Raw genomic sequence first — 55594 nt, forward strand, 5'->3', positions numbered from 1 at the left:
AGGACCGTGAAACGACTCCACGCCGATGATAGTGCGGATTCCCGTGTGAAAGTAGGTAATCGTCAGGCTCCTTATGCCGTACGACAAAAACCCCACCCCGCAAAGGTGGGGTTTTTGCGTTGGGGCGCGCGATTTACCTCAACAAAATCCGTCCCGACACCATCCTCTCTCCGATGCGCGGTTTGAGTCGGTAGAATGGCGTCGAAAGGTTGTACCCATCATGCCGACCCATCCCGGAGCGCATATGAGAACGAGCCTGTTGATTGCCACGGTCAGCGCCGCCTTACTTTTCACGGCGTGCGGCAAAAAGAACGATGCAAGCGAGTCCAGCCTGGGCGACGCGATTTCCGCCGACATGAAAACGAACCGCGGCTTGCTATGCCTGAATCGAAGCGGACGCGGGCCGTACGCGTTTCCATCGCTTTATAGCAACCGGGATCTGAACGAGTATTCAGCCGCCGCGTTGCGCGAACAACTCGCCGCGCTCGAGAAAAGCGGGCTCATCGCCCGCGCGGCGCCTACATCGGCGAACGCCAATGCCAAGCAGAACGGCATCGCATATAGCTTGACCGGCGAAGGGCAGAAGTACGCGGTCGAAACGAACCGGCCCGCAGGCGATCCCAATGCGACGAGCGACCCACGCGCCTCGATGCTTTGCTACGCGCACGTCAAGCTCGACAAGGTCGTAAGCTGGACCGAGCCCGATCCGACCGCACATCGATCCGATGTCACCTATACCTACAAGCTCGAAAACGTAGCTCCCTGGGCCGACGATCGCGACATCAAGCGCGCCTTCCCCGATGTGAGCGCCTCCGACCGTGAAGCCGGCGAGACGAAGCTGCACATCATCCTGGAGCAGCGTGAAGACGGCTGGGTCCGAGTCGACTGAGGTCCATCGGCGCATGTCTGAACAGGTCTTCGATCCTTCCGCCGGTCCGCCGCGTATGTCCGACGTCGCGCGTCTCGCCGGCGTCTCGAAGATGACCGTATCGCGCGTGCTAGCCGGCCACAGCGTTGCGCACGCGACGCGCGAACGCGTGCAGAAAGCAATCGACGAACTCGGCTACGTTGCCGATGCCGCCGCCGGCGCGCTGTCGTCCGGGCGGTCGGAGTTTGTCGCCGTGCTGGTGCCATCGCTTGCGAGTTCCAATTTCTCAGACACCGTGCGCGGGCTTTCCGCCTCGCTCGAGCCGCACGGCCTGCAACTGCTGATCGGCGACACCGACTATCATCTGGATCGCGAGGAACGGCTCGTACGCTCGATGCTGCGTCATCAGCCGCGCTGCATCGCGTTGACGGGCTCGCGTCATACGGACGCGACGCGCACGCTGTTGCGTCGCTCGGGCGTGCCCGTCGTGGAGATGTGGGACGCGCCTTCCGATCCGATCGACGCCGCCGTCGGTTTCTCCAACGTCAGCGCGGCGCGCGAAATGGTGCGGTATCTGGCGGACAAGGGCTACGAACGCATCGGCTTTCTGGGCGGGGCAAGCGAGCTGGATCGACGCGGACTGGATCGGCTGAAGGGCTTTCGCGCGCAGATGAAGGCGCTCGGCCTCGATGACCGGCGCATGGTTCGTCTGGGCGATTCGCCCATCACGATGAGTCACGGCGGCCCCGCGATGGCCGCGCTCCTCGAATCCTGGCCCGACACGCAAGCCGTGATGTGCGTGAGCGACATGTCCGCGTTCGGCGCGATAATGGAATGTCACCGGCGCGGCCTCGTCGTCCCGGACGATATCGCCATCGCGGGCTTCGGCAATTTCGAAGTCGCCGCGTGCTGCACGCCATCGATCACGACGGTTTCCGTCGACGCATATGGCATCGGCGTGCGCACCGGCGAAACCTTGCTGGCGGCGCTGGAAGCGCGCGATCAGGGTATCGCCAGTCCGGCTGGCAAACGCGTACGTATCGCTTATTCCGTGGTGCCGCGCGAAAGCGCCTGAGCCGAAGCAATGCGGCGATTGCGTGCTAACATTGATTGAAATGTTACCGGTAACGCAAAACATCAGCACAGCGTCGAACGACTGTGAATGAATGGAGACACGCCCCATGACGCAACAGAATCCCAGACGTCTGCGCAGCCAGGAATGGTTCGACGATCCCTCGCACGCCGACATGACCGCGCTCTACGTTGAGCGCTTCATGAATTACGGACTGACGCGCGAGGAACTGCAGTCGGGTCGCCCGATCATCGGCATTGCGCAGACCGGCAGCGATCTCGCGCCGTGCAATCGCCATCACATCGAACTCGCCGCGCGCACGAAGGCAGGTATTCGCGATGCCGGCGGCATCCCGATGGAATTCCCCGTGCATCCGCTCGCGGAGCAGAGCCGCCGTCCGACCGCCGCGCTGGACCGCAATCTCGCCTATCTCGGTCTCGTCGAGATCCTGCACGGCTTTCCGCTCGATGGCGTCGTGCTGACCACCGGTTGCGACAAGACCACGCCCGCGTGTCTGATGGCGGCGGCGACGGTCGACATGCCCGCGATCGTCCTCTCGGGCGGCCCGATGCTCGACGGCTGGCACGAAGGAAAGCGCGTCGGCTCGGGCACGGTGATCTGGCACGCGCGCAATCTGCTCGCGGCGGGCGAGATCGATTACGAAGGCTTCATGCAATTGACGACCGCATCGTCGCCGTCGATCGGCCATTGCAACACGATGGGCACCGCGCTCTCGATGAACAGTCTGGCCGAAGCGCTCGGCATGTCCTTGCCGACGTGCGCGAGCATTCCCGCCGCGTATCGCGAGCGCGGGCAGATGGCGTATGCCACCGGCAAGCGCATCGTCGACATGGTGCGCGAGGACCTGAAGCCGTCGAAGATCATGACGCGCGAGGCGTTCATCAACGCGATCGTCGTTGCGTCCGCGCTGGGTGCATCGACGAATTGCCCGCCGCATCTGATCGCGATTGCTCGGCACATGGGGATCGAGCTGAGTCTCGATGACTGGCAGCGTCACGGCGAGCAAGTGCCGCTCATCGTGAACTGCATGCCGGCGGGGGAATATCTCGGCGAGAGCTTCCATCGTTCGGGCGGGGTGCCGGCGGTGATCCGGCAACTCGACGAAGCGGGGCTCATCGAGCGCGATTGTCTGACCGTATCGGGCCGCACGATCGGCGAGATCGCGAGCGATGCGCCCGCCGCCGACAACGAAGTCATCCGCACCGCCGCCGATCCGCTGAAACACGGCGCGGGCTTCATGGTCCTGTCCGGCAATTTCTTCGATAGCGCCATCATGAAGATGTCGGTGGTCGGCGACGCGTTCAGAAAGACCTATCTGAGCGAGCCGGGCGCGGAGAACGCGTTCGAAGCGCGCGCGATCGTCTTCGACGGTCCTGAGGATTACCACGCGCGCATCAACGATCCATCGCTCGACATCGACGAACACTGCATCCTCGTGATTCGCGGCTGTGGCACGGTGGGCTATCCGGGCAGCGCGGAAGTCGTGAACATGGCGCCGCCCGCCGAGCTGATCAAGCACGGCGTCGATTCGCTGCCCTGCATGGGCGATGGCCGCCAGAGCGGCACGTCCGCGAGCCCTTCGATTCTCAACATGTCGCCGGAAGCGGCGATCGGCGGCGGTCTCGCGCTGCTGCGCACGAACGACAGGATTCGCGTCGATCTGAACGCGCGCAGCGTGAACGTGCTGCTCGACGAAGCCGAGCTCGAAAGCCGCCGTGCGCAATCCGCCTTTGCCGCGCCGCTTGCGCAGACGCCGTGGCAGGAGTTGTATCGGCAGACGGTCGGGCAATTGTCGACGGGCGGATGTCTCGAACCCGCGACGCTGTATCTGAAGGTCATCGAAACGCGCGGCAATCCGCGCCACTCTCACTGAGCGAGCCGCCATGTCCTACGCCATCTATCCGAGTCTTGCGGACAAGCGTGTCGTCGTGACGGGCGGCGGCAGCGGCATCGGCGCGGCGATCGTCGAGGCATTCGCGAAGCAGGGCGCGCGCGTGTTGTTCATCGATGTCGCCGAGGCCGACTCGCGTCAGCTCGAACAGACGCTCGCCAACGAAAAGCACGCGCCGAAGTTTCTGCATTGCGATCTGCGCGATGCCGATGCCATCGACAAAGCCTTCGACGATATCGCCCGCGAAGCCGGTTCCATCGACGTGCTCGTCAACAACGCCGCGAGCGACGACCGTCATCAATGGGACAACGTGAGCGCCGCGTACTGGGACGAGCGCATGGCCGTGAACCTGCGGCATCAGTTCTTCTGCGCGCAGGCCGCGGCGAAACGCATGCGCTCGCAAAAACGCGGCGCGATCGTGAACATGGGTTCGATCTCATGGCATCTCGCGCTGCCGGATCTGACGCTCTATATGACCGCGAAGGCCGCGATCGAAGGGCTCACGCGCGGTCTCGCGCGGGAACTCGGCGAGCACGGCATTCGCGTGAACACGGTGATTCCGGGCGCCGTGCGCACGCCGCGTCAGATGAAGCTGTGGCAATCGCCCGAAAGCGAGGCGAAGCTGCTCGCGCAGCAATGCCTGCACGAGCGGATCGATCCGGAACACATCGCGCGCATGGTGCTGTTCCTCTCATCCGACGATGCGGCCCGCTGCACCGCGCGCGACTATTACGTCGATGCCGGATGGTTCGGAACGTAACGACGTAACGCGAACGTTACGTAGCACGCGTCAGATACGCGCATCGCGGCGCCGCGCCGGTTTGGGCGTCGCCTTGACGGCGGGCATCGTGCCGCTTTCGATGTAATGCTGCACGGCGTCGGCGGCTTCGTGATAGCCGCGTTCATCGAGCCAATGCCAGACCGCGGCGAGAAAGAGGCCGAGACTCGCATGCCCGCAATGGGCGATGACTTCGGCGATGCCTTCCGCGAGTGCTTCGTTGCGGCCTTCCGGGCGCATCGCGCTGGCGACGTGAGATGCCGCGCGAGAGACCAGCATCGCGTGCATCGTGTGCAATTGCGGGTTGAACGTGTTTATTGCGTTTCTTCTTTGACTGCCACTCATGACGCCCCCGTTTTTGACTTCGGCTCGATACGCGCCCGAATGCGAAATTCGCATCGAAAAAAGAGCACGCGCCGCGATTGTTTTCGAAAGCGCCTCGTCATGGCGCCGGGGCGACTGAACGCAAGAAGCGGGCCGGGTGCGGCGACGCGTCATGACTTATTCCGTGCGGCCTTGCGGGGCGCGGCACGGCGCGTGCTCGTCGACGACTCGGAGACCAGCGCGAGCCGCGAGTTCTCCATGCATTCCGTACAATCGGATGCCCACATGGCACCGCCTCGTTCAAAACATGCGTCTCATGTCTTCTTTTTCGGCCGATGCGCTCGTGCGGCATGCCCGCGCCATGCTCTGCACACTCGCGCTCCTGGCGGGCTGCTCGTCGGGCACGCCCGCGCGCAGCGAGGAAGCCGCGTCCGCACCCGAGTCGACGCAGCCGCAGCCGCTGCATCACGCGAAGCGCACGTCATCGGGCTATGAAAACAACTACGGACATCTGCCGCGCGAATCGTTTTTGAAGTGGCGCTGGGAGCGCTTCACGCAAGGCTTGCCGAAGCCGCCCGCGAACGGCTATCACTTCCCGATGGCGCATCCGGACATCGCGTGGCTCAAGGCGAACCGCACCGCCGACACGCTCACGTGGATCGGTCACGCAAGCGCGCTGCTGCAGATCGACGGCGTGAACATCCTCACCGATCCCGTGTTTTCCGAACGCGCGTCGCCGCTGTCGTTCGCGGGCCCGAAGCGCAAGACGCCGCCCGGTCTCACGCTCGACGAACTTCCGCATATCGACATCGTGCTGATCTCGCACAATCACTACGATCATCTCGACAAGCCGAGCGTCGAGGCGCTCAACCGCCAGGCAGGCGGGCCGCCGCGCTTTCTCGTGCCGCTCGGCATCAAACAGTGGATGAACGATATCGGCGTGACGAACGTAGAAGAGCTCGACTGGAGCGATGAGACCCACGCCGCCGGCCTCGATATCTGGTTCGTGCCGGCCCAGCACTGGTCCGCGCGCACCCCGTTCGATCGCGCGGAAACGCTGTGGGGCGGCTGGGTCGTGAAGACGCCGGCGGGCGCGGCGCATCCGTTTTCGTTTTACTTCGCGGGCGACACGGGCTACTCGCCGGACTTCCGCGATATCGGCGCGCGCTTCGGCGGATTCGATCTCGCGCTGATTCCGATCGGCGCCTACGATCCGCGCTGGTTCATGCATGCGCAGCACGTCGATCCGGAAGAAGCGGTGCGCATTTTCCGGGACGTTCACGCAAAAAAAGCGATCGGCGTCCACTGGGGCTCGTTCGAGCTGACCGACGAACCGCTCGACGAGCCGCCGCGCCGTCTCGCCGAAGCCGTGCGCCGCGCCGGCCTGCCCGCGGAAGCGTTCACCGTGCTGACACACGGCGAAATGATTCATCTCGACACGCCGAACTCAAGCGCCGCCACAATCGGCCGTTAATACGGACTGGCAGCGCGTCTCTCACGCGCAAGAATTCATCCTACAATTGAGACGTCTCGTCATCGAGGCGGGCTCGCGATTGCGCCGGCGCGGCAATCGTCGTTATCCACTGATAGGGCTCAAACGCGTGAAGCAACTGTCCATTCGGCATCGCATTCTGGCGAGCTTCGGCATCATCCTGACCTTGATGCTGATCATGGCCGCGCTCTCGTACACGCTGCTCGGCGGGATCGATCGCGAAGCGAAGAGCCTCGAAGACGATTCGATGCTCGGCTTTTCGCTCTCCAGCGACCTTCGCGCGGCGTGGTTCGAGAACTACACGATCACGCAGCGGCTCGTTTTCATCGACAGCGACGCGGAGCAGGTGCGCCGCGACACGCAGCGTCTCGCCGAAACGCGCGCGAGCATCGACAAGCTGATGGACACCTACGTGCCCACCATCTTCGAAGAAGAAGACCGCCGTCTCTTCAACGATTTCAAGCGTCAGCGCGACCTCTACATTCCGATCCAGGATCAGGCGCTGCGCGAGCTCGCGGGCTCGAAGGACGCGGCCGTCGCGACCTTCAACACGCGTCTCACGCCGGCGTGGGAAGCGGGACAGATCGCGGCGCGCGCGCTCGTCGATCACAACGAGACCTTCAACGCGAAATCGGTGGAAAGCATTCGCGGCTCGGTGCAGAAGTCGGAAGCGACGCTCATCGTCATCATGCTGATTGCGATCGCGGCGGCGGCGGTGCTCGGCTTCATGCTGATGAAGGCGCTGACGGTGCCGATGCTGCGCATGGTCGATGTCGTCGACAAGATGCGCACCGGCGACCTCACGCAGCGGCTCGCGCTCGCGCGCCGCGACGAATTCGGCACGCTGGAAGCGGGCTTCAACCGCATGACCGACGAACTCACGGGCCTCGTCGGCCAGGCTCAGAAATCGGCGGTGCAGGTGACGACGTCGGTATCGGAAATCGCCGCGACCGCGCGCGAACAGCAGGCCACCGCGAGCGAAACGGCTGCGACGACGACGGAAATCGGCGCGACGTCGCGAGAAATTTTCGCGACCGCGCGCGATCTCGTGCGCACGATGAACGAAGTGTCGGGCGTCGCGGAGCAATCGGCGGCGCTCGCGGGCACCGGTCAGGCGGGACTCACGCGCATGGAAGAAACCATGCGCCTCGTGATGGAAGCGGCGGGCTCGGTGAACAGCAAGCTCGCGATCCTCAACGAGAAGGCGGGCAACATCAATCAGGTGGTCGCGACCATCACGAAGGTCGCGGATCAGACCAATCTGCTTTCGCTGAACGCGGCGATCGAAGCGGAGAAGGCGGGCGAGTACGGGCGCGGCTTCGCGGTCGTCGCGACCGAGATTCGCCGTCTCGCCGATCAGACGGCGGTCGCCACGTTCGATATCGAGCAGATGGTGAAGGAGATTCAATCGGCCGTCGCCGCGGGCGTGATGGGCATGGACAAGTTCTCCGAGGAAGTGCGCCGCGGCATGCTCGACGTGCAGCAAGTAGGTGGACAGCTTTCGCAGATCATCCATCAGGTGCAGACGCTCGCGCCGCGCTTTTCGATGATCAACGAAGGCATGCAGACGCAGGCCACCGGCGCGGACCAGATTTCGCAGGCGCTCTCGCAGCTGTCCGAGGCCGCGCAGCAGACGGCGGAGTCGCTGCGCCAGTCGACGCAGGCGATCGATGACCTCACGCACGTCGCGAACGGCTTGCGCACGGGCGTGTCGCGCTTCAAGGTCGCCGCGTAACGGCGCGCCGCGATGCTCTTCGTCCAGTTCACGCTCGGCCCCGACCGCTATCTGCTCGACAGCGCGCAGATCGAACGCATGCTGCCGCTCGCGCCGCTGAAGTCGCTGCCGGGCGCGCCCGGGTGGGTCGCGGGCGTGCTCGACTACGAAGGCGCGAGCGTGCCCGTCATCGATATCGCCGCGCTCGCGCTTGCGCGTCCGTCGCAGGAACGGTTGTCGACGCGGCTCGCGCTCGTCGCGTATCCGCGCCGTGGCGGCGATGGCGCGAGCACGCATCATCGGCTCGGTCTGCTGCTCGAACAGGCGACGCGCACCGTCACGTTCGATGCCGCGTCGTTCACCGATGCCGGCATCGACACGCCGCACGCGCGCTATCTCGGCCCGCTTACGCGCGACGAGCAAGGCTTGTTGCAATGGGTGCGCATCGAGCATCTGTTGCCCGATGACGTACAGGCGCTGCTCTTCGCCGGGAGCGAAGCATGAGCGCGCTGCCCAGCGCCTTCGCCGGCGAGTCCTACGGCATCGGCCGCTTTATCGAGCTATTGCATCGGACGATCGGACTCGATGCCGAATCGATCGGCGCGAATGCCGTATCGCGCGCGGTGCACGAGCGTTACGACCTGTGGCGCGATGCGCAGGACGGCACGCTCGACGACTACTATCGCGCGGTAACGCAGGACAGCGCGCGCATGCAGGAACTGATCGAAGCGGTGGTCGTGCCGGAGACATGGTTCTTCCGCGATCCCGAAGCCTTCGCCGCGCTCGCGCGTCTTGCGCGCGTGCGTCTGCATGAGCGGCCCGCGAAACCGGTGCGCGTGTTGAGCGCGCCGTGCTCGACCGGCGAGGAAGCTTATACAGTGGCGATGGTCTTGATCGAAGCGGGCATTCCCGCCGAGCGCTTCACGATCGATGCGATCGATGTAAGCGAACGCGCGCTCACGATCGCACGCCGCGCGCATTACGGGCGCAACGCGTTTCGCGGACGCGCGCTCGATTTCCGCGACCGTCATTTCCGCGCAGCCGATGGCGGCTGGCAACTCGATCCCGCCGTCGCACAAAGCGTGCGCTTCTCGCAGGCGAATCTGCTGCAACTCGATACGCACGCATTCGAGCGCTTCGATTTCATTCTGTGCCGCAACGTGCTGATCTATTTCGATCGCGATACGCAATGCACCGTCTTGCGCGTCCTCGATGGCTTGCTCGCGCAAGGCGGCACGCTGTTCGTGGGCCCGGCGGAGACGGGCCTTCTGATGCGCGAAGGCATGAGTTCGGCGAACATTCCGCTCGCGTTCGCGTTCAATCGGCCCGTAAGAGAAAGCGCGAATGTCTTCAATGGCGCGTGGCCGGCTCCGCAGAACATCGCGAAGCCGTTGCCGTTGGTGAAGCCTGCGTTCGTGCTGCCTGCATGGGCGAGCGCGCCGCCCGTCGTTCGTGCGATGCCCGTTGCGAAGCTGCGCGAAGAAGCGCCCATCGAACCCGCGCCGCAAATGAATCTCGCACACGCGCGCGCACTCGCCGATGCCGGCCAGCTCGACGCAGCGGCGAGCGCCGCGCTCGCGTATCTGAATGCGCATCCATCGAATGCGGATGCGTACTATCTGCTCGGCGTGATCGCCGATGCGCGCGGCGAGCATCAGGCCTCGCGCGGGCATTATCGTCGCGCGCTGTATCTCGATCCCGCGCACCGCGAGGCGCTCACGCATCTGGCCGCGTGTCTCTCGCTCGACGGCGATGAAAGCGGCGCGCGTCTTCTGCTCGCACGCGCCGAGCGCGTCACCGGGAGCCCACGATGAACGCGCGGGACATGAACATCACGGTCGATATCGACGATTGCTGGAACCGCATCGGCGTGCGTGGCGATGCATCGTGCCCGAAGCTCGAACGCTACGTGCATTGCCGCAATTGCCCGATTCACGATGAAGCGGCGTCGCGCGTGCTCGATCGCGTGGAAGCGCGCACGTCGATTGTCGCTTCGTCGACTATCAGGCAGGGCGACAACGAAACCGGCACGCTGTCCTGCCTCGTGTTTCGCATCGGCGGCGAGTGGCTCGGCGTGCCGACGACCGTCTGCGCGCAAGTCGCGCAATTGCGTCCGGTGCATTCGCTGCCGCATCGGCGGCATCGTGCGGTGCTGGGCGTCGTGAACGTGCGCGGCAGGCTGACCGTATGTGCTTCGCTTGCGCGGCTCTTCGGCATCGAAGCCAACGAAAGCGCTGCAAAAAGCGTGTCGCTCGATGCGCGCGAGCTCGGGCGTCTCGTCGTCATGCAGTCCGGCAACGGCGAGCACGAAGGCCCGATCGCCTTTCCCGTCGATGCCGTCGACGGCGTGCATCGCTTCACGCACGCGCAGCTTCAGCCGGTTCCCGCGACGCTCGCGCAGCGGCTTTCGTCGCATGCGCATGCGGTCGCGGCGTTCAAGGACACGACCGTCGGTCTGCTCGATGCCGATCGTCTCATCGACAGCCTGAACCGGAGTCTCACATGACGAGCGTCGATCCGGGCCGCTCGTCGTTGCTCGAACTCTTTCAGGAAGAAGCGCGCGGGCAGGCGCAGATTCTCTCCGACGGCCTCATCGCGCTTGAGCGTGCGCCGCGCGATCCCGTCACGCTCGAAGCATGCATGCGTGCCGCGCATTCGCTGAAGGGCGCCGCGCGCGTGGTCGGCGTGCCGGTCGGCGTGACGCTCGCGCATGTGCTGGAGGATTGCTTCGTCGCGGCGCAGGACGGGCGCGTCGTGCTCGATGCGGGCTATATCGACATGTTGTTGCGCGGCGTCGATCTGATTGTGCAGATCGGCGAGGCGCGCGACGTCGATGCGCAAAGCACGCTCGAACACGAGGTCGATGCGTTCGTCGATGGCCTCAACGCGCGTATCGAAGGCAAGGCATTGCATGACGAACTCACGCTGACGAAGCCGCTGGACGAAGCGCCCGAACCGGTCCAGACGCCTTCGCGCACGAACGAAGCACGCATGTTGCGCATGCGCGCCGACACGCTCGATCGGCTGCTGAGTCATTCGGGCGAATCGCTCGTGGAATCACGCTGGCTGAAGCCGTTTTCGCAATCGATGCTGCGCGTGAAACGTATTCAGCACGACGCGAGCCGCGCGCTCGAACGTCTGCACGAAACGCTCACCGATACGCACGTCGCGCAACTCGATGCCCGCGCGCACGCCGCGCTCGACGAAGTGCGGCGTCTGACGGCGCAAGCGCATCGTCAATTGAGCGAGCGTCTGGCGGAACTGGAAAACTTCGATCGCCGTTCGACGCATCTCGCACAGCAGATCTACGACGAAGCGCTCGCGTGCCGCATGCGTCCTTTCGTCGATGCAACCGGCGGCTTCGCACGCATGGTGCGCGATGTCGCGCGCGGACTCGGCCGCGATGTGCGGCTCGTCATCGCGGGCGAGACGACGCAGGTCGATCGCGACATTCTCGATCTGCTCGACGCGCCGCTCGGCCATCTGCTGCGCAATGCGGTCGATCACGGCATCGAGGAACCGTCGCTCAGACGCGCGCTCGGCAAGCCGGAAACCGGCACGATCACGCTGGAGGCGCGCCATAGCGCGGGCGCGTTGTTCATCAGCGTGTCCGACGACGGCGCTGGCGTCGATCTCGATGCACTGCGCCGCGCGGTCGTGCGCAAGAACCTGGCGAGCGAAGACACCGCCACGCGTCTCACCGAAGCCGAGCTGCTCGAATTCCTCTTCCTGCCCGGCTTCTCGATGCGCGATGCCGTCACCGATGTCTCCGGCCGCGGCGTCGGCCTCGATGCGGTGCAGGACGTCGTGCGGCAAGTGCGCGGCAGCGTGCGCGTGACACAGGAAGCGCATACGGGCACGCGCTTCACGCTGCAACTGCCGCTGACGCTTTCGGTGATTCGCAGCCTGATCGTCGAAGTGGCGGGCGAACCGTACGGGCTGCCGCTCGCGCATGTCGCGCGCACGCTCTACTTGCCCGCGAGCGCCATCGACACGCTCGAAGGCCAGCAGCATTTTTCGTTCGATGGCAAGCGTATCGGCCTCGTCACCGCGCATCAGATTCTGGAGACCGCCGCGTTCGAAGCCGCGAGCGATGCGCTCAACGTCGTCGTGATCGGGCAGGGCGCGGCGAGTTACGGCATCGTCGTCGATCGCTTTCTCGGCGAGCGCATGCTCGTCGTGCAGCCGCTCGACAAACGCCTCGGCAAGGTGCGCAACATCGCGGCAGGCGCGCTGATGGAGAACGGCGATCCGCTGCTCATTGCCGATCTCGACGACTGGCTGCGTTCGGTGGAAAAGCTCGTCGGCAGCGGCGAACTCGGACGCGTCGGCGCGGGCGCGGCCCGGGCGAGCGTGGCGAGCGCGAAACGCGTGCTCGTCGTCGACGATTCGCTCACGGTGCGCGAGCTCGAACGCAAGCTGCTCGCGTCGCGCGGCTACGACGTGTCCGTCGCGGTCGACGGCATGGACGGCTGGAACGCGGTGCGCGGCGAGCGCTTCGATCTCGTCATCACCGATATCGACATGCCGCGTCTCGACGGCATCGAGCTCGTCACGCTCATCAAGCGGGATGCGCAGCTCTCCGCGTTGCCGGTGATGATCGTGTCGTACAAGGATCGTGCGGAAGATCGTCAGCGCGGCCTCGATGCCGGCGCGGACTACTACCTCGCGAAAGGCAGCTTTCACGATCAGGCGCTGATCGACGCGGTGCGTGATCTCATCGGCGAGGCGAACGCATGAAGATCGGCATTGCAAATGACGTACCGCTGGCCGTCGAAGCATTGCGGCGCGCGCTCGCGGCGCGGCCCGACTTCGAGATCGCGTGGGTCGCGCACGACGGTCAACAAGCCATCGACTATTGCGCGGCGCACACGCCCGATGTCGTGCTGATGGATCTCGTGATGCCGAACGTCGACGGCGTGCAGGCGTCGCGGACCATCATGGCGCGGTCGCCGTGCGCGATTCTCGTCGTTACCGTGGATGTCGGCGCGAACGCATGGCGCGTGTACGAAGCGATGGGCGCGGGCGCGCTCGATGCCGTCGACACGCCCGCGCTCGCCGGCGCCGATGCGCGTCGCGGCGCGGCGGCGCTGATCGCGAAGATCGATCAGATCGGCGCGCGGCTCGCATCGTCCTTCGTTTCGACCGCAGTGAAAAGCAGCGATCGTCTCGTCGCGATAGGCGCATCCGCCGGCGGCCCGGCCGCGCTCGCGACGCTGCTCGGCGCGCTGCCGAAGGACTTCGCGGCGGCGACCGTCATCGTCCAGCATGTGGATCGCGCATTCGCCGAAGGCATGGCGCAATGGCTCGACGCGCAATCGGCGCTGCGCGTGCGCGTCGCGCGCGAAGGCGACCGGCCCGTGCCCGGCGAAGTGCTGCTCGCCGCGACCAACGATCATCTCCATTTCGCCGATGCCGCGCGCCTCGGCTACACCGCGCATCCGCAGCAATTGCCGTATCGCCCGTCCGTCGATGTGTTCTTTCAGAGCGTGACCGAGCGATGGACCGGTCGCGCGATCGGCGTGCTGCTGACCGGCATGGGCCGCGATGGCGCCATCGGCTTGAAAGCGATGCGCGCGAAGGGTTATCACACGATCGCGCAGGACGAAGCGACGAGCGCGGTGTACGGCATGCCGAAGGCTGCGGCCGCGCTGAATGCGGCGGTGTCGATCCTGCCGCTGCCGCGCATCGCGGATGCGATCGCCACGGCATTCGACTGATACGGCAACGAACCCACCGAAACCGACAAGCACTCAACACAGGACACGTTCATGAAACTTCCTCACCCCGATCCGCTGGCCGAACGCGCGAAACGGGCCGCGCAGGCAGCCTCGGCGAGCGTCGAACGCGCGGGCTCGCGTGCGATGGCGGACGAGCGTGCCGTGTCCGATCTGCTCGCAGCCGCATTGAACGCGCCGCCCGCGGCCGAGTTGCCCGTGATGGTGCTGCTCGTGGACGATCAGGCGATCATCGCGGAGGCGCTGCGTCGCGCGCTTGCCGACGAGCCCAACGTCGACCTGCATTACTGCGCCAATCCGGAAGAAGCGCTGCGCATTGCGCAGGAAACGCGGCCGACGGTCATTCTGCAAGACCTCGTGATGCCCGGCGTCGATGGTCTGACGCTCGTGCGTCAATACCGCGAGCATCCGGCGACGCGCGATATCCCGATCATCGTGCTCTCGACGAAAGAAGAGCCGCGCATCAAGAGCGCGGCGTTTGCCGCGGGCGCGAACGATTACCTCGTGAAACTGCCCGATACGATCGAGCTCGTCGCGCGCGTGCGCTATCACTCGCGTTCGTATCAGAATCTGCTGCAACGCGACGAGGCGTATCGCGCGTTGCGTCAATCGCAACAGAAGCTGCTCGAAACGAATCTGGAATTGCAGCGGCTGACGCATTCGGACGGGCTGACGGGTTTGTCGAATCGTCGCCGTCTTGACGATTATCTGAATGCCGAATGGCGCCGCGCGGCACGCGAGCGTGCATCGATCGGCTTTCTGATGATCGATGTCGACAACTTCAAGTCGTACAACGATACCTACGGCCACGTCGCCGGCGACGATGTGCTGAAGCTCGTCGCGCACACGATCGAATCGAGTCTGAACAGTCCCGTCGATCTCGCGGCGCGCTTCGGCGGCGAGGAATTCGCGGTGGTGCTGGTGTCGACGTCGGCGCCGGGCTTGCGCTTGCTCGGCGAGAAGATCCGCATCGCGGTCGAGGCGCTCGACGTGCCGCATACGGGTTCGGCGAGCGGCCGCGTGACGATCAGCGTCGGCGGCGCGACACAGACGGTCATGCACGACGATGCATCGAAACAGCTGGTGGAAGCGGCGGATCTCGCGCTGTATCGCGCGAAGCGGGATGGAAGGAACCGGGTGATCATCACCTGATGAAAAAACGCGCGGCCTTCATCGAAGCCCGCGCGTTTGTCTTTATGGCGTGTGCCGCATGGACGGCGTCATCGCCTGAACACGCCGAGCAGCAGGGTCGCGAGAAAGATCACGATGAAGATGAAGAACAGGATCTTGGCGATTTCCGCCGCACCCGTTGCGATCCCCCCGAAGCCGAAGACCGCCGCGATGATCGCGATGATGAAAAAGATGGCAGCGTAACGGAGCATAGTGCCCTCCAGTGTTGGTCGTCGTGAGTCGTCGTTGATCGATAGACAGGCGGATCGATGCCGCCGCTTTCGCTCATCAGGTTCTTGCCGCGGATCCTTAAAGCAACGCACGTGCCCGGCGCGGCGTGCGTTCATGATGCAAAAACGCCGCAATGACGAAAGCGCATTGCGGCGTTGCGGATCGCGCTTGGCCTATGCGCGATGGGCCCGGCTGTCGAGGCTAACGGCCTTGTGTGCGATCGGAGTCGGTTTCATCGTCGTCGTCTTCATCGTCGACGCTGTTGAGCGCATCCGGCAGGTTGTTCTCCAGTTCATCGCGTTCGATCTGATCAGCTAGGTCGAGGGATTTGCGCGTGGCAGGACCGGACGGGCGATTGGCTCCAGACATGGCGTACTCCTTGAACAGATTTCAAAGCCGCGCCGACAATTCGGCGCGAACCAACGGACTAGCAAGGCTTGTACGCGCCGGGCTGAAAGTCCGCCTTAAAGGATCGCTTAAGGATCACTCGAGGATCGTTCGGGCGGCAAGATAAACAGACCGTGCTGACGGAAAAGAAACGCAGTCCCAATCTTGCAAGCGGGACGGCATATTTTGCGTGCCGGCGCGTAAGGTCAGTATGCACCGGGACGCGCGCCGAGGCAAAGAGCGCGCGCGCTTTTCAGTTACGCATTCCCGGTCCATGCGTCATGCGAAAAAATGGGCGACGATCGGATACAGCGACAGCACGAGCAACACGGCCATCGTGATGTTGAACATGCGCAGGCGGCGCGGATTCGCGAGAAAGCGCCGCAGCGACATGCCGAACGCAGCCCACATCGTGATGCACGGCAAGCCGATCACGACGAGCACCAGCGCCATCAGCGCCGCATTCAGCGAAAGACTCGTGTGCAGATGAATCGTGGTCGCGGCGGTGAGCACCATCATCCACGCTTTGGGATTGATCCACTGGAACGCGATGGCTTCGTGAAAGCGCATCGGGCGCGCTTGGCCGTCGCGCATCTGGACGGACGACGACGTGCCGATCTTCCACGCCAGATACAGCAGATACGCGACGCTGGCCGCTTCCAGCACGGTGTACAGGAACGGCAGGCGCTCGAACGCCTGCGCGAGCCCGAGACCGACCGCGATCATCAGAATCGCCATGCCCGCGCTGATGCCGAGGACGTGCGGCACGGTGCGCTTCAGGCCGAAGTTGACGCCCGAGGCGAGCAGCATCGTGTTATTGGGGCCGGGCGTGATGGTCGTCACCAGCGCGAACAGCGCGGCGGCGGGCAGGGCGTTCAGAAGTTCCGTGGGCATGGCGCGCTCCGGTAATGAAAAACTGGATGAGCGTCAAGTGTACGGAAGCTTTCCGGTACAGTACCGGTACAGATTGTCGGCTGATTTCCTATACGGTGTCCGGGCGCGACAGCTCGCCGCGCCCGTCCAACGCGCTTAAACGGGGAACGGATTGCGTTCCGCGAAGCCTTGCTGATGCCAGTACGGATACGCCGGCCGCACCGTGCTGGCCTCGTCGAGCTTCTTCACCTGCTCGGCCGTGAGGTTCCACCCGACCGCGCCGAGGTTCTGCCGCAGTTGCTCCTCGTTGCGCGCGCCGATCAGCACCGTCGCCACCGTCGGACGCTGGAGCAGCCAGTTCAGCGCGATCTGCGGCACGGTCTTGCCGGTTTCCTCGGCGATGGCATCGAGCGCATCGACGACGCGATACAGATAGTCGTCCGGCACCGGCGGACCCATGTCGGCGGTTTTGTGCAGGCGGCTCGTTTCCGGCAGCGGCTGGCCGCGGCGAATCTTGCCGGTGAGACGTCCCCAGCCGAGCGGACTCCATACGATCGCGCCGACGCCCTGATCCAGTCCGAGCGGCATCAGCTCCCATTCGTAATCGCGGCCGATCAGCGAGTAGTACGTCTGATTCGCGACATAGCGCGGATAACCGTAACGGTCGGCCACATCGAGCGATTTCTGCAAATGCCAGCCCGAAAAATTCGATACGCCCGTATAGCGGATCTTGCCCGCGCGCACGAGATCGTCGAGCGTGGAAAGCGTTTCTTCGACGGGCGTTTTCGCATCGAACGCATGCAACTGGAACACGTCGATGTAATCCGTCTGCAATCGTTCGAGCGCCGCGTTCACCGCCCGGACGAGATGAAAGCGCGACGAACCCACGGCGTTCGGATCGTCCTGATCGAAGCGGAACGTGGCCTTCGTCGAGACGATGACCTTGTCGCGCCGGCCCTTGAGTGCTTCGCCGAGTATCGATTCCGATGAACCGCGCGAGTAGATGTCGGCGGTGTCGAACATCGTGACGCCCGCATCGAGGCAAATGTCGACGAGCTTGCGCGCCTCGCTCACGTCGGTCTCGCCCCACGCCTGGAAAAATTCGCCCTTGCCGCCGAAAGTGCCGGTGCCGAAGCTCAATACGGGAACCTTGAAGCCCGAAGCACCGAGATGTCGATATTCCATTGCCTGTCCTCGTGGATGAAGTTCATCGACGAGACTACCGCAATGGCTCGACGCATGCAGCGTCAGCGCCGATAACCCTTCGCCGCGCGCTCGCCGAGCGAATCGTAGATCGGCGGCACGTGCAGGAGCATCGGCACGATCATCGCGGTGAAACAGGCGGTGAGCATCGGCAGAAGCAGGGTGAAGCTTGCCGTCATCTCCGTGACGAGCACGATGCCCGTGACCGGCGCGCGCACCACCGCGACGAAGAACGCCGCCATGCCGACCACCGCGAACGTGGCCGTGCCGCCGGTCGCGTCCGCCATGCCGGGGAACCAGTCGAGACACACGCGGCCGAACACGAGTCCGGCTTGCGCGCCGAGCGTGAGCATCGGCGCGAAGAGGCCGCCGGGCGTGCCCGCCGCGTACGACACGGGGCCGAGCACGAAGCGCACCGCGAACATCGCCATCACGCTCGCGACGGTGCCGGCGCCGAGGAGCGCGCGTTCGGTCAGCGCATCGCCGCCGCCGGCGAGATCGGGCGCGAACCACGCGAGCAGACCGACCGCCGCACCGATCGCCGCCGCGCGCGCCGTCGCACGTCTGACCGATGACGGCGGCGCGATCGATTCGGCGGCATCGAGCGTCCACAGAATGACGCGGCAATAGACCGCGCCGAGCAGTCCGAGCAACGCGCCGAACACGAGATGCGCGCCGGTCATTTCGAAGCCCGGAAACGGCTGCGCGGGCAGGTGAAAGTCGGGCAGATCGCCGTGCAGCAAACGCGCCATCGCGATTGCGCTCGCCGATGCGCCCAGCGCCGCCACTGCGGTGCGCGTATCGAAACGGCGCATCAGTTCTTCGAGCACGAAGACGGCGCCCGCGATCGGTGCGTTGAACGCCGTGGCAAGCCCCGCGCCCGCGCCGGCGGCGAGCAGCACGCGGCAATCGCCGATATTGCGCCTCAAACACGTGCCGATGGCATGCGCGATCGATGCGCCCATCTGCACGGTCGGACCTTCGCGGCCGAGCGCGAGTCCCGCACCGATGGCGAGCGCGCCGCCCACGAACTTGATCGGTATGAGCACGAGCGGCGCGGGCGGCACCTTGCCGTGCAGCACCGCTTCGACATGAGGAATGCCGCTGCCGCTCGCCATCGGGGCGAAGCGCGCGACGAGCCATGTGGCGAGCGCGGCCGCCGAAGCCGTCGCGAGGATGACGAGCACGATCGCCGCTTCGTGGCCCGCATGCGCCCACGCGATGAACGCGTTGCGCCAGGCATCGCCGCGTTCGAGCGCGAAGCGAAACATCACGCCGATCGCGCCCGTCGCCGCACCCACGACCACCGACGCCGCCGCGAGCGGAACGAGTCCTGCGCGTTCGTCGTTGTCGATGTTCACTTCGGTGACTTCGTTATCGTTCATCGCGCATGTCGCTCCGCAATCGGCATGTGCAATGAAGGGTATCACCGCGCGGCGCGGCGGGCATGGTGCTTGCAAAACGAAAGTCATTTCGCCGCGAATTGCATGGAGCGGCACACAGAGGCACATGAATCACGCAAACGACGAACCGTTTTTCCAGCCAGGACGCAATTGCGCGAGCGTGCGTCGTGCGGAGCGCTTCAGTCTGCTCATCGACGGCGCGGATTATTTCCGCGTGCTGCGCGAGGCGCTCACGCGCGCGGAGCGCACGGTGTTCATCCTCGGCTGGGATATCGACAGCCGCATGAAGCTCACGCCCGGCGGCGCGGACGATGGCTATCCCGAAGCGCTCGGCGACTTTTTGCATGCGCTTGCCGGCGACAAGCGGCGTCTGCGAATCTACATTCTCGCGTGGGATTTCGCGATGCTCTATGCCTTCGAGCGCGAATGGCTTCCGGTCTACAAGATGGGCTGGCGCACGCATCGGCGCATCGCGTTTCAGATGGACGGAAAGCATCCGCTCGGCGGCTCGCAGCATCAGAAGCTCGTCGTGATCGATGACCGGCTCGCGTTCGTCGGCGGACTCGATCTCACGCGCTCGCGCTGGGACACGACCGCGCACGCGCCCGACGAGCCGTTGCGCCGCGATGCGAACGGCGCGGCGTATCAGCCGTTCCACGACGTCCACACGATGTTCGATGGCGACGCCGCCCGCGAAATCGGCCTGCTCGCGCGCGAACGATGGGCGCGCGCATGCGGCAAGCGCCTCGCGATCCGCTCGCATCGCGCGGCGCTTCGCCAAGATCCGTGGCCGCCGTCTCGCCGTGTCGATCTGGAAGATGTCGATGTCGCCATTTCGCTCACCGAGCCCGATTATCTCGGGCGCGAACCGGTGCGGCAGATTCGCACGCAGTATCTCGACGCCATCGCGCGGGCGCGGCGCAGCATCTATATCGAGAATCAGTACTTCACGTCGGGGACGATCGGCGCCGCGCTCGCTGAATCGCTTGCGCGCGAGGACGGTCCCGATCTCGCGATCGTCGCGCCGCGCAATCAGAGCGGCTGGCTTCAGGAAGTGACGATGGGCGTGCTGCGCGCGCGCCTGCACACGCTTCTGAAGAACGCCGACACGCACGGACGTTATCGGCTGCTGTGCCCGAGCGTGCCAAATCTCGGCGATGAAATCGTCAACGTGCACAGCAAGCTGATGATCGTCGACGACGCATTGCTGATCGTCGGTTCGGCCAATCTGAACAATCGCTCGATGGTGCTCGACAGCGAATGCAACGTGTCGATCGACGCGGGCGCCGACACGCGTATCCGCCGCGCGATTGCGACGATGCGCGACACGCTGCTCGCGGAGCATCTCGGCTGCGAGATCGCGGATGTCGTGCGCGAACGACAGGCGCGCAACGGCATGAACGCCGCGATTCAGGCACTCTCGCGCGATCGCGATGAATATCGCACGATGGTGCCGCTCGATCCGCAAGTGTCGACGGAACTCGATCAGCTGATTCCGCCCGAAGCGCTGATCGATCCCGAAACGCCGATCGCCGCGGATGAACTCGTCGATCAGTTCGTGCCCGCGGAAAAGACGCGCCCGCTCATCGGCCGCTTCGCGCTGCTCGGCATGTTCGCGCTGATGATCGTGGTCGTCGCCGGTCTGTGGCACTGGACGCCGCTCGGCGATTTCGTGAACCTGAAGGCGCTCACGAACGCGACGCGGCATATCGATTCGCTGCCGCTCGCGCCGCTTTGGATCGTTCTTTGTTATGTGATCGCGGCGGTCGTCGCGGTGCCGATCACGGTGCTCATCGCGACGACGGGCATCGTCTTCGGCGCGTCGTGGGGCGGCGCGTATGCGTTCATCGGCACGATGATCGCCGCGGCCATGTCCTATTCGCTCGGCAACTGGCTCGGCCGCGACGCGGTGCGCAAAGTCGCGGGCGCGCGCGTGAACCGGCTGTCCGAACGCGTGGCGAAGCGCGGCATCGTCGCGGTCGTCGTGTTGCGGCTTTTGCCCGTTGCACCGTTCGCGATCGTCAATCTGGTGGCGGGCGCTTCGCATATCCGCATGCGCGACTTCATGATCGGCACGATGCTCGGCATGGGCCCCGGTATCGTGCTGACGGTCGCGTTCGCGCATCAGCTCGTCGCGTCGCTGCATCGGCCGACGGTCGGCTCGTTCGCGGTGCTGATCGGCATCGGCGCGGCGCTGATCGGCGTGTCGCTGCTGTTGCAGCGCTTTCTCGGCGGCAAGCAGCAGCACGCGCACGAAGGTGCGCCGAGCGATGCCGACAAATCCCGCGCAAGCGACGAAGCGAAGCGCGCGAGCGAACTGCGCGAAAACGGCACGCTGCCGCGCGAGACGTCGACGAAAAACGAGCGCCCGGACGAGGTCAACTCATGACGCCGATGCACGAGAACGAGACCGTCATCGAACGCAAAGACATGGACGAAGCCCGCGCGCGCGAGCTGCGTATCGCGACCTACAACCTGCATGGCGCGATAGGAATCGACGGCAAGTTCGCGCCGGAGCGTATCGGCGAAGTGCTCGCCGAAATCGATGCGGACATTTTCGCGCTGCAGGAAGTGCCGCTCGGCGGCAGCGGCTCGCCCGATGTGCTCGACGTGCTGCAACGCATGACGAATCTGCATGCCGTAGCCGGCCCGACGCTCGACACGCCCGCGCGCCGCTACGGCAATGCGGTGCTCACGCGCTATCCGGTGCGCGCGGTGCGCACGCTCGATCTCTCGTTCAGGAGCCGCGAGCCGCGCGGCGCGCTCGATGCCGATATCGACTGCGGCGGCGAAGTATGGCGCGTGGTCGCGACGCATCTCGGTCTTGCATCGAGCGAAAGGCGCGCGCAAGTGGAGCAAGTGCTGCAAAGCTTCGATACGCCCGCGCTGCCCGTGATCCTGCTCGGCGATCTGAACGAGTGGTTCGTCTATGGCCGCACCTTGCGTCGGCTCGTCACGCGCTTTCATCGCGCGAGCGCATTGCGCACGTTTCCGACGCGCTATCCGCTCTTCGCGCTCGATCGCATCTGGGTGCATCCGGGCGAGCGTCTCATGCGTGTCGATGTGCATCGCACCCGACTTTCGCGCATCGCTTCCGATCACTATCCGCTCATCGCGCATATCGCGCATCGTGCGTGTGCATCGTCGATGCAGCGATAAAACGCATGACGTATGCGACGTAAACGCATCGAAGAACATCGCCGACGATGCCTTCATGCGTCACGTGTCAGCGCGACGCCACGAAAAACCCCTATAAAAACGATATAAAAGCGCAAAAGACTCGCACGAACTCGCCTGGCCTATGTAGAATCCGGCGTGATACGAACGCATCGGTGCGAACGTATTCGAATATCACTGACCAAAAAACAGGTAGGAGAAACATGCCGACTTCCGCTAAAACCGCTGCCAAGAAAGCCCCGGCCAAGAAGGCCACGGCGAAGACCGCTGCCGCACCGGTGAAGAAAGCAGCAGCACCGAAGGTTGCCGCGAAGAAAGTAGCCGCGAAGAAGACCACGAGCGGCGCTCCCTCGCCGGTCAAGGACACGTTCACGAAGGCATCGCTCGCGACGCATCTCGCAGAGCGCGCCGCTGTCGACGTGAAGGCGGTCAAGGCCGTGATGGTCGCGCTGGAAGACACCATCCTCGGTTCCATCCACAAGAAGGGCGCTGGCGAATTCACGCTGTCGGGTCTGCTGAAGATCTCCGCGCAAGCCGTGCCGGCGAAGAAGAAGCGCTTCGGCAAGGACCCGTTCACGGGTGAAGAGCGCTGGTTCCCGGCCAAGCCGGCAAGCGTTCGCATCAAGGCGCGCGCGCTGAAGAAGCTGAAGGACGCAGCGGCTTAAGTTCCATCCGCGAGCGTTGCGGCTTCGGTTTCGTTGGCGAAATCGAAGCTCGATGAAAAAGAGGCCAGCTTCCCTTTCATAGGGATGCTGGCCTCTTTTGCTTTGTGCTTCCGGTTAGCTGCGCGCGTTGAATGGCGCGAAGATCTCGCTCAACCAATCCGCGAAAACCCGTACGCGAGCGGAGAGCTGCCGGTTGTGCGGATAGAGCACGGAGACGGGCATCGGTGGCGGCGGGAGATCGGGAAGGACGACTTGCAGGCGACCGTCGATGAGAGCATCGTCGATGTGATAGCGCGGCACCTGCACGATGCCGAGTCCCGCGAGCGCCGCCTGCGTATAGAGTTCGACGCCCGACACCGAAACCGGCGCCTGCAATTCGATGCTCTCGATACGCTCGTCGACGGTGAACTCGAGGGGCATGACACGGCCCGTCGCGCTCGACACGAAGTTCACCGCGCGATGCGATGCGAGCGCTGCGAGATCCTTCGGCACGCCTTCACGTGCGAGATACGCAGGGCTCGCCACCGTGACCTGTTCGAGCAGCGCGACGCGCCGGCCGATCATCGACGAATCCTGCAACGTGCCTGCGCGCAGCACGCAATCCACGCCTTCGCGCACGAGATCGACGAGCCTGTCGTCCTCGCCGATATGCAGTTCGATCTGCGCATGACGCGCGAGAAACGCGGGCAGTCCCGGCATGATGAAATGCCGCGCGAGCGTGCCTTGCAGATTCACGCGCAACAGTCCCTTCGGCTCCGCGTGTTTGAACGAGCCTTCCGCTTCCTCGAGATCGGCGATCAGACGCACGCAACGCCGATAGTGTTCCTCGCCGTCATGCGTGAGCCGCACGGTGCGCGTCGTGCGTTCGAGCAGGCGCGCGCCGAGCCGCTCCTCCATGCGCTTCATCAGATTGGTGACGGTGGCGCGCGGTATCTGAAGATCGTCGGCGGCCTGCGTGAAGCTGTGGCGCTCCGCGATGCGCACGAAGACCTGCATTTCCTGGAATCGATCCATGACGAACGGGCGATAGATTGTTAAAGCAACTGGAACGATGATACTAAGCCACGTGCGATGATCGCGGAAACGGAATGATTCATCATGCTCTTCATCGAACAGCTCACTTTGAGGAGCACATCATGAGTCAGACACAGTCGAAGCGCGTTGCCATCGTCACGGGCGCGTCGCGCGGTATCGGCGCTGAAATCGCGCGACGTCTTGCACGCGATGGCTTCGCGGTCGCGGTGAACTATGCGTCGAGCGCGAAGGAAGCGGATGCGCTCGTCGGGCAATTGCGCGAAGCGGAAAGCGCGGCCATTGCGGTGAAGGCGGATGTCGCCAAGGCCGACGACGTGCGCCGCATGTTCGACACTGTCGAGGCGGAACTCGGCAAGGTCGATGCGCTCGTCAACAACGCCGGCGTGCTGAAGACCACGCCGCTCTCCGACACGAGCGATGCGCTCTACGACCAGACCTTCGACATCAACGTGCGCGGCACCTTCAACACGCTGCGCGAAGCGGCGGCGCGCATGAACGGCGGCGGGCGCATCGTGAACTTTTCGAGCACGACGCTCGCGCTCAACATGCCCGACTACGCGATCTATAACGCGACGAAATCGGCAGTGGAATCGTTCACGCATGTGTTCGCGAAGGAACTGCGCGGACGCGGCATCACGGTGAACGCGGTTGCACCCGGACCGGTGGCGACGTCGCTGTTCCTCGACGGCAAGACCGACGAGCAGATCGCCACGTCCTCGAAGATGCCGCCGCTCGAACGCCTCGGTCAGCCGGACGATATCGCGTCGGTCGTCGCGTTTCTCGTCGGGCCGGATGGGGGTTGGATCAACGGGCAAGTGCTGCGCGCGAACGGCGGCATCGCCTAGAACGTCAGTGCGTATTGATCGGCGGCGGGCGCGCGGCGTTTGACCGCGCGTTTCGTCTGCTGAGTGACCACGACGGCGGCGCGCGCGGGCGCGTCTTGTACGACGAGATGAAACGCAGGCCGCGCATCGCACGCGATCCATTGCAGTTGTTCCGTCGCGAGACGCTTCGCGATCAGGCTGTAGACGTCGGAGTCGAACGGGCGCAAGTCGGGGGCATCGGCGAGCAGCGGCGCGATCCCGTCACGCGTCGCGCAGGTGCCGATATAGCACCATCGATCGATCACGTGCCATGCTTCGCGGCCCGATTCATCGTCGCGCTCGCGGATCGCGATCGGTCCTTCATGCGGCCACTTCACGATGCGCGCGCCTTCGAGCGCATCGAGCGCGCGTGCTGCGTGCTCCGCGAGCGTTTCGATTCCTGCGCACGATCCGCGGCATCGTTTCACCTGATAGCCGAAGCAGCCGCGACCCTGCGACAACGGCGCTTTCTCGAGCCCGAGCGTCGCGTGACAGAGATCGTGTTCATCGGCGAGATGGCGCATGTACGCATGCGCTTTCGCACGCGATGCGAACACGCCGAAGAGATGTTCTTCGCGCGAGAGATCGCGCCGGTTCGCCTTCACGAGCACCGGCGCGTGCGCGCCCGGCAGCCACTGCCACGCGCACGTGGCCGATGCGCCCTTCAGCAGGCGATTGTGCGTCGGCTTCAAATCTTTCACGAGCTTCGCTTCGAGCAGCAGCGCGCCGAGTTCTCCGAGCGTCTCACGGCATTCGATACGACGGATGCGCTGCGAGATCGACAAGTCCTTCTGAAGCCTGTGATCGCCCGAAAAATGCGCCGAAACGCGCTGTTTCAGGTTGATGCTCTTGCCGACATAGAGCGGCACATCGTCGTCGCCATGAAAGAGATAGACGCCGGGCGTCGACGGCAGCGCATCGAGCACGCCTTCGGGCAAAGCGGCAGGCAAACTCGCGCGCCTGACGAGCGTCTTGATGGCGGCATCGACGAGATCCTGCGAATAGAGCGCGTGAATCTTCTGCCAGAACTGCCAGAGGAGATCGGCATCGGCGAGCGCGCGATGGCGTCCTTCGGGCGCGAGATTCAGCCGCGCGATGAGCGCATCGAGACCATGTCTTTCCACCGATGGAAACAGCGCGCGCGACAGCCGCACCGTGCACAGCGTATCCGCCCGGAACGCGATGCCCGCGCGACGGAATTCGTTCTTGAGAAAGCCGTAGTCGAAGCGCGCGTTGTGCGCGACGAAGAGCTTGCCGTGCAGCCGTTCGGCAAGCGCGGGCGCGAGCGATTCGAAGCTCGGCTGGCCGCGCAGCATCGCATCGTCGATGCCCGTCAGACGCGAGATGAACGGCGGCACCGGCACGCCCGGATCGACGAGCACGCTCCAGCGTTCGATGCCCGCCGTGCTCGCTTCCACGACGCCTATTTCAGTGATGCGGTCCTCGGTCGCGTTCGAGCCTGTGGTTTCCAGATCGACGAACACGATCGGGCGCGCGAGTCCTGCGAGCAGGGCATCGGCGAGGGAATCGGCTTCGTCTTCGAGAGGGTCGGACATGATGAAACGTTGAACGTCGAGCGGGCAGTCTAGCGCGAAACCGTCGTGCACCATGAGCGCGCGTTAAAAAAGTGCCGCACGTCACGCACTTTCGTCCGATACTGCAATGAAACGGCCCAAAGAAGCGCGCCGAAAAACGAAGGACGCAATGATGCAGATCTACGATGAAATGCGTCAGGACGACACCGTGCGCAGCCACTACGCACGGTTTTCCCGCTGGCTCGCGATGCAGCGCCCCGAGACCATCGCGAGAAAACGCGCCGAGGCCGACGTGCTGTTCCGGCGCGTCGGCATCACGTTCGCGGTGAACGGCGACCTGTCCGGCACCGAGCGGCTGATTCCCTTCGACATGATTCCGCGCATCATTCCCGGCGACGAATGGCGCGTGCTCGAAGCCGGTTTGCGCCAGCGCGTGCAGGCGCTCAATCTCTTTCTGCACGACATCTATCACGACGGCGACATCGTGCTCGCCGGGCGCATTCCCGCCGAACAGGTCTACACGAACGCGCAGTATCGGCCGGAAATGCAGGGCGTGGATGTGCCGCTCGATGTCTACGCGCATATCGCGGGCGTCGACGTGGTGCGCGCGGGCGCGGCGGGCGAGTTCTACGTGCTCGAAGACAATCTGCGCGTGCCGTCGGGCGTGTCGTACATGCTCGAAAACCGCAAGATGATGATGCGGCTCTTTCCCGAACTCTTCGTGCAGAACCGCGTTGCGCCGGTCGCGCATTATCCCGACTTGCTGCTGGACACATTGCGTTCGATCGCGCCCGAAGGCGTCGACGATCCGGCTGTCGTCGTGCTGACGCCCGGCATGTACAACTCGGCGTATTTCGAGCACACGTTCCTCGCGCAGCAGATGGGCGTGGAGCTCGTCGAAGGCAAGGATCTCTTCGTCGACGACAACTACGTGTTCATGCGCACGACGCACGGGCCGCGCCGCGTCGACGTGATCTATCGCCGTGTGGACGACGATTTTCTCGATCCGCTCGCCTTTCGCGCCGATTCGGTGCTCGGCGTTCCGGGCCTGCTGACCGCGTATCGCGCGGGACGCGTGACGCTCGCGAACGCGATGGGCACCGGCATCGCCGACGACAAGTCGATCTATCCCTACGTGCCCGACATGATCGAGTTCTATCTCGGCGAGAAGCCGATCCTGAACAACGTGCCGACCTATCAATGCCGCAAGGCTGACGATCTCGCGTACACGCTCGCGCATCTGCCGGAGCTGGTCGTGAAGGAAGTGCACGGCGCAGGCGGCTACGGCATGCTCGTCGGGCCGGCATCGACGCACGCGGAAATCGAGGCGTTTCGCGCGTTGCTCGTCGCGCGGCCCGAAGGCTATATCGCCCAGCCGACGCTCGCGCTCTCCGCTTGCCCGACCTTCGTCGAGGCGGGCATCGCGCCGCGTCATATCGATTTGCGGCCGTTCGTGCTCTCGGGACGCGAAGTGTCGATGTGCGCGGGCGGACTCACGCGCGTCGCGCTGCGCGAAGGCTCGCTCGTCGTCAATTCATCGCAAGGCGGCGGGACCAAAGATACGTGGATGGTCGAATGACATGTTGAGCCGCACAGCCGATCACCTCTTCTGGATGGCGCGCTATATGGAGCGCGCCGAGAACACCGCGCGCATGCTCGATATCAACATGGAAGGCGCGATGCTGCCGCAGACGCCCGAGCAGGAAGTGCGCGCGCAACGCTCGGTGCTGAAGATATCCGAGCTGGAAGACATGTTCGACGAACGTCATCCGGGATCGCGCTCGCGCGAGGACATGCTGCACTTCATGGTCGCCGATGCGCGCAATCCGTCGAGCATTCTGTCGTGTCTTCAGGCGACGCGGGAAAACGCGCGCGCGGTGCGCGGCACGCTCACCACCGACGGCTGGGAAACGATCAACTTCACGTGGCTCGAATTCAATCAGCGGCTCGCGAACATGGAACTGGACACGAGCCCCGATGCGCTCTTCGAATGGGTCAAGTACCGCTCCAATCTGTGCCGCGGCGTGATGCAGGGCACCGCGCTGCGCGACGATGCGTTCTTCTTCATGCAGATCGGCGCCTATCTCGAACGCGCGGACAACACGGCGCGCATTCTCGATGTCCGTTTCGCCGATGCCACGCCGAACTCGCGCGAAGCGGCGCGCCAGCTCGAAGACTTCTATTACTGGACGTCGATACTCAGTTCGGTGTCGGCGCTGGAGATTTATCGCAAGGTCTATCGCGATGTCGTGACGCCCGCGCGCGTCGTCGAATTGCTGATCCTCAACGAGCAGATGCCGCGTTCGCTGATCGCATCGCTCGAAGGCGTCTGCGACACGCTCGCGAAGCTGCGCACCGATGCGTCCCGCGATTGCGAGCGTTTCGCGGGCAAGCTGCGCGCCGACGTGCTGTACGCCGACATCCGCCAGATACTCGAGACCGGTGTGCACGCGTGGCTCACGCAGTTCCTGAAGCGTGTCGACGAGCTCGGCCTGCGCGTGATGCGCACGTTCCTCATGTTGCCGATCGCGTAAATCATGCTGCTGACCATTCGTCACGACATCCGCTATCGCTATGCGACGCCCGTCACATATTCGATCCAGCAGTTTCGTGTGAGTCCGGCGAGCGGAGCGTCGCAGATCGTGCGGCACTGGCATGTCGAAGGGCCGGGCAAGCTCGACCTCACGCGCGACGCTTACGGCAACGCGCTGCACACGCTTGTGCTGACGAAGCCGCACAGCGAGATCCACGTGAGCGTGGCGGGCGAGATCGAGACCGAAGCCTTGTCCGATGGCCGTCTCTTCGACGAAGCCGGTCCGATTCCGCTCGAACATTTCACCTGTCCGACGCCGCTGACGTCGCCCGATGCCGCGATTCGCGAGCTCGCGCAGCGTGTCGATGCGCTCGATACGCCCGCGTCGCTCGTCGCGCTGGCGGAGCGCATCGGCGAGCGCGTGCGGTATCGGCAGGATCCGGCGTATGCCACGGCCGCGCAAGCGCTTGCAAACGGCTTCGGCGATGCACGCGATTTCGCGCATCTGATGCTCGCATGCTGCCGCGCGCGCGGCGTGCCGGCGCGCTGCGTCAGTGGCTATCTGGATTCCGCCGTGCATGCCTGGACCGATGTGTGGATCGAGCACGGCTGGGTGTCGATCGATGCGACGCAGGCCGCATTCGCCGGCGAACGCCATTGCCGTCTCGCCGTCGCGCGGGATTACGAATCGGCGGCGCCGGTGCGGGGCTCGCGCGTCGGCGGAAAAGAGGAAACGCTGATCGTGCACGTGAGCACCGAGGCGCGGCCGGATCAATAACGGATGGATGCGACGCGCGGTCGCGCTCAGTACAATGTGGGTTTTGCTTGTTCCAGGACGGATTGACATGACTTATTGCGTGGGCATGTGCGTGGACGAGGGACTCGTGTTCCTGTCCGACACGCGCACCAACGCCGGCGTGGACCACGTGAGCGCCGCGCGCAAGATGGTTGTTTTCGAACAGCCGGGAGAGCGCGTACTCGTCCTGCTCGCGGCGGGCAATCTCGCGCTGACGCAGGCGGTGACGCATCTGCTCGCGGAGCCGTCCGACCCGAACGCGCCCACGCTCTACACCGTCGCGACGATGGCGGAAGCCGCGCGCATCATCGGCGATGCGGTGCGCGAGGTGCATCGGCGCGACGCGTTGTCGCTCGCCGAATTCAGCGTCGACTTCAATTGCAGCTTCATCCTCGGCGGGCAGATCTGCGGCCAGCCGCCGCGCCTGTTCATGATCTACGCGGCGGGGAATTTCATCGAATCGACGCGTGTGTCGCCGTATTTCCAGATCGGCGAATCGAAGTACGGCAAGCCGATCATCGACCGTGTCATTACGCCCGCGTCGCCGCTCGACGAAGCCGCCAAATGCGCGCTCATCTCGATGGACTCGACGCTGCGCTCGAATCTTTCGGTCGGCCTGCCGCTCGATCTGCTGGTCTACGAGAAGGACTCGCTGCGCGTCACGCGCTTCGCCACGCTCGACAACAACAGCGCGTACTACCAGATGATCAACAAGACGTGGGGCGAGCGTCTGAGGCAGCTTTTCGGCGAGATTCCGAACCCTTCGTGGACCGAGCTCGACAACGTCCCGCTGCGGCCGCGCGAAACGCGCAGCACGGTGCCGCGGCTCGTCATCGGCGATCTGCCATGTCCCGGCGCGCCCGCGCAGACGCTCGCACAGGACGTCGAATCGAAGGGCAACGCGCCGCAGCGGTAATCTTCGAGATGCGCATGACGGTGCGCAAATAAAAAAACAGCCATCGGAAAACCGATGGCTGTTCGAGGGTGCTGCGATCCTTCCGGCGCGGCACGTGCGTGCCACGCCAGCCGGTTATTCTTAGAACTTGTGGCGCAGACCGATCAGCACCAGTTCCTGGTGGTTGCGGCCGCTGTCGAAGCCGAAATCGCTGATCGAAGCCGTAGCGTCGACCTTCGATTGCGTGCCGTCCGCGTTCGTCACGCGCTGCGAGCCGCTTGCGTGCTGGTACGCGCCGACTGCGTAGACGTCCGTACGCTTGGACAGCGAGTAGTCGGCGCCCAGGCTGACCTGGTGGTAGTTCGCCGAGGTGTCGCCCGCGCCGTGCGTGTACGTGTAGCCCAGACCGAGCAGCGTTGCCGGCGTCAGCTGGAAGTTCAGGTACGTGTTGGCGACCTGGAACTTCTCTTGTTCGCCAAACGACGACGCGCCGTCCGGCTTGTACTGCGCGAAGCTGTACGATGCGCCGGCCGTGAACGGACCGAACACGTATTGACCCGCAGCGCGTGCGATGCCGACTGCGTGAGCCGTCGAATAGCCGCTGTTGATGATCGTGTTGAACAGCGAGTCCGACGACGGGCTGTTCCAGCCGGTCGCGCGGTTTGCCGTCGGGTTGTTCACGTACAAGTAGCTTGCCGCCACCGAGAACGGACCGTTCGCGTAGGTCGCTGCGCCGCCCCAGGTCTGGCCTTGGCCCGTCGTGCCTGCCAGGTTGCTGAAGCCGTAGATGCCTTCGAACTGGAAGCCCGAGAACACCGGCGAGACGTACTTGACGGCGTTGCTCACGCGCAGGCTGTTGTCGTAGTTGTCGACGTCGCCCGGCGTTGCGAAGGCAGCGCCCCAGTAGTTGTCGCCCGTGAGGCCCTGAACCATGTCGACCGACGGGTCATACTGACGACCCAACGTGACCGTACCCCACTGGTTGCCGCTCAAGCCGACGAACGCCTGACGACCGAACTCGCGGCCGCCCTGGTTCAGACGACCCGTACCCGGATCAAAGCCGCTTTCCAACTGGAAAATCGCCTTCAGGCCGCCGCCGAGGTCTTCCTGACCCTTCAAGCCCCAACGCGGGCCGGAGAGCGTGCCGTTGACCATGCCGAAGAGGTGGTCGCCGTTTGCGTTAGCGTGGCTGACATATGCGAGACCGGTGTCGATCACGCCATAGAGCGTCACGCTGTTTTGTGCTTGCGCCGCGCCTGCTGCGCCGAGGAGCGCCAGCGAGAGGGACGTCAGTGCGATTCGTTTCATCGAATTCTCCACGCGAATGATTAAAATCGTTGTTGCCGGCGCAGAGAATAACGCAACGTTTCGTAACTTAAGAAACGAAAAAATATTGACTGTCTCGAAAAACACACACTCGGGCGCGACGCCCGCCTGTCAAGGGTCTCCGGGCGGTCGTCAGCGAATTTCGGGAGACAGGGCCGTCTCGGAAAAGTTCCGCGCGTAATCAGACATTCGAATCGGACTTTCTGTCGCGGATATTCGATTATTCCCGATTCAAATAACAAACGGCTGTGCCGGTACGCGATTTTTCGGATTAGACGGACAGCCGCGCAGTGTCGCGCGAGCGACTAGTCTTGTGCGTCGTCGCGTCCGGCGTCGCGGCGAGACAACAGTGCGACCGCCACGCCCGCGCCGGCGGCGACGAGCACCGCGCGCCACGGATGCCGCCGCACCGCCGCATTGGCGTGCGACGCTTTGCGGCCCGCACCGACCATCGCGAGCGCGGTGGCGCGCGTGGCCGTCGATTCGGCGCGCGCCAGCTTGCGCGACAACTCCAGCGCCCGCGCCACGGCGGACACTCTCTTGCGCGCCTGTCCGGTGAGCTGCTGAGCATGCTGCGCGCGCGCGCCGATCGCGCGTCGGGCGCTCGCGCTGACGGGCGCGTCCGCGCGAGCGCTGGCGGGCGTCACCGGCGCGGTCGTGGATGCCGCCGCCGTGACGGGCACCGAAGTGCGCGTCGATGCCGCAAGCAGCGAGCCGATTTTCGCGCGGCTGCCCGGCGGCACGCGGCCATTGTTTTGCTGGCCCCACGCGCCACGCGGATCGTGCAGACGTGCGCGCGCCGCGGAAAACTCCGCGCCGAGCAGGAGTACGGCGGCGGAGAAATACAGCCACATCAGGAGCACGGCAAGCGAACCCGCCGCGCCGAACGCGCTCGCGGTGCCCGCATGCGTCAGATAAACGGCGAACAGTTTCTTGCCCGCGGAAAAGAGCAGCGCGGCGACGAGCCCGCCGACGAGCGCATCGCGCCATTGCACGGGCGCATCGGGCAGGAACTTCAACAAGGCGCCGAACGCGACGGTCAAAATCGCGAGCCCGACCACGAGTTGCACGACATCGCCGACGATCACGAACGGCGAGTTCGCCCAGAGCCACATGCCGACCGCCTGAATCGCGGTATCGAGCACGAGCGAAACGATCAACAGAAACGCGACGCCGAGCACGAGCCCGAACGAGACGAGCCGCACGCGCACCATCGTGATGATGCTGGAGCGCGTTTCGCCGGCCATCGGCCAGACGATGTTGAGCGCCGTATTGAGCGATGAAAACGTCGCCGACGCGCCAATCGCCAGCAGCGCGAAGGAGATGATCGCGGCGAGCCCCGTCCCGCTGCTGCGATGCGCGTTCTCGACAATGCTCTGCACGCCCGACGCGGCCTGATCGCCGATGAGTCCGTTCACCTGATGAAAGAGCTGCCCGCGCGCGGCTTCCGGCCCGAAGATCCAGCCCGCGACGGCGATCACCATGACGAGCGTCGGCGCGAGCGAGAAGGCCGAGTAGAAAGCGATGCTCGCGGCCATTGCAGCGCAGCGGTTCTCCGAGAATTGTTTGAGCGCGCCGAGCGCCCACGAAGCGTCTTTCTTCACGGCCGCTTCGATCTTTTGCGTTGAGACGGAACTCATGACGACCTCTCGGTTCGATGAATGGAGCGCGGATGTCCGCCGATGTCGTTCTCGTCGAGCACGTTCCATTCCAGAACATGCCGCTTCAGGCGCGCGACTTGCTGGAAAAACGGGGTTTGCGCCTGGCGACGAATGAATTATTCGTTGCATGTATCTCGGGCAGCAGGCGGATTGGTGCAAATACCGTGTCATCCTGTCTGCGAGATGTAATCGGGCACCATATACTTCAGTAACCCACTTTACGACGACGCGCCGAGGGCAATCATGCTCCAAATGTCACGTCGACAGTTCCTCAAGGTCTCCGCGAGCACGCTCGCCGGTTCGAGCCTGGCGGCAATGGGCTTCTCTCCGGCACCCGCACTCGCCGAAGTCCGGCAGTACAAACTGTCGCGCACCACAGAAACGCGTAACACCTGTCCGTACTGCTCGGTCGGATGCGGCATTCTGATGTACGGGCTCGGCGACAACGCCAAGAATGCCAAGTCGAGCATCATCCACATAGAAGGCGATCCGGATCATCCGGTCAATCGCGGCACGCTCTGCCCGAAAGGCGCTTCGCTCATCGACTTCATTCATAGCCCGAGCCGGCTCATGTATCCCGAGCATCGGGCGCCGGGGTCGAACGAGTGGAAACGCATCTCGTGGGACGACGCGCTCGATCGCATCGCCGTGCTGTTGAAAGAAGATCGCGATGCGAACTTCGTCGAGAGCACGCCTGACGGCAAGAAGGTCAATCGCTGGCTGACCTCGGGCTTTCTGGCGGCATCGGCGGGCAGCAACGAGGTCGGCTATCTGACGCACAAGACCGTGCGTAGCTGGGGAATGCTCGCATTCGACAATCAGGCGCGTGTCTGACATGGCCCGACGGTGGCAGGTCTTGCCCCGACGTTTGGCCGTGGAGCGATGACGAACCATTGGGTCGACATCAAGAACGCGGACGTGATTCTCGTGATGGGCGGCAATGCAGCCGAGGCGCATCCGTGCGGCTTCAAGTGGGTGACCGAGGCGAAGGCGCATCGGCGCGCGCGTCTGATCGTCGTCGATCCGCGCTTCACGCGCACGGCATCGATCGCGGATTTCTACGCGCCGATTCGCACCGGCACGGACATCGCGTTCCTGGGCGGCGTCATCAACTATCTGCTCACGAACGACAAGATCCAGCACGAGTACGTGAAGAATTACACGGACATGTCGTTCATCGTGCGCGAGGACTTCGCGTTCAAGGATGGCGTGTTTTCGGGCTACGACGCCGAGCATCGCAAGTACGACAAGACGAGCTGGGACTACGAGCGCGGCGACGACGGCTTCGTGAAAACCGATCCGACCTTGCAGGATCCGCGCTGCGTCTACAACCTGCTGAAGCAGCATTACGCCGCGTACACGCCGGAGATGGTGACAAAGGTCTGCGGCACGCCGACCGACAAGTTCCTCAAGGTCTGCGAGATGCTCGCGAGCACCGCCGCGCCCAATCGCGCGGGCACGATCCTCTATGCGCTCGGCTGGACGCATCATTCGGTCGGCGCGCAGATGATCCGCACGGGCGCGATGGTGCAGCTTCTGCTCGGCAACATCGGCATCGCGGGCGGCGGCATGAATGCGTTGCGCGGGCACTCGAACATCCAGGGTCTCACCGATCTGGGCCTCATGTCGAACCTGCTGCCCGGCTACATGACCTTGCCGATGGAAGGCGAGCAGAACTACGACGACTACATCAAGAAGCGTGCGGCGCAGCCGCTTCGGCCGAATCAGTTGAGCTACTGGAAGAACTATCGCGCGTTCTATGTGAGCTTCATGAAGTCGTGGTGGGGCGACAACGCGACGGCCGACAACAACTTCGGCTACGACATGCTGCCCAAGCTCGACAAGTCCTACGACATGCTGCAGGTCTTCGAGCTGATGGCCGCGGGCAAGATGAACGGCTATATCTGCCAGGGCTTCAATCCGCTCGCGGCAGCGCCGAACAAGGCGAAGATCGGGCTCGGTCTGTCGAAGCTGAAGTGGCTCGTCATCATGGATCCGCTCGCGACAGAGACGTCGGAGTTCTGGAAGAATCACGGCGAATTCAATGACGTCGATGCATCGAAGATCCAGACCGAAGTGTTCCGCCTGCCGACGAGCTGCTTCGCGGAAGAACGCGGCTCGCTCGTGAGTTCGTCACGTGTGTTGCAGTGGCACTGGCAGGGCACGACGCCGCCGGGAGAAGCGAGGAGCGATCTCGAGATCATGTCGGGATTGTGGCTGCGCATGCGTCGCGCCTATCAGGAGAAGGGCGGCAAGTATCCCGATCCGATCCTGAAGATGACGTGGCCGTATGCCGACCCCGAAAGCCCGACGCCCGAAGAGATCGCGATGGAGTACAACGGCCGCGCGCTCGCCGACGTCACCGATCCCACCGATCAGACCAAAGTGCTCGCGAAACGCGGCGAGCAGCTCGCGAGCTTCGCGCAGCTGCGCGACGACGGCTCGACGGCGAGCGGTTGCTGGATCTTCTGCGGATCGTGGACGCAGGCGGGCAACCAGATGGGACGCCGCGACAACTCGGACCCGACGGGCATCGGTCAGACATTGAACTGGGCGTGGGCATGGCCGGTGAATCGCCGCGTGCTGTACAACCGCGCATCGTGCGATGTGAACGGCAAGCCCTTCGACCCGGCGCGCAAGCTGATCGCATGGAACGGCAGAGCGTGGGCAGGCGCGGACATTCCCGACTTCAAGGTCGACGAGCCGCCGGACAAGGGCATGAGTCCGTTCATCATGAATCCGGAAGGCGTCGCGCGATTCTTCGCACGCGACGGCATGAATGAAGGACCGTTCCCCGCGCACTACGAGCCGTTCGAAACGCCGCTCGGCTACAACCCGTTTTTCCCGGACAACAAGGCCGTGACGAGCAATCCGGCGGCGCGCGTGTTTCCCGACGATCGCGCCGCGTTCGGCACCGCCGACAAGTTCCCGGACACCGCGACCACGTACCGCCTCACCGAGCATTTCCACTACTGGACCAAGCACGCGCGCCTGAACGCGATCGTGCAGCCGCAGCAGTTCGTGGAGATCGGCGAGGAGCATGCGAAGGAAGTGGGCGTCGTCGCGGGCGATCGCGTGAAGGTGTCGAGCAATCGCGGGCATATCGTCGCGGTGGCGCTCGTCACGAAGCGCATCAAGCCATTGACCGTGGAGGGCAAGAAGGTGCACACCGTCGGCCTGCCGCTGCACTGGGGCTTCAAGGGCCTCACGCAGCCGGGCTATCTCGTCAACACACTCACGCCTTCCGTGGGCGACGGCAACTCGCAGACACCCGAGTTCAAGTCGTTCCTCGTGAAGGTCGAGAAGGCATAGGGGGACGAGATGGCTCTGCAATCGCTCGATATCAAGCGTCTCTCCGCGACGACCGTGCCGCAGACGCAAATACGCGAGCCGGCGACGGGCACGGTGGCGAAGCTCATCGACGTGTCGAAGTGCATCGGCTGCAAGGCGTGTCAGACGGCGTGCATGGAATGGAACGATCTGCGCGACGACATCGGTCACACGACCGGCATCTATGACAATCCGCGCGACCTCACGGAACATTCGTGGACGGTGATGCGTTTCACCGAATACGAAAATCCGAAGGGCGACCTCGAGTGGCTGATCCGCAAGGACGGCTGCATGCATTGCGAGGATCCGGGTTGTCTGAAGGCGTGTCCGTCGCCGGGCGCGATCGTGCAGTACACGAACGGCATCGTGGATTTTCACGAGGAGAACTGCATCGGCTGCGGCTACTGCATCACCGGTTGCCCGTTCAATATTCCGCGGCTCTCGAAGGAAGATCATCGCGTGTACAAGTGCACGCTGTGTTCGGATCGCGTCGCGGTCGGGCAGGAGCCCGCGTGCGTGAAGACGTGTCCGACCGGCGCGATCATGTTCGGCACCAAGGTCGACATGCATCAGCAGGCGGCCGAACGCATCGAGGATCTGAAGGAGCGCGGCTTCGCGAATGCGGGTCTCTACGATCCCGCGGGCGTGGGCGGCACGCACGTCATGTACGTGCTGCATCATGCGGATCAGCCGGAGCTGTATCACGGGCTCGCGAAGGACCCGCACATCAGCCCGCTCGTGTCGATCTGGAAGGGCGTGACGAAGCCGCTCGCGATGGTGGGCATCGCGCTCGCGGCGCTCGCGGGCTTCTTCCATTACACGCGTATCGGCCCGAACGAAGTGAGCGAGGACGACGAGCTGGAAGCGCATCGCGAAGCGGAAGAAGTGCGGCGTCGCCGGGAAGGCGGACAGGAGCGTACAGATGAAACACGATAGCGAACTGCGTGATGTAAAGGGACATCGGCTGATCGTGCGCTACACGCCGAACGAGCGCACGAATCACTGGATCACCGCGATCACCTTCGTGCTGCTCGCGCTCTCCGGCCTCGCGATGTTTCATCCGTCGATGTCATGGCTCTATGCCGTGTTCGGCGGCGGGCAATGGACGCGTATTCTGCATCCGTTCGTCGGCTGCGTGATGTTCATTTCGTTCCTGATTCTGGCGCTGCGTTTCTGGCACCACAACTATCTCGACAGGAACGACGTGCAGTGGATGAAGCAGATGAACGACGTGCTCACCAACCGCGAGGATCGCCTGCCGGAGATCGGCAAGTACAACGCCGGACAGAAGATCCTGTTCTTCGTGATGGTGGTGAGTCTCGTGTTGCTGCTCGTGAGCGGCATCGTGATCTGGCGCAGATACTTCGCGTTCTATTTTCCGATCACGGTGATTCGGCTTGCCTCAGTCGTGCATGCGGCGACCGCGTTCGTGCTGATCGTGTCGATCATCGTGCATATCTATGCGGCGCTGTGGGTGAAGGGATCGATCGGCGCGATGACGCGTGGAACCGTCACGTATGGATGGGCGAGGAAGCATCATCCACGGTGGTTCAGGGAGACTATCGGGAAGTAGAACTCAGTCGCGACGTTGGGCCAGGATGTGCGGGGCGCGGTCCATTTCATATCGAATTAGCTGATATGCTCGGTCGACCGTCCACCCCGCGAGGAAACCTTCCGTGGTCCAACGCATAGTCGAAGCCGCGAGTATCGAATCGCTCGATCCATCGGCCATTCCGCGTTTGCGCATGCCGGAACGCGCGACGATCTTCTCCGCGCGCGCCGCGCGTCTCGTGCAGCTTGCGCAGGCGGGCAATCCCATCGCCGGTTATCTGCGTCTGATGGCCGCGCTCGCCGATGCCCAGCAGCGTGTGCTGACCCGGTTCGATGCGCCGATGCCTTCACGCGCATCGATCGAGCTGAATCAGCGTCATTCGATGCCCATCGTCCCCGCGCTGACCGACGATCGCGATCCCGCGTGGCGCGACGTGCTGCTCATGCTGCTCGATAGCATCGAAGCGGCGGGCGCGCTGACGCCGGCGCTCGCGCAACTCGTCGCCCGTCTGCGCGCGCTCGATGCCGCCGCGCTCGACGCGCAAGCCAATGCCATTCTCGCGCTGCGCTTCGCCGAGATCGATCCGGCCGCCGCACCCTTCATCGCGGCTGCGTTGCAGGTCGTGTGGACCGATCTCGCGAGCCGCATCGACATGAAAGACGTGCCGTATCTCGACACGCCCGGCGTCTGCCCGGTGTGCGGATCGGTGCCGGTCGCGAGCATCGTGCGCGTGGGCGGCGCGTACGAAGGTTATCGCTTTGTGCAATGCGGCCTGTGCGCGACGGAACTGCACGTGGTCCGCGCGAAATGCACGAATTGCGACTCGACCAAAGGCATCGCCTATCACGTGATGGGAACCGGCGACGAACCCGAGGAAGAAAAAACCGCGAAGGCGAGAAGTGCGCCGCTCAAGGCGGAGTCGTGCGATGAATGCGGCACGTATCGCAAGATCGGCTATCAGGAGAAGGCCTACGATTTCGAGCCTTACGCCGACGATCTCGCGAGCCTCACGCTCGATCTCCTGATGGGCGATGCGGGCTTCCGGCGCGCGGCGCCGCATCCGTGGCTGTGGCCCGAACACACGGAAGACGATCGATGAGCGACGTCACGGGCGGCGACGGCAGCGAACTGCGCGCGTTGATGGCTCGAGTGCCGTCGGTGGAGCGCGTGCTGGCATCGGCGGAATTCGGGGCGGTGATCGCCGCCTACGGGCGCACGCAGACGCTCGCCGCCTTGCGCGCGACGCTCGATGCATGGCGCGCCGACGCCCAAACGGGCCGCGCTTCCGTCGATGCACTGAGCGATGCGCAACTCGCGCATGCGGTCGATGCGCGACTCGCGAAGCGCGCACGCAGCAACGTGCGCAGCGTCTTCAATCTCACGGGCACGGTGCTGCATACGAATCTCGGCCGCGCGCTTCTGCCCGACGAAGCGGTGCGCGCCGTGGCCGACATTCTCACGCGCCCCGCGAACCTCGAATTCGATCTCGATACCGGCGCGCGCGGCGATCGCGACGATCTCATCAACGAACTGATTTGCGAGCTGACGGGCGCCGAGGCTGCGACCGTCGTGAACAACAACGCGGCGGCGGTGTTGCTGACGCTCTCCGCGCTCGCGTCGCGCAAGGAAGTGATCGTGTCGCGCGGCGAACTCGTCGAGATCGGCGGCGCGTTCCGCATTCCCGACATCATGAGTCGCGCGGGCGCGAAACTGCGCGAAGTCGGCACGACGAATCGAACGCATCCGAGAGACTACGACGAAGCGATCAACGCGAAGACGGCGCTGCTGATGAAGGTGCATTGCAGCAACTACGCCGTGAACGGCTTCACGAAGGAAGTCACGCTCGCGGAACTCGCGCCGATCGCGAAAGCGCGCGGATTGCCGGTCGTGGTGGATCTCGGCAGCGGCACGCTCGTCGATCTCACGCAATGGGGCTTGCCGCGCGAAGCGACCGTGCGCGAGACGATCGCGGCGGGCGCGGACCTCGTCACCTTCAGCGGCGACAAGCTGTTGGGCGGGCCGCAAGCGGGGCTGATCGTCGGCCGCGCGGTTCTCATCGCGAAGATCAAGAAGCATCCGCTCAAGCGCGCATTGCGCGTCGGCAAGCTGACGCTCGCGGCGCTCGAAGCGGTGCTGCGGCTTTACCGCGCGCCCGAAACGCTGCGCGAGCGTCTCACGACATTGCGTCTGCTGACGCGTCCCGCCGATGCCATGCGTCTCGCCGCCGAGCGCATCGAGCCTGCGTTGCAGCGCTTTATCGGCGATGCCTTCACGGTCAGCGCCGAGCCGATGTTCAGCCAGATCGGCAGCGGCGCATTGCCTGTCGATGTGCTGCCGAGCTACGGCCTCGCGGTGCGCCTCGCGAGCGGCAAACGGCCGGGCGGACAACTGAATCGCATCGAGAAGCGGCTGCGCGAATTGCCGCGGCCGGTGATCGGCCGCATCGCGGACGGCGCGTTGCGGCTCGATCTGCGTTGTCTCGAAGAAGCCGATGAAGCCGCGTTCGTCATGCAACTGGACGCGCTCGAATGATCGTCGGCACGGCGGGGCATATCGATCATGGCAAGACGACGCTCGTGCGCGCGCTCTCCGGCGTGGACACGGATCGGCTGAAGGAAGAGAAGGCGCGCGGCATATCCATCGAACTGGGCTACGCGTACGTGCCGCTGAGCGATGGCGGCGTGCTCGGCTTCATCGACGTGCCCGGACACGAGAAGCTCGTGCATACGATGGCGGCGGGCGCGTGCGGCATCGACTTCGCCTTGCTGGTGATCGCCGCCGACGATGGCGTCATGCCCCAGACGCGCGAACATCTCGCGATTCTCGAACTGCTCGGCGTGACGCGCGGCGCGGTCGCGGTGACGAAGGGCGATCGCGTGGAAGCGTCGCGCGTGCGCGATGTTCATGCCGAAATCGCCGCGTTGCTCGCACAAGGCCCGTTGCGCGACGCGCCCGTGTTCGACACCGACGCGACGAGAGACGATGACGCGGGCGTCGCCGCACTGCAAGCGCATCTGCACGACGCCGCCGCGCACTGGCGCACGCGTCGCGACGACGGCTTTTTCCGGCTCGCCGTCGATCGCGTGTTCACGTTGACGGGGCAGGGCACGATCGCCACCGGCACGGTGTTCGCGGGCCGCGTGAATGTCGGCGACATGCTCGCCATTGCGCCGCGTGAATCGTGCGGCGAGCCCGTGCGCGTGCGCAGCATTCACGCGCAGAATCGCGCGGCACAGACGGGCCGCGCGGGCGAACGCTGCGCGCTCAATCTCGCGGGCATCGAGAAGAACGCGCTCGCGCGCGGCGACTGGATCGTCGATGCGCGGCTCGCGCGTGCATCGGAGCGAATCGATGTCGAGCTGAGCTTATTGGAGGACGCGCAACTCACGCTCACGCATTGGGCGCCGCTGCATGTGCATCTCGGCACGACGCATCGTGTCGCGCATGCCGCGCTGCTGGAAGCGGACACGCTCGCTTCGGGCCAAACGGCGCGTGTGCAACTCGTGTTCGATGCGCCCGTCTGCGCGTTGCCCGGCGATCGCTTCATCGTGCGCAATGCGCAGGCGAGCCGGACGGTGGGGGGCGGACGCGTCCTCGATCCGTTCGCGCCCGCGCGCAAGCGCCGCACGCCGCAGCGCCGCGCATGGCTCGATGCGCTCGTCGCGATGCTCGAAACGGGCCGCGCCGACGCGCTGGTCGACGAAGCGCCGTATGGTTTGCCGCGCTCGCTGATCGAGCATGTGTGCGGACGCAGCGTGTCACCCGAACGCGTGCGCGCGGTGTCCACGCACGACGACACGCGCTACATTGCAGCGCGTCACTGGGATGCGCTGACCACGCGGCTGCTCGATGCGCTCGCCGCTTTCCACGAACGTTTTCCCGATGAACAAGGCCCCGACGCCGCGCGACTGCGCCGCATGGCCGCGCCGCTCGCGCCGGATGCGTTGTGGCGCGCGCTCGTCGATGACGCGGTGGCGAGCGGCTCGATCGCGAAGAGCGGGCCGTGGCTGCATCTGCCTTCGCATGCAGTGACGCTCGACGAAAACGAGGAAACGCTCGCGCGCGCGGTGCTTGCATCGCTGGAGCAGGGGCGTTTCGATCCGCCGTGGGTGCGCGATCTCGCGAACGCGCACGGCGTCGGCGAAGACGAGATGCGCCGGCTCCTCAGGAAGCTCGCGCGGCGCGGCGACGTATTTCAGGTCGTGCGCGACCTGTTCTATTGCCGCGCGTCGATCGGCGCGCTGGCGCAACTCGTCGCGCAAGCGGCGCAATCGCAGGGCGGCGCGGTCGGCGCGGCCGCTTTCCGAGATGCCAGTGCGCTGGGCCGCAAGCGCGCGATACAGATTTTGGAGTTCTTCGATCGGGTTGGGTACACTCGATTCCACCGCAACCTGCACCTCTTGCGCGCCGATAGCCGCTGGCACGAGTCTGTCTGACGATTGCGCGCTGTCCACACCGTTGGCGCCCTTCGTCTGTCCAACACGATGGAGCATCTCTACTTCAGGCTGTTGCATCTCATGTCGAGCTACCCCGAGTGGGCGCTCGCGGCGGTGCTGCTTGCATCGTTTCTCGAATCGGTCGCGTTCATCGGGACGTTCGTGCCGGGCAGCACCGCGATGTTCATCGCGGGCGCGCTCGTCGGCGCGGGCGCGCTGAATCTCGGCTGGGTGTTCGTCTGTGCGATCGCGGGCGCCATCGCGGGCGATGCTGCGAGTTTCTGGTTCGGGCAGCACTATGCCGACCGGATCGCGCAGATGTGGCCGTTCCGCTCGCATCCGGGCGCGCTCGCCGCCGGCAAGAAATATTTCGATGCGCACGGCGCGAAGAGCGTCGTGCTCGCGCGCTTCGTCGCGCCGATGCGTGCGGTCGTGCCGGTCGTCGCGGGCGTGACGGGCATGACGCCGTCGCGCTTTCTCGTCGTCAATATTCTGAGCGCGCTCGTCTGGGCGCCGACGCATATTCTGCCGGGCGTCGTGTTCGGCGCGTCGATCGAACTGGCGGGCGCGGTGTCGATCCGGCTCGTCGTGATCCTGATCGTCGTCGCGGCGCTCGCGTGGATCGTGTTCAACCTCACGCGCGTGATCGTGTCGCACGCGATGCGCTGGACCATCGCGTCGCGCGACGCCTTGCTCGCGTGGGCGCAAAAAGGCAGCGGCCTGGCCAAGCGCCTCGTCTCGCGCGCGCTCGATCCCGGCAATCCGGCGACGGGTCTCATCGTCATCATTTCCGTGCTGCTGCTCGCCTCCGCGATCCTTTTCTTCTCGGTGCTCGCGAACGTGGCGCGCGGCGCGTCGATCGTTCAGGTCGATGTGTCGATCTACCGGCTGCTGCAATCCTTCCAGTCGACCTGGACCGACTCGATCCTCGACGCCGCCGCGACGCTCGGCAGCACGCCGACGCTGCTCGCGCTCGGCGCGACGGTCATCGTGTGGATGAGCATCGAGCGGCGCTGGCGCACGGTCACGTACTGGGTCGTCGCGGTGGTGTTTTCGCAATTGCTCGTCGCGGTGATCCGCTTCACCGCGCACGAGCCGACTCTCGTGTCCTTCGCGCCGTCGGAGCATCGCTTTCCGAGCAGCGACGTCGCGGCGACCGTGGTCATCTACGGCTTTCTCGCGTTCCTGCTGCTGCGGCGCGTGGGCATGCTGACCGGCGTGTTCATCGCGATGGCGACCTCGGCCATCGTCACGGCGGTCGGTCTCGCGGGCCTGTACTTCGGCCGCTTCACCATCTCCGACGCGCTCGGCAGCGCCGCGCTCGCCGCCGTGTGGGTCTTTCTGATCGCGCTGACGGCCGTCTGGCGCAATCCCGGCAAGCCGACGCCGAGGCCGCTGATGCCGGTCGCCGTGCTCGCCGTGATCTGCGCGAGCGTCGCGCTCCAAATGAGCGACGATACGGAGGCGCATAGCGTCGTGCCGTCGACCATTGTCATCACGCCGGTTCAATGGACCGATTCCGTGTGGCGCACGTTTTCCTGCTATCGATCGAGCATGGAAGGCGATCGCCGGGAGCCGATCAGCGTGCAGTGGGCCGCGACGCCCGAGCAGATTCGCGCGCAACTGGCGTCGCGCGGCTGGACGGAGGTGTCGCACGTGAGCCTGAAAAGCGTGCTTTCGGTGGTGATGCCGAACGCGCCCGCGATCGCGCTGCCGGCGCTGCCGCGCCTGAACAACGGCGAGCCGTCGAAGCTCGTGTTCGCGCGCTCGGTGCGCGGCGCCGACGAACGCGACGTGCTGCGCTTCTGGCCGACGCATTACGAAGTGCGCCAGGCCGCGGGCACGCCGCCTGCGCCGATCTGGCTCGGCTCGGTCGTGCACGAGCGGCTGCGGCGTCCGTCGTGGCCGTTCAACGTGTTGCGGCCGGACCGGCGCGTCGACCCGATGGCCTTTGATCATGGCGAGGGCACGCCGTGGCGCGGCATCGAAATTGCGAGTAGCGCGGGATGTGGAAGCGTTCCGGTGATGCTCGTCGAGTCGAGGTCCGAATGAGGTTGCGATCGAGAGGTGCCGGTTGATCCAGATTCCGCCGTCGGCGATCGTGCAATGGGGCAGCGCGGCCGTGTTCGCCAACGTCCTGCTGACGCGGCTCGGCGTGCCGCTGCCCTCCGCGCCCTTGCTCGTGTTCGCGGGCTCGGCGGTGGCGAGCGGACGCCTCGCCTTCGCGCACGTGCTGTTCGCGGCGCTGTGCGGCGCGCTGCTCGGCGACAGCGTGTGGTTTTCCGCCGGGCGCATCTACGGGCGGCGGCTCGTCGCGGCGCTGTCGCGGCGGTCGTATGCGGTCGATAACGGCATGCGCACGACCGGCGAACTATTCGAGCGGCACGGCGCGCCGATCGTCGCGGTATCGAAATTCGTGCCGGGACTCGGGCTCGTCACGCCGCCGCTGATGGGCACGACACAGATCGCCGCCTTCGCATTTTTCTTCTGGGATACGGCCGGGATTGCCGCGTGGGCGTCGTTCTGGATTTTGGGCGGCGCACTTTTCGAGCGGCAACTGCATCTCGCGGTGCTGGCGCTCGAATCGCACGGCGCGACGGTGGTCGATCTGCTCGTCGCGGCGGCGCTGCTGTATTGCGTCTATCGGCTGATGCGGCGGCGACAGCCGCGTTCGCACGATGGCAGCGGGTGAGGGCGCGCCGTTATAATCGGACGCCCGGTCGGAAACTGGCTGGGATGCTTCTTGGTGGTGGTTCGTCGTGGTTCCCGAAAGGAAGGCATCCGTATCCGGTGGTGCGGCCGGGCTTCAAACCCGGTTGGGGATGTCAGACATTCCCAGGTCGGTTCGACTCCGGCTGCCTTCCGCCAGAAGGCTTCGCGGCAGACCGGCAACCCTCGAAAGTCAGCCGGTCCTTTTCCGCAATCTGGACTCTTTTCCGCAAAACTTTTAGCGGGTCGGCTTGACTTTGTCGCCGCGACGCTTGCGCACGTAGTGCTCGGTCATGCTCACAGACGTGTGCCCGAGCTGCTTTTGCGCCTGTCTGATGTCGCCGGAACTGTCGGTTTTGTCTGTGCCGGCTTTCGCTCGCAGGTCGCGGAAGTGGAAGTCATCGTCGGCGACGCCGGCTGCGCGGCGGGCCTCTCGGAAGCGTCGCTGCAACGTGTCGAGCGTCATGCGCTGGCCCTGCTCATTGACGATGATCGCCGTGCTGACGACCTTCAATCCGGCCTTCCGCGCGCGAATCCGATTGAGCACCGTTTGCAGCTCGCCTGAAACCTCCATGCGAAGGCGCTGCTTCGTCTTGCCTTGCTCGATGTGCATAAAGCCATCGCGGATGTCGCGCTCGTCGTGCCGCAGCGTGTCCTGCGGGCGCTGGCCGGTGAGGTAGGCGAGATCCATTGCGTCGCGGGTCGGAATGTCCGCCTTGTCGTAGACCTTCCAATAGGTCTCATCTTCCACGTAGATGTCGCGGCCGAACTCGACGTACTTCTTGATCCCGAGGCATGGGTTCGCAGCCTTCGTCAGACCGCTCTCGCGCGCATAGTTGAACGCGTGCGACAACACTTCGACGTCGCGATTGGCGCGCACTTGACCTGCCTTCGGCGGAATCTGGCGCTTCTTCGACTCGTACCACTCGATGGCCTTTCGGCACCGCCAGTGCATGTACTGCTTGACATGCATCGGCTCGATCTCGTCCAGCGGTGCGTCATCGCCGAAGAACTCCAGCAACAACACGATCTGCTCGAGGTTGTCCTTCTGGCTGCGCGGCGCCTTCGTCGGGATGACGTCACGGATGTATGCGTCGAGCGCGACACGAAGCGTCGGCTCCAGACCCTTCGGAACCTGCGCTTGCTCGATCTCCGACCACCGCTTCACGGCGAGGATGAAGTCCTTGCCGAGCGGCTCTTCGTGTCGCGGCGTGCCGCCGTGGTCATAGTAGTAATAGGTGCTCTTCCCTCGATGGCGAGCACGCATGCCTGGCGGCAGATTGGTATTTCGAGTTGGCTTGCGGCCCATGCTTTCATCCGGCGATCATCATTCGCGGTTGCCACTTCTTCTTCGGCAGGTCTTCCGACTTGCTGCGTCCCTCGATCGCGGCGCGCGCAATGATCGGCTTGCCGCGCGCGTTAGTCCAAAACGGGATGCCGGAGCAACGGAGCCATTCGGCCTGCAATTCCTCACGCGTCTTGCCGCGTCGGCCTACCTTGACGCCGGTGAGTTCGGCGACTTCTTCCGGGCTAAGGAAAGTGTCACTCATCATTGTTCTCCAGATACGCGCGGCTGACGCGCATGAATTCTTCAATCTGTTTCGGCATAATCTTCGGGTGATTCGAAAACGGGCTGTTTAATATTCCCGCCAGAGGAGGAAAAATAATGGACGAGGCGCATTCGAAGAGACCGGATTCAGATGCTCAATGGTATCTGTACAAGTGCGGTCAACTTTTCGAGAGCACCATATTTGATTCACGGCATGTTGCCGACCCTCTCTTCGAACCGGCGGTAACGCAACTTCTTATCTGGTTGCACGATCTCCTGCAGAGAGCCGATGACTTGGATGCTCGGGTTTCTTTTCGGGACGACATCGCAGACGCCCATGGAGACGTTACTGACCTGATAAGTAAGATGCGTAATGCGGCATGCCACATTAGGAGCAAGAATGGAGCGCTGGATTTCGGCGTCTTTCGCTTCGCCGTTATTTGTGGCGAACATCGCACGGCGTTGGTCATTGACGGTCAGGCTACGGGAAGCGAATATCCGGACGACATCGCCGTTTTCTACGGACCTTATCGCATGTATCTCAAGCGGCATGCGGCTCGTGCGGTAGAAGCCCTGGGCGCGATATTCGGATCTATTCCTCACGCGTAGCACGAGGCCCTCCCTTGCTCGCGGGAGCCGATGCTCGGTTTGCCATGTCTTCGTGCATCGCTTTCCATGCGGCCAGTACGATGTCCTCGCTGAACGTGCCGTCGAGCTCCATGCGCGTGCCGCGCGCGGTGCGGATGGAGAACACGACGCGCGTGTCGCCGGCCTTCGGAACATCGCGGCCGATGCTTGCCTTGAACTGGCTCATCCCTGCTTCTCCTTGGCAATAGCGGCGTCGCATGCCTCATCAGGCGTATCGCCTTGGCCGCATGCGATCACCTTGCGATTCGGGTCGTCGTCGCGACTGTTCGAGCAGATCCACGCCATCCATCCGGTGCGGCGCGTGTACGCTAGTTCGAAGTACGCGTAGTCGTTCTGCTCCAACTCTTCGGCGTGCCGCGCGATCAGGCTTCGAATCGCATCCTTCTCCATCCCCGCGATCCGCTCGCGCAGCGCGGCGATCTCGGCGGAGGGGTGAAGATAGAGCGGCGTCCCGACAGGCACATCGGAAGCCTTGAATGCCGCCATCGTGAACCCGTCCGTTCCAGGCATCGTTCCGGCAAGTCCGACCGGCTCCGCCTGTCCCTCACTCACCCCTGCTGTGAGATTTCCGAACGGCTCGTAGCGCATCATCGATTCATCGAACATGGCGCATTCTTGACTGTGACCAAGCACGCCTTTGCAGGTGCATTTCAGTTCGTCACTCATTGCCGGACTCTTTTTGATGGCGGCTACCATCGAATCAGAATCTTTGTCGTAGTCGTCGTTGTTCTCAGTGACGCCCATGCTTACCGCAAACGCTCGCTTCGCTCGATACCGCGCAGCGTCCCGTGCATCCACACTCGCCCCCGCCGCATCGGCTACCGAAGGCGCGGCCGCTGTGACCGGTGTGATTTCGAAGCCCTGTGCTTTCCATCTCTCAGCAACGGCAAGACTCTGAGTGACCCACAATTTGCCATCGCTTCTGAATGCGTAACCTGTCTCGGCTACCGAAGGCGCGGAGAGTGTTTCATTGGCTAGTTCGATTTCGCGTGCCGTGTGCTCGATCAATTGCTCGCGAGTCATTGGAGCGGCTACCGAAGGCGTGGGAGGGGCGGCGAGATAGATCGGTGCGAGATCAAGCCCCGGTCTGAATTCAGGTTCCACGCGGCACATGAAGGGCGCTTGCTGCGCCTGCCGCAAATGGTCCATGCGAATCCACCCGTCCGGCTTCGCCCCTGCTGTGTCGGCTCTGCTCGCGTAGAGAAGGGCACTCAGCCGCTCACCATGCTTCCGGTTGCCGATGTCTTCTGAGCGGGACAGCCAGTCAGCCGCGTATTGAATCGATGCGATTTGATCTTCAGTCATGTCGGTTCTCAAAAATGGTGTCGGCGGTCAGGCGGCGTCAGTCAATCGATACCGTGTCGAATAGTTCGAGCTGGTCGGCGGTGAAGGCTTCGCAGCTTTCCGAGCACCCGCCGTCCGCGTCGGCGTCTTCCGGCAGCACGCGGAAACCTTCAGCAGCGAGGCGCGCGGCAAACATTTGGTCAGTCGATCGCCCAAGACGGAAGAACACCTTTCCTTCGCCCGTGGATCCAGCGCCGGTATGCGGGTAGAGCTGCTCCATCCGCGTAGGCGTAGATCGGACGAAGCTTCAGTTCTCGATTGCAATGCGGGAAGTTCCGGTTCGGGATTCCGTACTTGCGGATGATCTGCTCGTATGGCTCCCCGGCGCGAGATGCGGTATCGAACGTCACTTGTCGAAAGCTGGTCCCCTTGCGGGCTTCATGGATGACTTCAGCCTCGACCCAAACGAGATTCAGACCGAATTCCTTGTCGCAGCGATCGACGAAAATCAGCGTGTTCTCGTGCTCCTGTCCGGTGTTGGCGAACACGAACAGCAGCTCATACTTGTCGGCGTACTTCGCCTTCAACAGCTTCGACATATACGCCGACGTCCGGCCGCCAGAGAAGCTAACGAGTAAGCGCGGCTTTTGATTCATGTTCTCTCGCAATAGGTGTTTCGCCAATCCAGACCGTCACTCGCATTCCGGTGATTCCCGCGACCATCTCCACGAATCTCTGACAGAGCGCGTGCGTCTGCTGTGTCGTCGGCTTCCGAGCGAGCCCTATGCCTTCGAGGGATTCGAGCAGCGCGCGGAAGGTGGGGAGCAAGCGGGTCATTCTTCGTCCGGCGGATCTGCGAGCCCGGCCATGATTCGCGCCTGGTGACGCGGGTATCCTTCCTCGACCAGATCTTCGAAGCGCTGCCAGTCCTGATCGATGCCGGGGTAGTAACAGTCGGCGCACCAGCGGGAGCCGAATACCTGCGTTTCCTTGCCGCACTTCTGGCAGCGGCAGGTGATTCGATCGTTCATGCTAGGATCTCCACGGACGGCGACAGGAGTGTCGAATGGACGAAAAAGAATTCGTTGACCAAGTGCTTCGGCTCGCGCGTGAACGCGGTCTTCGAGTCGAGACAAATCGGTCGGGCCTCGAACAGATCACCTTCAACGAGACAAGCAGAAAAGCTCTGCATACGGGACATGTCGCTCGTCTTTTTCCGGAAGCCTTGGCACCCGGCCTCACGCCGCGACAGTTCAATGCACTGCTTCGGTCGATCGCCCCCGGTCGCCCCTGCACGCAAAAGGGCATGCGCGAGATCGTCGACGCTATTGAAAAGCGATGACGCCATAGCACGCTCGCTCATGCTTCCTCTCCGGTTGCCTTGGCGATCGCGGCGCGCGCTTCTGCCACGGTTTCTAGTGCCATCTGGCGAGATCCCTTGTCCATAATCAAAGTCGCGGACTGGAGAAACGTCGCCGTGGTGCGCAGGGATTCGAGCAGGTCGGGCGCGGCAGAGATCAGGCGCGCATCTGCTGCCTTGAAGACTTTGATGCCCTCAATCTCGAACCGGACATTACCTTCTTCCGACCAGTCGCCGCGCTCGACAGTCCACGGTCCCGGCGTGTGTTTCGTGCTCATGTGTTCCTCGTTTCTTCGTTATACGGCGCCGGCAGCGGCGGGCATTTCTGAGAGGTGTATCCTTGATGCTCCAGTCGATACTTATGCCCGGTCATGCTTTCTTGGCTCAGGATCGAAGCGGTTCCGTTTGGCGGCGATCTGCATTTTCACTATGTGGTCGCGGGCAAACTTGTCCGTTTTGCGGTGACGCACGGATGCCTTATCGATGTGTTCGGCTCCGACGGAGGTAAGCAGGGCGACATGGAGGTCTTCCAGCTAAACGTCCATGAAATACTTCACGTCGCAGTTCGAAAGGCTCAATGTGAGGCCCGTGGGCTCGTCGTCCTTACAAAAGCAGGTTTCACCTGCCACCCCTCACCGCGCTCCACCTGAGTTGATGACGCTGCGGGCCTGTCGCCCTTGCGAGGGGCAATCACGGTCAGGCTCGCTGCGTCATCAAGTCAGATCGCCGGATTACGCGCCGGCACGCGGTTGGTGGGAAATCAATTCGTGGACGGCCAGTTGATGCGCTTCTTCTGCTGCTCGAGCTCTGCGAGGCGGCGTTTCGCGCTGGCATCGGCACCGCGCACCAGCGCGATCGCCGCAACCATCGTCACGGAAAACAGAAGGACTACTATCTGATACGTGTTCATGGTGAGCCTTTACGGGATCGTTTTACGAGCAGTGGACGACTGTGCAGCGTTCGATTCGAGCGGCGCGGTAGTCGATCTCCGCACAGATCGCGAGATAAGCCGCCGCGACGAGAAACGTGATTCCCCGGATCTGCCAGAGCTTCACACCAGCACCCCGGCGCGGAAGGCGACGCACAGGAACCACACTGCGCCGATCGCAACACCATATAGACCGGCAACACCGATCGCCTTGTAGATCTTCTCGACGTCCTGCAGCCGCGAGATGTCGCGGAGCAGGGCGTTGTCGTTGAGAACGCGTCCCATCTTCCTGTCCTTATCCGCCGGCCCGAACGTCAGCGACGCCCGGAGCGATGATGTTGAGTGCGTATTCACGCAGGAGATGTTCGATGAGCGCGCCGGCGCCACCTTGTGCAAGGCGCTTCAGTTCGAGTAGATCGCTTGCCAGCCAGCTCATTTGCTATCTCCTGTCCACTTGCCGGACAGGAAGCCCTGAGTACAAGACACTGATCACTGCCAGTGCCCTGAGATCAGGGCTCCCGGTTTATCCCCGGAGCGCTTCGTTCAGCGCATGGAGGAATCATAAACATTGGTTTACGCAATGTCAAAACAAATGTTTATGCGCAGCAAAGAATTTTGTAACAGTCTGGAAACCTCGAATTAATCTGCTAAACAGACAGGTTCGACATTTGCTGGACGGAAGGCGCGGCAGCTTGACGCTGGAGGCCGATAATGGATCGACCGGATGACTCGAAGATCGACTACGTGGGCGCAGTTAGAGCGTGCCTTGAAAGGTGCGAGCTCCTGTTGTGCAATGAGGCCTGCTTGAAAGATGACGCCGATGCGCAGGCTCAAGCGGAATTGTTGATCCGAGACAGCGAGGCCTTATGTCCCAAGAATGAGATATTTTCGAGCTACATAGCGATGGCGCGGTCTCGCTTGGCTCTCAAACGTCCACGGCAGGCGCTGGAGACCGTCGGCCGCGCCCTCCGAAAGCTGTCTGCAGAGGCGCCCAGGTCCGCCTAATTTTTGGTCCGCAGGGGAGGCGGCATGCGAAGCCTCGACGATGAATTGCGTGCCCTGAGCAAGGCGGACGCGGACTTGATGGACGCGGATGCTCGCATTCAGCATCAGATTGACCTGATCGTTGAACTTGAGCGGGATGGCCACGACACGAGAGCAGCCAAAAAACTGCTCGCAGTGTTCCGGGAAACGCGTGCCGCAATGCAGGGACACCGCGACCTGATCGCCGAACTCGTCGAGCGGATGACGGCGGAAAGAGGGGGCTGACGCATGCTTTCGCGTGAGATCTGCGGAAGTCCTGCTTCGCGACGGGTGCAGTCTTGGGCGGCAACGAAAAACCCGCCGAAGCGGGTTCATCAGGTTGGCGGTCCAATCAACGCGCGTGGGTTCCTAGCACTTTTTGGATTAGTCGGGCCGCCACATGGCTCGTTTGGCGATGCCGGCCACGTAATGCATCTTTTCGATCTCGTCGTCCGTGAAGGCTACCGGCGGGTGCGCGTCGTTCGTGGAGATGAGGTGCGTACGGCCTGAGCGGCGATACAAGAACTCCTTGACCATCACTCGACCGTCGATCGATTTTACTAGCACCTCGTCGCCCGGCTCGATCTCATGGTTCGGCTCAACGACGACGAACTCCCCGGCCTTGATGCGAGGACGCATCGAGTCGCCTTCGCAGCGAAGCGCATAGGCGTCGGGATCGTTCGTCGGGAAATTAACGTAACCTTCGCCATGACCGACCGGATATTCCAGGTCGGCCCAGTAGCCGTTATCTCCAAGTTGTGCCATGCCAACCACAGGTATTGCCTTCCAGTTTGTTATGGGAATCGGCTGATACTCGTCCGCGAACCGAACGGTAACACCCGGATCTCCCTTTCCCTTTGTCAGCCAGACAGCGTTGATTCCGAACTTGCTCTGGAGGGCAACCGCCTGCACCAAGGTTGGCGGGTCACCTTCGGCTCGCAGCCACCTTTCGGCAACCGCCTGATCGACGTTTGCGGCCTTGGCTATATCAGTCGCGGAAAGACCGAGCGAATTTCCAGCGGCCTGGACGCGCTGTAGGGCTTCCGACCGACCAAATTCTGTTCGGGAATGATCCGCCCGTGCCTGCGTCGGCGATTGCTCGATCTGGGTTGGGTTCTGGCCGTTGTTCGGCGGATTGGAATGATGATACGCGCTTCGGATTGCCAGCCACTCGTCGCGCGTGAGGTGAGTTAGGTCCTCGGTGAGAAGTCGCTCAACAGGGAAGCCGAAGAATCTTGCGAGGTCGGAGGCGATGTCCGACTTCCGGCTTTCACGCTTTTCAAGCGCATAAATTTTTTGGCGGCCGGCAGCACGCTCTAAGCCCAGGGCTTCCGCCAAGGGCTCCAGTGCGATGTCAGCTAAGGCGCGAAGGTGCTTGACGTTCTTTCCCAGACTCATGGGCCGCATCGTATAAACAATTGTGTTCATGCGCCATAAACAAGAGTTTGCAATTCTTTAAACAAAGGTTTATGCTGGTGGCTATGGATACCGCCGCCCAAAACGTCGCCCTCGACACCCTGAAGCTTGCTGTTTCTCTGTGCGACAGCCAGGCCGATTTTGCGCGCCGTATCGGCAGCAGCACCCAAGCCGTCTGGCAGTGGATCAACCGAGACAAGCGTGCTCCGGTCGAGGCTTGTCCGTTCATAGAGGACGCGCTGAAAGATGAACGCGTGACATGCGAGAAGCTTCGCCCGGACTATCGAGGGTTCGAGATATTGCGTGTTTCTCGGACAGCCGAAATCTAGGTTGTAGAAGAGGAGGTTGGTCTCACCCGCGGTAAAGATGGTCATCGTTCAACTTTTCTTTTTGTTAGGGAGGTTCTATGTCGCGTCGTGCCGAGTTTCGAAATGAAGTAAAGACCCGCCTCGAAGACCCCGTCTACGAGGGATTGCAGGCCTACAAGGCTCTGCATGGGATCGATCACGATTCCGCTGCGCTTGCTCGAATTGCCAAGCTTTTTCTGTTCGGCACGATTGGCACTTTGCCAGCGAATCTCTTGGGCGTCAGTGTCGCGGCGTCCCAAGTTGGGAGTGCTGTAACGGCATGAATGAAGGAAAAACCGGCCTTCTCGTTGAACTTCCGATTCCTGAAGCTGGGGAGTTGGCTGCTTTGGCGGCGAGTCTGGGCGTTTCAACTCAGAAATACCTCGGGTATCACGTCCTGCGCTCTGCATACGGACCGCTGCACCCGGAAGTAGCCGCGTTTGAGGTGGCCCACACTGGGCGGCGCGGGGAATAAAACGTCAGACAACTGACGGAGTTCGTCGGCTACGAGGCCGACACCTGCATGGATGAGTCGATACACAAGCAGCTTGGATGCCAGGCTTCTTCTGTTCCGATTTAGTACTACTGACCGGAATGCCGGCGGGAGATCCCATGCAAAACAACTCGAATCCGGTTCTCTTTGCGCCGGAGCTGCCGCCCGAACTGCCGGCTGCGCAGCAGAAGCAGATCCGCGACGCCATGTGTGCGGTTGCGGCGCGCGGCGAGCGCTTTCCCGGAGAACTCGCCGCCGTCCGCGTCGGTCTTTCGCGCGAATTCGCAACCTTCAATGCCGACTGCTCGCGGGCGGCCAAGGCTTCGAAGGTGAAGGCATGAGCGCGCGCGATTTTCAGCCGTCGCTCGGCGGCGCGGATCTGGTTCATACCGGCCGGTTCTTCATCGGCCCGATGACGACCGATCAATCGATCCCGCTGAACGCCGCGCCGAAGATCTGCATTGGCTGCGGTGCTCGCCAATTGGCTGACGGCAGCTTGCCGTGTGGCCACGACAACGACCTGTGAGTCATCCATGACCGATCTGACGATGCCCGGCGCTCCGACTATGTCGAGCCGCGAAATTGCCGAGTTGGTCGAGTCACGCCACGACAAGGTCAAGCAGTCGATCGAGCGGCTTGCGGCGCGCGGCGTGATCGCTCTTCCCCCGTTGGGGGAATACCTCGACAGTCTCGGTCGGCGCGCGGCAGAGTACCGAGTCGGCAAGCGCGATAGCTATGTGATCGTCGCGCAGCTCTCGCCGGAGTTCACCGCGCGCCTCGTCGATCGTTGGCAAGAGCTCGAATCGCGCGCTGCGCAACCGGCCGTCAATCTCGATGATCCCGCATTCCTGCGCGGCGCGCTGCTTCA

Annotated in this window: 58 protein-coding genes and 1 tRNA gene (1 of these 59 cut by a window edge); 36 read left to right on the forward strand and 23 right to left on the reverse strand. The window is 63.7% G+C overall.

The features are described 5' to 3' along the window. Positions 1–73 precede the first annotated feature (73 nt). From AWB76_RS30685 to xylB, 4 genes are all read left to right on the forward strand, one after another. Positions 74–889 carry an SEN1982 family lipoprotein gene (locus AWB76_RS30685; protein ID WP_244173505.1) on the forward strand — a complete coding sequence of 272 codons (816 nt, stop codon included), beginning with the start codon at positions 74–76 and terminating at the stop codon, positions 887–889. 13 nt (positions 890–902) lie between these two features. Beyond that, the gene (locus tag AWB76_RS30690) at positions 903–1943 is read left to right on the forward strand and encodes a LacI family DNA-binding transcriptional regulator (protein ID WP_208606631.1); all 1041 of its coding nucleotides are present in this window, start codon (positions 903–905) and stop codon (positions 1941–1943) included. A 106-nt stretch (positions 1944–2049) separates the two neighbouring features. Next, positions 2050–3834, forward strand: a complete 1785-nt coding sequence (locus AWB76_RS30695) for an IlvD/Edd family dehydratase (protein ID WP_061163871.1) — start codon at positions 2050–2052, stop codon at positions 3832–3834. A gap of 10 nt (positions 3835–3844) precedes the next feature. After that, positions 3845–4612 (forward strand): D-xylose 1-dehydrogenase, encoded by a 768-nt coding sequence (gene xylB, locus AWB76_RS30700; RefSeq protein WP_061163872.1) that lies wholly within the window; start codon positions 3845–3847, stop codon positions 4610–4612. A 30-nt stretch (positions 4613–4642) separates the two neighbouring features. Here the strand turns inward: xylB and AWB76_RS30705 are convergent, their stop codons facing one another. After that, positions 4643–4975, reverse strand: coding sequence for a hypothetical protein (locus AWB76_RS30705; RefSeq protein WP_061163952.1), 333 nt, complete (start codon positions 4973–4975; stop codon positions 4643–4645). Positions 4976–5261: 286 nt separating this feature from the next. On the opposite strand from AWB76_RS30705, the gene AWB76_RS30710 reads away from it, so the two are divergent. The 8 genes from AWB76_RS30710 to AWB76_RS30745 all read left to right on the forward strand — a co-directional run bounded on the left by AWB76_RS30710 (position 5262) and on the right by AWB76_RS30745 (position 15050). Then, complete coding sequence (locus AWB76_RS30710; RefSeq protein WP_082864565.1) at positions 5262–6428, forward strand: MBL fold metallo-hydrolase; 1167 nt, start codon at positions 5262–5264, stop codon at positions 6426–6428. Between the two features lie 127 nt (positions 6429–6555). Beyond that, positions 6556–8181: a methyl-accepting chemotaxis protein gene (locus AWB76_RS30715; RefSeq protein WP_061163954.1), complete on the forward strand. Its 1626-nt coding sequence runs from the start codon at positions 6556–6558 to the stop codon at positions 8179–8181. 12 nt (positions 8182–8193) lie between these two features. Next, positions 8194–8664 (forward strand): chemotaxis protein CheW, encoded by a 471-nt coding sequence (locus AWB76_RS30720; protein WP_061163873.1) that lies wholly within the window; start codon positions 8194–8196, stop codon positions 8662–8664. Continuing rightward, entirely contained in the window at positions 8661–9974 is a 1314-nt protein-coding gene (locus tag AWB76_RS30725; protein WP_061163874.1) for a CheR family methyltransferase, read from the forward strand. The genes AWB76_RS30720 and AWB76_RS30725 overlap by 4 nt, the downstream gene beginning before the upstream one ends. After that, positions 9971–10666, forward strand: a complete 696-nt coding sequence (locus AWB76_RS30730; protein WP_061163875.1) for a chemotaxis protein CheW — start codon at positions 9971–9973, stop codon at positions 10664–10666. Before AWB76_RS30725 ends, AWB76_RS30730 begins: the two co-directional genes overlap by 4 nt. Beyond that, entirely contained in the window at positions 10663–12900 is a 2238-nt protein-coding gene (locus AWB76_RS30735) for a hybrid sensor histidine kinase/response regulator (RefSeq protein WP_061163876.1), read from the forward strand. Before AWB76_RS30730 ends, AWB76_RS30735 begins: the two co-directional genes overlap by 4 nt. Next, positions 12897–13880, forward strand: a complete 984-nt coding sequence (locus AWB76_RS30740; RefSeq protein ID WP_061163877.1) for a chemotaxis response regulator protein-glutamate methylesterase — start codon at positions 12897–12899, stop codon at positions 13878–13880. The genes AWB76_RS30735 and AWB76_RS30740 overlap by 4 nt, the downstream gene beginning before the upstream one ends. A 51-nt stretch (positions 13881–13931) precedes the next feature. Then, the gene (locus AWB76_RS30745) at positions 13932–15050 is read left to right on the forward strand and encodes a diguanylate cyclase (RefSeq protein WP_279616465.1); all 1119 of its coding nucleotides are present in this window, start codon (positions 13932–13934) and stop codon (positions 15048–15050) included. A gap of 68 nt (positions 15051–15118) precedes the next feature. Here AWB76_RS30745 and AWB76_RS38790 read toward each other — a convergent pair whose 3' ends face one another. From AWB76_RS38790 to clcA, 5 genes are all read right to left on the reverse strand, one after another. Further along, positions 15119–15280 (reverse strand): DUF1328 family protein, encoded by a 162-nt coding sequence (locus tag AWB76_RS38790; RefSeq protein WP_044042785.1) that lies wholly within the window; start codon positions 15278–15280, stop codon positions 15119–15121. 220 nt (positions 15281–15500) lie between these two features. After that, positions 15501–15668: a hypothetical protein gene (locus tag AWB76_RS41210; protein ID WP_157696244.1), complete on the reverse strand. Its 168-nt coding sequence runs from the start codon at positions 15666–15668 to the stop codon at positions 15501–15503. Positions 15669–15965: 297 nt separating this feature from the next. Continuing rightward, a complete protein-coding gene (locus tag AWB76_RS30750) occupies positions 15966–16580 on the reverse strand; it encodes a LysE family translocator (protein WP_061163878.1) in 615 nt (204 codons plus the stop codon). Between the two features lie 135 nt (positions 16581–16715). After that, positions 16716–17744 carry an aldo/keto reductase gene (locus AWB76_RS30755; protein ID WP_061163879.1) on the reverse strand — a complete coding sequence of 343 codons (1029 nt, stop codon included), beginning with the start codon at positions 17742–17744 and terminating at the stop codon, positions 16716–16718. A gap of 62 nt (positions 17745–17806) precedes the next feature. Then, on the reverse strand, positions 17807–19147 hold the full coding sequence (clcA, locus tag AWB76_RS30760) for a H(+)/Cl(-) exchange transporter ClcA (protein ID WP_061163880.1): 1341 nt from the start codon (positions 19145–19147) through the stop codon (positions 17807–17809). Between the two features lie 124 nt (positions 19148–19271). Here clcA and AWB76_RS30765 point away from each other — a divergent pair, with 124 nt between their 5' ends. From AWB76_RS30765 to AWB76_RS30775, 3 genes are all read left to right on the forward strand, one after another. Then, complete coding sequence (locus AWB76_RS30765; RefSeq protein WP_061163881.1) at positions 19272–21554, forward strand: VTT domain-containing protein; 2283 nt, start codon at positions 19272–19274, stop codon at positions 21552–21554. Further along, positions 21551–22324: an endonuclease/exonuclease/phosphatase family protein gene (locus AWB76_RS30770; RefSeq protein ID WP_061163882.1), complete on the forward strand. Its 774-nt coding sequence runs from the start codon at positions 21551–21553 to the stop codon at positions 22322–22324. The genes AWB76_RS30765 and AWB76_RS30770 overlap by 4 nt, the downstream gene beginning before the upstream one ends. A gap of 221 nt (positions 22325–22545) precedes the next feature. Further along, a complete protein-coding gene (locus AWB76_RS30775) occupies positions 22546–23007 on the forward strand; it encodes an HU family DNA-binding protein (RefSeq protein ID WP_061163883.1) in 462 nt (153 codons plus the stop codon). Positions 23008–23121: 114 nt separating this feature from the next. On the opposite strand, the gene AWB76_RS30780 is transcribed toward AWB76_RS30775, so the two are convergent. Next, positions 23122–24021, reverse strand: a complete 900-nt coding sequence (locus AWB76_RS30780; protein WP_061163884.1) for a LysR family transcriptional regulator — start codon at positions 24019–24021, stop codon at positions 23122–23124. Between the two features lie 122 nt (positions 24022–24143). On the opposite strand from AWB76_RS30780, the gene AWB76_RS30785 reads away from it, so the two are divergent. Next, positions 24144–24887: an SDR family oxidoreductase gene (locus AWB76_RS30785; RefSeq protein WP_061163885.1), complete on the forward strand. Its 744-nt coding sequence runs from the start codon at positions 24144–24146 to the stop codon at positions 24885–24887. Here the strand turns inward: AWB76_RS30785 and AWB76_RS30790 are convergent. Further along, complete coding sequence (locus AWB76_RS30790; RefSeq protein WP_244173506.1) at positions 24884–26461, reverse strand: exonuclease domain-containing protein; 1578 nt, start codon at positions 26459–26461, stop codon at positions 24884–24886. The two genes, AWB76_RS30785 and AWB76_RS30790, sit on opposite strands and share 4 nt — an antisense overlap. Before the next feature lie 151 nt (positions 26462–26612). Here AWB76_RS30790 and AWB76_RS30795 point away from each other — a divergent pair, with 151 nt between their 5' ends. The 4 genes from AWB76_RS30795 to AWB76_RS30810 all read left to right on the forward strand — a co-directional run bounded on the left by AWB76_RS30795 (position 26613) and on the right by AWB76_RS30810 (position 30685). Next, complete coding sequence (locus AWB76_RS30795) at positions 26613–28019, forward strand: circularly permuted type 2 ATP-grasp protein (RefSeq protein WP_061163956.1); 1407 nt, start codon at positions 26613–26615, stop codon at positions 28017–28019. 1 nt (position 28020) lies between these two features. Next, entirely contained in the window at positions 28021–28974 is a 954-nt protein-coding gene (locus AWB76_RS30800) for an alpha-E domain-containing protein (protein ID WP_061163887.1), read from the forward strand. A gap of 3 nt (positions 28975–28977) precedes the next feature. Further along, entirely contained in the window at positions 28978–29751 is a 774-nt protein-coding gene (locus AWB76_RS30805; RefSeq protein WP_061163888.1) for a transglutaminase family protein, read from the forward strand. A 67-nt stretch (positions 29752–29818) separates the two neighbouring features. Further along, positions 29819–30685 (forward strand): proteasome-type protease, encoded by an 867-nt coding sequence (locus AWB76_RS30810; RefSeq protein WP_061163889.1) that lies wholly within the window; start codon positions 29819–29821, stop codon positions 30683–30685. Between the two features lie 120 nt (positions 30686–30805). Here the strand turns inward: AWB76_RS30810 and AWB76_RS30815 are convergent, their stop codons facing one another. Both AWB76_RS30815 and AWB76_RS30820 read right to left on the reverse strand, forming a co-directional pair. Further along, positions 30806–31972 carry a porin gene (locus AWB76_RS30815; RefSeq protein WP_061163890.1) on the reverse strand — a complete coding sequence of 389 codons (1167 nt, stop codon included), beginning with the start codon at positions 31970–31972 and terminating at the stop codon, positions 30806–30808. Between the two features lie 323 nt (positions 31973–32295). Next, positions 32296–33630 carry a YihY/virulence factor BrkB family protein gene (locus tag AWB76_RS30820; protein ID WP_061163891.1) on the reverse strand — a complete coding sequence of 445 codons (1335 nt, stop codon included), beginning with the start codon at positions 33628–33630 and terminating at the stop codon, positions 32296–32298. 264 nt (positions 33631–33894) lie between these two features. Here AWB76_RS30820 and fdnG point away from each other — a divergent pair, with 264 nt between their 5' ends. The 9 genes from fdnG (at position 33895) to AWB76_RS30870 (ending at position 45837) form a co-directional block, all read left to right on the forward strand. Next, positions 33895–36963, forward strand: a complete 3069-nt coding sequence (gene fdnG, locus AWB76_RS30830; protein WP_157696245.1) for a formate dehydrogenase-N subunit alpha — start codon at positions 33895–33897, stop codon at positions 36961–36963. A gap of 9 nt (positions 36964–36972) precedes the next feature. Further along, positions 36973–37917 carry a formate dehydrogenase subunit beta gene (gene fdxH, locus AWB76_RS30835; protein WP_061163894.1) on the forward strand — a complete coding sequence of 315 codons (945 nt, stop codon included), beginning with the start codon at positions 36973–36975 and terminating at the stop codon, positions 37915–37917. Beyond that, entirely contained in the window at positions 37904–38554 is a 651-nt protein-coding gene (locus tag AWB76_RS30840) for a formate dehydrogenase subunit gamma (RefSeq protein WP_061163895.1), read from the forward strand. Before fdxH ends, AWB76_RS30840 begins: the two co-directional genes overlap by 14 nt. Positions 38555–38657: 103 nt before the next feature. Continuing rightward, positions 38658–39632 (forward strand): formate dehydrogenase accessory protein FdhE, encoded by a 975-nt coding sequence (gene fdhE, locus AWB76_RS30845; RefSeq protein WP_061163896.1) that lies wholly within the window; start codon positions 38658–38660, stop codon positions 39630–39632. Beyond that, the gene (gene selA, locus AWB76_RS30850; RefSeq protein WP_061163897.1) at positions 39629–41065 is read left to right on the forward strand and encodes an L-seryl-tRNA(Sec) selenium transferase; all 1437 of its coding nucleotides are present in this window, start codon (positions 39629–39631) and stop codon (positions 41063–41065) included. The genes fdhE and selA overlap by 4 nt, the downstream gene beginning before the upstream one ends. Continuing rightward, entirely contained in the window at positions 41062–42969 is a 1908-nt protein-coding gene (gene selB, locus AWB76_RS30855; protein WP_061163898.1) for a selenocysteine-specific translation elongation factor, read from the forward strand. Before selA ends, selB begins: the two co-directional genes overlap by 4 nt. A gap of 48 nt (positions 42970–43017) precedes the next feature. Beyond that, positions 43018–45021 carry a VTT domain-containing protein gene (locus tag AWB76_RS30860; RefSeq protein WP_061163899.1) on the forward strand — a complete coding sequence of 668 codons (2004 nt, stop codon included), beginning with the start codon at positions 43018–43020 and terminating at the stop codon, positions 45019–45021. A gap of 22 nt (positions 45022–45043) precedes the next feature. Further along, the gene (locus AWB76_RS30865; protein WP_061163900.1) at positions 45044–45661 is read left to right on the forward strand and encodes a DedA family protein; all 618 of its coding nucleotides are present in this window, start codon (positions 45044–45046) and stop codon (positions 45659–45661) included. Between the two features lie 80 nt (positions 45662–45741). After that, positions 45742–45837: transfer RNA gene (locus AWB76_RS30870), tRNA-Sec, on the forward strand. Between the two features lie 79 nt (positions 45838–45916). Here the strand turns inward: AWB76_RS30870 and AWB76_RS30875 are convergent. From AWB76_RS30875 to AWB76_RS30910, 8 genes are all read right to left on the reverse strand, one after another. Continuing rightward, positions 45917–46987, reverse strand: coding sequence for a tyrosine-type recombinase/integrase (locus tag AWB76_RS30875; RefSeq protein ID WP_061163901.1), 1071 nt, complete (start codon positions 46985–46987; stop codon positions 45917–45919). A gap of 4 nt (positions 46988–46991) precedes the next feature. Then, on the reverse strand, positions 46992–47231 hold the full coding sequence (locus AWB76_RS30880; protein ID WP_061163902.1) for a DUF4224 domain-containing protein: 240 nt from the start codon (positions 47229–47231) through the stop codon (positions 46992–46994). A 203-nt stretch (positions 47232–47434) separates the two neighbouring features. Further along, complete coding sequence (locus tag AWB76_RS40240; RefSeq protein ID WP_061163903.1) at positions 47435–47779, reverse strand: hypothetical protein; 345 nt, start codon at positions 47777–47779, stop codon at positions 47435–47437. A gap of 40 nt (positions 47780–47819) precedes the next feature. Then, complete coding sequence (locus tag AWB76_RS30890; RefSeq protein WP_061163904.1) at positions 47820–48041, reverse strand: hypothetical protein; 222 nt, start codon at positions 48039–48041, stop codon at positions 47820–47822. Beyond that, complete coding sequence (locus tag AWB76_RS41880; RefSeq protein WP_208606632.1) at positions 48038–49180, reverse strand: hypothetical protein; 1143 nt, start codon at positions 49178–49180, stop codon at positions 48038–48040. The genes AWB76_RS30890 and AWB76_RS41880 overlap by 4 nt, the downstream gene beginning before the upstream one ends. A 37-nt stretch (positions 49181–49217) precedes the next feature. Next, positions 49218–49355, reverse strand: coding sequence for a hypothetical protein (locus AWB76_RS41215; RefSeq protein ID WP_157696246.1), 138 nt, complete (start codon positions 49353–49355; stop codon positions 49218–49220). Positions 49356–49359: 4 nt separating this feature from the next. Next, entirely contained in the window at positions 49360–49815 is a 456-nt protein-coding gene (locus tag AWB76_RS30900) for a phosphoadenosine phosphosulfate reductase domain-containing protein (RefSeq protein ID WP_074171447.1), read from the reverse strand. A 177-nt stretch (positions 49816–49992) separates the two neighbouring features. Beyond that, complete coding sequence (locus tag AWB76_RS30910; RefSeq protein WP_061163907.1) at positions 49993–50190, reverse strand: hypothetical protein; 198 nt, start codon at positions 50188–50190, stop codon at positions 49993–49995. Between the two features lie 35 nt (positions 50191–50225). On the opposite strand from AWB76_RS30910, the gene AWB76_RS41220 reads away from it, so the two are divergent. Then, a complete protein-coding gene (locus AWB76_RS41220) occupies positions 50226–50501 on the forward strand; it encodes a hypothetical protein (protein WP_157696247.1) in 276 nt (91 codons plus the stop codon). 17 nt (positions 50502–50518) lie between these two features. On the opposite strand, the gene AWB76_RS30920 is transcribed toward AWB76_RS41220, so the two are convergent. From AWB76_RS30920 to AWB76_RS41735, 4 genes are all read right to left on the reverse strand, one after another. Further along, positions 50519–50797 carry an XkdD/Y8K6 family phage-associated protein gene (locus AWB76_RS30920; protein ID WP_061163909.1) on the reverse strand — a complete coding sequence of 93 codons (279 nt, stop codon included), beginning with the start codon at positions 50795–50797 and terminating at the stop codon, positions 50519–50521. 482 nt (positions 50798–51279) lie between these two features. After that, positions 51280–51429 (reverse strand): hypothetical protein, encoded by a 150-nt coding sequence (locus AWB76_RS41225; RefSeq protein WP_157696248.1) that lies wholly within the window; start codon positions 51427–51429, stop codon positions 51280–51282. Positions 51430–51570: 141 nt separating this feature from the next. Beyond that, positions 51571–51732: a hypothetical protein gene (locus AWB76_RS41730; protein ID WP_167357795.1), complete on the reverse strand. Its 162-nt coding sequence runs from the start codon at positions 51730–51732 to the stop codon at positions 51571–51573. 10 nt (positions 51733–51742) lie between these two features. Continuing rightward, the gene (locus AWB76_RS41735; RefSeq protein ID WP_096031377.1) at positions 51743–51883 is read right to left on the reverse strand and encodes a hypothetical protein; all 141 of its coding nucleotides are present in this window, start codon (positions 51881–51883) and stop codon (positions 51743–51745) included. A gap of 593 nt (positions 51884–52476) precedes the next feature. Here AWB76_RS41735 and AWB76_RS30935 point away from each other — a divergent pair. Beyond that, complete coding sequence (locus tag AWB76_RS30935) at positions 52477–52716, forward strand: hypothetical protein (protein WP_061163912.1); 240 nt, start codon at positions 52477–52479, stop codon at positions 52714–52716. 138 nt (positions 52717–52854) lie between these two features. Here AWB76_RS30935 and AWB76_RS40245 read toward each other — a convergent pair whose 3' ends face one another. Continuing rightward, positions 52855–53868, reverse strand: coding sequence for a S24 family peptidase (locus tag AWB76_RS40245; protein WP_082864567.1), 1014 nt, complete (start codon positions 53866–53868; stop codon positions 52855–52857). Between the two features lie 83 nt (positions 53869–53951). Between AWB76_RS40245 and AWB76_RS30945 the strand changes: the two genes are divergently transcribed. The 5 genes from AWB76_RS30945 to AWB76_RS30965 all read left to right on the forward strand — a co-directional run. Next, positions 53952–54215: a transcriptional regulator gene (locus AWB76_RS30945; protein ID WP_244173508.1), complete on the forward strand. Its 264-nt coding sequence runs from the start codon at positions 53952–53954 to the stop codon at positions 54213–54215. 77 nt (positions 54216–54292) lie between these two features. Continuing rightward, on the forward strand, positions 54293–54517 hold the full coding sequence (locus tag AWB76_RS30950; protein ID WP_061163914.1) for a hypothetical protein: 225 nt from the start codon (positions 54293–54295) through the stop codon (positions 54515–54517). Between the two features lie 268 nt (positions 54518–54785). After that, on the forward strand, positions 54786–55067 hold the full coding sequence (locus AWB76_RS30955; protein WP_157696249.1) for a hypothetical protein: 282 nt from the start codon (positions 54786–54788) through the stop codon (positions 55065–55067). Beyond that, on the forward strand, positions 55064–55252 hold the full coding sequence (locus AWB76_RS30960; RefSeq protein WP_061163916.1) for a hypothetical protein: 189 nt from the start codon (positions 55064–55066) through the stop codon (positions 55250–55252). The genes AWB76_RS30955 and AWB76_RS30960 overlap by 4 nt, the downstream gene beginning before the upstream one ends. Positions 55253–55259: 7 nt before the next feature. Further along, positions 55260–55594, forward strand: partial view of a phage antirepressor KilAC domain-containing protein gene (locus AWB76_RS30965; RefSeq protein ID WP_063936411.1) — the 5' portion only. Its footprint extends 343 nt past the window's final position; the window shows 335 of its 678 coding nt (coding positions 1–335); its start codon is at positions 55260–55262; the stop codon falls past the right edge of the window.

Source organism: Caballeronia temeraria (assembly GCF_001544795.2).
Taxonomy (GTDB): domain Bacteria; phylum Pseudomonadota; class Gammaproteobacteria; order Burkholderiales; family Burkholderiaceae; genus Caballeronia; species Caballeronia temeraria.

Bases quoted from the DNA above. Each gene is read 5' to 3' on its own strand.
- AWB76_RS30685 (WP_244173505.1), top strand. From the start codon at position 74: ATGCCGTACGACAAAAACCCCACCCCGCAAAGGTGGGGTTTTTGCGTT.
- AWB76_RS30690 (WP_208606631.1), top strand. From the start codon at position 903: ATGTCTGAACAGGTCTTCGATCCTTCCGCCGGTCCGCCGCGTATGTCC.
- AWB76_RS30695 (WP_061163871.1), top strand. From the start codon at position 2,050: ATGACGCAACAGAATCCCAGACGTCTGCGCAGCCAGGAATGGTTCGAC.
- xylB (WP_061163872.1), top strand. From the start codon at position 3,845: ATGTCCTACGCCATCTATCCGAGTCTTGCGGACAAGCGTGTCGTCGTG.
- AWB76_RS30705 (WP_061163952.1), bottom strand. From the start codon at position 4,975: ATGAGTGGCAGTCAAAGAAGAAACGCAATAAACACGTTCAACCCGCAA.
- AWB76_RS30710 (WP_082864565.1), top strand. From the start codon at position 5,262: ATGCGTCTCATGTCTTCTTTTTCGGCCGATGCGCTCGTGCGGCATGCC.
- AWB76_RS30720 (WP_061163873.1), top strand. From the start codon at position 8,194: ATGCTCTTCGTCCAGTTCACGCTCGGCCCCGACCGCTATCTGCTCGAC.
- AWB76_RS30725 (WP_061163874.1), top strand. From the start codon at position 8,661: ATGAGCGCGCTGCCCAGCGCCTTCGCCGGCGAGTCCTACGGCATCGGC.
- AWB76_RS30730 (WP_061163875.1), top strand. From the start codon at position 9,971: ATGAACGCGCGGGACATGAACATCACGGTCGATATCGACGATTGCTGG.
- AWB76_RS30735 (WP_061163876.1), top strand. From the start codon at position 10,663: ATGACGAGCGTCGATCCGGGCCGCTCGTCGTTGCTCGAACTCTTTCAG.
- AWB76_RS30740 (WP_061163877.1), top strand. From the start codon at position 12,897: ATGAAGATCGGCATTGCAAATGACGTACCGCTGGCCGTCGAAGCATTG.
- AWB76_RS30745 (WP_279616465.1), top strand. From the start codon at position 13,932: ATGAAACTTCCTCACCCCGATCCGCTGGCCGAACGCGCGAAACGGGCC.
- AWB76_RS38790 (WP_044042785.1), bottom strand. From the start codon at position 15,280: ATGCTCCGTTACGCTGCCATCTTTTTCATCATCGCGATCATCGCGGCG.
- AWB76_RS41210 (WP_157696244.1), bottom strand. From the start codon at position 15,668: ATGTCTGGAGCCAATCGCCCGTCCGGTCCTGCCACGCGCAAATCCCTC.
- AWB76_RS30750 (WP_061163878.1), bottom strand. From the start codon at position 16,580: ATGCCCACGGAACTTCTGAACGCCCTGCCCGCCGCCGCGCTGTTCGCG.
- AWB76_RS30755 (WP_061163879.1), bottom strand. From the start codon at position 17,744: ATGGAATATCGACATCTCGGTGCTTCGGGCTTCAAGGTTCCCGTATTG.
- clcA (WP_061163880.1), bottom strand. From the start codon at position 19,147: ATGAACGATAACGAAGTCACCGAAGTGAACATCGACAACGACGAACGC.
- AWB76_RS30765 (WP_061163881.1), top strand. From the start codon at position 19,272: ATGAATCACGCAAACGACGAACCGTTTTTCCAGCCAGGACGCAATTGC.
- AWB76_RS30770 (WP_061163882.1), top strand. From the start codon at position 21,551: ATGACGCCGATGCACGAGAACGAGACCGTCATCGAACGCAAAGACATG.
- AWB76_RS30775 (WP_061163883.1), top strand. From the start codon at position 22,546: ATGCCGACTTCCGCTAAAACCGCTGCCAAGAAAGCCCCGGCCAAGAAG.
- AWB76_RS30780 (WP_061163884.1), bottom strand. From the start codon at position 24,021: ATGGATCGATTCCAGGAAATGCAGGTCTTCGTGCGCATCGCGGAGCGC.
- AWB76_RS30785 (WP_061163885.1), top strand. From the start codon at position 24,144: ATGAGTCAGACACAGTCGAAGCGCGTTGCCATCGTCACGGGCGCGTCG.
- AWB76_RS30790 (WP_244173506.1), bottom strand. From the start codon at position 26,461: ATGTCCGACCCTCTCGAAGACGAAGCCGATTCCCTCGCCGATGCCCTG.
- AWB76_RS30795 (WP_061163956.1), top strand. From the start codon at position 26,613: ATGCAGATCTACGATGAAATGCGTCAGGACGACACCGTGCGCAGCCAC.
- AWB76_RS30800 (WP_061163887.1), top strand. From the start codon at position 28,021: ATGTTGAGCCGCACAGCCGATCACCTCTTCTGGATGGCGCGCTATATG.
- AWB76_RS30805 (WP_061163888.1), top strand. From the start codon at position 28,978: ATGCTGCTGACCATTCGTCACGACATCCGCTATCGCTATGCGACGCCC.
- AWB76_RS30810 (WP_061163889.1), top strand. From the start codon at position 29,819: ATGACTTATTGCGTGGGCATGTGCGTGGACGAGGGACTCGTGTTCCTG.
- AWB76_RS30815 (WP_061163890.1), bottom strand. From the start codon at position 31,972: ATGAAACGAATCGCACTGACGTCCCTCTCGCTGGCGCTCCTCGGCGCA.
- AWB76_RS30820 (WP_061163891.1), bottom strand. From the start codon at position 33,630: ATGAGTTCCGTCTCAACGCAAAAGATCGAAGCGGCCGTGAAGAAAGAC.
- fdxH (WP_061163894.1), top strand. From the start codon at position 36,973: ATGGCTCTGCAATCGCTCGATATCAAGCGTCTCTCCGCGACGACCGTG.
- AWB76_RS30840 (WP_061163895.1), top strand. From the start codon at position 37,904: ATGAAACACGATAGCGAACTGCGTGATGTAAAGGGACATCGGCTGATC.
- selA (WP_061163897.1), top strand. From the start codon at position 39,629: ATGAGCGACGTCACGGGCGGCGACGGCAGCGAACTGCGCGCGTTGATG.
- selB (WP_061163898.1), top strand. From the start codon at position 41,062: ATGATCGTCGGCACGGCGGGGCATATCGATCATGGCAAGACGACGCTC.
- AWB76_RS30860 (WP_061163899.1), top strand. From the start codon at position 43,018: ATGGAGCATCTCTACTTCAGGCTGTTGCATCTCATGTCGAGCTACCCC.
- AWB76_RS30875 (WP_061163901.1), bottom strand. From the start codon at position 46,987: ATGGGCCGCAAGCCAACTCGAAATACCAATCTGCCGCCAGGCATGCGT.
- AWB76_RS30880 (WP_061163902.1), bottom strand. From the start codon at position 47,231: ATGATGAGTGACACTTTCCTTAGCCCGGAAGAAGTCGCCGAACTCACC.
- AWB76_RS40240 (WP_061163903.1), bottom strand. From the start codon at position 47,779: ATGCCGCTTGAGATACATGCGATAAGGTCCGTAGAAAACGGCGATGTC.
- AWB76_RS30890 (WP_061163904.1), bottom strand. From the start codon at position 48,041: ATGAGCCAGTTCAAGGCAAGCATCGGCCGCGATGTTCCGAAGGCCGGC.
- AWB76_RS41880 (WP_208606632.1), bottom strand. From the start codon at position 49,180: ATGACTGAAGATCAAATCGCATCGATTCAATACGCGGCTGACTGGCTG.
- AWB76_RS41215 (WP_157696246.1), bottom strand. From the start codon at position 49,355: ATGTTTGCCGCGCGCCTCGCTGCTGAAGGTTTCCGCGTGCTGCCGGAA.
- AWB76_RS30900 (WP_074171447.1), bottom strand. From the start codon at position 49,815: ATGAATCAAAAGCCGCGCTTACTCGTTAGCTTCTCTGGCGGCCGGACG.
- AWB76_RS30910 (WP_061163907.1), bottom strand. From the start codon at position 50,190: ATGAACGATCGAATCACCTGCCGCTGCCAGAAGTGCGGCAAGGAAACG.
- AWB76_RS41220 (WP_157696247.1), top strand. From the start codon at position 50,226: ATGGACGAAAAAGAATTCGTTGACCAAGTGCTTCGGCTCGCGCGTGAA.
- AWB76_RS30920 (WP_061163909.1), bottom strand. From the start codon at position 50,797: ATGAGCACGAAACACACGCCGGGACCGTGGACTGTCGAGCGCGGCGAC.
- AWB76_RS41225 (WP_157696248.1), bottom strand. From the start codon at position 51,429: ATGAACACGTATCAGATAGTAGTCCTTCTGTTTTCCGTGACGATGGTT.
- AWB76_RS41730 (WP_167357795.1), bottom strand. From the start codon at position 51,732: ATGGGACGCGTTCTCAACGACAACGCCCTGCTCCGCGACATCTCGCGG.
- AWB76_RS41735 (WP_096031377.1), bottom strand. From the start codon at position 51,883: ATGAGCTGGCTGGCAAGCGATCTACTCGAACTGAAGCGCCTTGCACAA.
- AWB76_RS30935 (WP_061163912.1), top strand. From the start codon at position 52,477: ATGCGAAGCCTCGACGATGAATTGCGTGCCCTGAGCAAGGCGGACGCG.
- AWB76_RS40245 (WP_082864567.1), bottom strand. From the start codon at position 53,868: ATGAGTCTGGGAAAGAACGTCAAGCACCTTCGCGCCTTAGCTGACATC.
- AWB76_RS30945 (WP_244173508.1), top strand. From the start codon at position 53,952: ATGGATACCGCCGCCCAAAACGTCGCCCTCGACACCCTGAAGCTTGCT.
- AWB76_RS30950 (WP_061163914.1), top strand. From the start codon at position 54,293: ATGTCGCGTCGTGCCGAGTTTCGAAATGAAGTAAAGACCCGCCTCGAA.
- AWB76_RS30955 (WP_157696249.1), top strand. From the start codon at position 54,786: ATGCCAGGCTTCTTCTGTTCCGATTTAGTACTACTGACCGGAATGCCG.
- AWB76_RS30960 (WP_061163916.1), top strand. From the start codon at position 55,064: ATGAGCGCGCGCGATTTTCAGCCGTCGCTCGGCGGCGCGGATCTGGTT.